General features: G+C 57.0%; 46 protein-coding genes and 3 pseudogenes (1 of these 49 only partly in view). 21 read left to right on the top strand and 28 right to left on the bottom strand.

Translation table 11 applies throughout. The features are described from left to right. Nucleotides 1–1,722 precede the first annotated feature (1,722 nt). Nucleotides 1,723–1,860, bottom strand: a pseudogene (locus tag HL45_RS20185) (IS6 family transposase); the annotation flags it as partial. A 196-nt stretch (nucleotides 1,861–2,056) separates the two neighbouring features. On the opposite strand from HL45_RS20185, the gene dacB reads away from it, so the two are divergent. After that, nucleotides 2,057–3,487, top strand: a complete 1,431-nt coding sequence (gene dacB / locus HL45_RS19430) for a D-alanyl-D-alanine carboxypeptidase/D-alanyl-D-alanine endopeptidase (protein WP_233274865.1) — start codon at nucleotides 2,057–2,059, stop codon at nucleotides 3,485–3,487. Between the two features lie 165 nt (nucleotides 3,488–3,652). On the opposite strand, the gene HL45_RS19425 is transcribed toward dacB, so the two are convergent. From HL45_RS19425 to HL45_RS19410, 5 genes are all read right to left on the bottom strand, one after another. Further along, nucleotides 3,653–5,050, bottom strand: coding sequence for a M14 family zinc carboxypeptidase (locus HL45_RS19425; protein ID WP_049972869.1), 1,398 nt, complete (start codon nucleotides 5,048–5,050; stop codon nucleotides 3,653–3,655). A 247-nt stretch (nucleotides 5,051–5,297) separates the two neighbouring features. Then, nucleotides 5,298–5,780: a hypothetical protein gene (locus HL45_RS19420; RefSeq protein WP_049972868.1), complete on the bottom strand. Its 483-nt coding sequence runs from the start codon at nucleotides 5,778–5,780 to the stop codon at nucleotides 5,298–5,300. 173 nt (nucleotides 5,781–5,953) lie between these two features. Continuing rightward, entirely contained in the window at nucleotides 5,954–6,652 is a 699-nt protein-coding gene (locus tag HL45_RS19415; RefSeq protein WP_049972867.1) for a methyltransferase domain-containing protein, read from the bottom strand. Nucleotides 6,653–6,788: 136 nt separating this feature from the next. Continuing rightward, nucleotides 6,789–7,106, bottom strand: coding sequence for a GNAT family N-acetyltransferase (locus HL45_RS20650; protein ID WP_144240155.1), 318 nt, complete (start codon nucleotides 7,104–7,106; stop codon nucleotides 6,789–6,791). A gap of 501 nt (nucleotides 7,107–7,607) precedes the next feature. Next, nucleotides 7,608–8,033, bottom strand: a complete 426-nt coding sequence (locus tag HL45_RS19410; RefSeq protein ID WP_049972866.1) for a DUF5788 family protein — start codon at nucleotides 8,031–8,033, stop codon at nucleotides 7,608–7,610. Nucleotides 8,034–8,137: 104 nt separating this feature from the next. Here HL45_RS19410 and HL45_RS19405 point away from each other — a divergent pair, with 104 nt between their 5' ends. Then, on the top strand, nucleotides 8,138–8,989 hold the full coding sequence (locus tag HL45_RS19405) for a DUF7351 domain-containing protein (protein ID WP_049972865.1): 852 nt from the start codon (nucleotides 8,138–8,140) through the stop codon (nucleotides 8,987–8,989). A gap of 507 nt (nucleotides 8,990–9,496) precedes the next feature. Here HL45_RS19405 and HL45_RS19400 read toward each other — a convergent pair. The 5 genes and pseudogenes from HL45_RS19400 to arsD form a co-directional block, all read right to left on the bottom strand. Then, nucleotides 9,497–10,216: pseudogene (locus HL45_RS19400) on the bottom strand (transposase); the annotation flags it as partial. Nucleotides 10,217–10,248: 32 nt separating this feature from the next. Next, nucleotides 10,249–10,440: a halo-CC-star protein HcsS gene (gene hcsS / locus HL45_RS19395; protein ID WP_049972864.1), complete on the bottom strand. Its 192-nt coding sequence runs from the start codon at nucleotides 10,438–10,440 to the stop codon at nucleotides 10,249–10,251. Then, nucleotides 10,431–10,799 carry a halo-CC-star protein HcsL gene (gene hcsL / locus HL45_RS19390; RefSeq protein WP_049972863.1) on the bottom strand — a complete coding sequence of 123 codons (369 nt, stop codon included), beginning with the start codon at nucleotides 10,797–10,799 and terminating at the stop codon, nucleotides 10,431–10,433. The genes hcsS and hcsL overlap by 10 nt, the downstream gene beginning before the upstream one ends. Next, complete coding sequence (arsA, locus tag HL45_RS19385; RefSeq protein WP_049972862.1) at nucleotides 10,796–12,727, bottom strand: arsenical pump-driving ATPase; 1,932 nt, start codon at nucleotides 12,725–12,727, stop codon at nucleotides 10,796–10,798. The genes hcsL and arsA overlap by 4 nt, the downstream gene beginning before the upstream one ends. Before the next feature lie 3 nt (nucleotides 12,728–12,730). Next, nucleotides 12,731–13,060: an arsenite efflux transporter metallochaperone ArsD gene (gene arsD, locus HL45_RS19380; RefSeq protein ID WP_049972861.1), complete on the bottom strand. Its 330-nt coding sequence runs from the start codon at nucleotides 13,058–13,060 to the stop codon at nucleotides 12,731–12,733. 324 nt (nucleotides 13,061–13,384) lie between these two features. Here arsD and HL45_RS19375 point away from each other — a divergent pair, with 324 nt between their 5' ends. Then, nucleotides 13,385–13,783 (top strand): ArsR/SmtB family transcription factor, encoded by a 399-nt coding sequence (locus tag HL45_RS19375; protein ID WP_049972860.1) that lies wholly within the window; start codon nucleotides 13,385–13,387, stop codon nucleotides 13,781–13,783. Between the two features lie 3 nt (nucleotides 13,784–13,786). Further along, nucleotides 13,787–13,954 (top strand): annotated as a pseudogene (locus HL45_RS19370) (arsenate reductase (glutaredoxin)); the annotation flags it as partial. An 82-nt stretch (nucleotides 13,955–14,036) separates the two neighbouring features. Here HL45_RS19370 and HL45_RS19365 read toward each other — a convergent pair. Further along, nucleotides 14,037–14,882: an arsenite methyltransferase gene (locus HL45_RS19365; protein ID WP_049972859.1), complete on the bottom strand. Its 846-nt coding sequence runs from the start codon at nucleotides 14,880–14,882 to the stop codon at nucleotides 14,037–14,039. Beyond that, on the bottom strand, nucleotides 14,875–15,234 hold the full coding sequence (locus tag HL45_RS19360) for an ArsR/SmtB family transcription factor (protein ID WP_049972858.1): 360 nt from the start codon (nucleotides 15,232–15,234) through the stop codon (nucleotides 14,875–14,877). The genes HL45_RS19365 and HL45_RS19360 overlap by 8 nt, the downstream gene beginning before the upstream one ends. 1,566 nt (nucleotides 15,235–16,800) lie before the next feature. Here HL45_RS19360 and HL45_RS19350 point away from each other — a divergent pair. Both HL45_RS19350 and HL45_RS19345 read left to right on the top strand, forming a co-directional pair. Beyond that, nucleotides 16,801–17,337, top strand: coding sequence for a metal-dependent hydrolase (locus tag HL45_RS19350; protein WP_049972856.1), 537 nt, complete (start codon nucleotides 16,801–16,803; stop codon nucleotides 17,335–17,337). 179 nt (nucleotides 17,338–17,516) lie between these two features. Beyond that, complete coding sequence (locus tag HL45_RS19345; RefSeq protein WP_049972855.1) at nucleotides 17,517–18,515, top strand: DUF1616 domain-containing protein; 999 nt, start codon at nucleotides 17,517–17,519, stop codon at nucleotides 18,513–18,515. Here HL45_RS19345 and HL45_RS19340 read toward each other — a convergent pair. The 4 genes from HL45_RS19340 to HL45_RS21745 form a co-directional block, all read right to left on the bottom strand. Then, complete coding sequence (locus HL45_RS19340; protein ID WP_049972854.1) at nucleotides 18,512–19,498, bottom strand: NAD-dependent epimerase/dehydratase family protein; 987 nt, start codon at nucleotides 19,496–19,498, stop codon at nucleotides 18,512–18,514. The genes HL45_RS19345 and HL45_RS19340 overlap by 4 nt on opposite strands. A gap of 93 nt (nucleotides 19,499–19,591) precedes the next feature. After that, nucleotides 19,592–20,605 (bottom strand): NAD-dependent epimerase/dehydratase family protein, encoded by a 1,014-nt coding sequence (locus tag HL45_RS19335; RefSeq protein WP_049972853.1) that lies wholly within the window; start codon nucleotides 20,603–20,605, stop codon nucleotides 19,592–19,594. Beyond that, the gene (locus tag HL45_RS19330) at nucleotides 20,592–21,776 is read right to left on the bottom strand and encodes a DegT/DnrJ/EryC1/StrS family aminotransferase (protein WP_049972852.1); all 1,185 of its coding nucleotides are present in this window, start codon (nucleotides 21,774–21,776) and stop codon (nucleotides 20,592–20,594) included. Before HL45_RS19330 ends, HL45_RS19335 begins: the two co-directional genes overlap by 14 nt. A 100-nt stretch (nucleotides 21,777–21,876) precedes the next feature. Next, a complete protein-coding gene (locus tag HL45_RS21745) occupies nucleotides 21,877–22,431 on the bottom strand; it encodes an acyltransferase (protein ID WP_049972851.1) in 555 nt (184 codons plus the stop codon). Between the two features lie 70 nt (nucleotides 22,432–22,501). Here HL45_RS21745 and HL45_RS19320 point away from each other — a divergent pair, with 70 nt between their 5' ends. The 4 genes from HL45_RS19320 (at nucleotide 22,502) to HL45_RS19305 (ending at nucleotide 26,926) form a co-directional block, all read left to right on the top strand. Further along, the gene (locus tag HL45_RS19320) at nucleotides 22,502–23,509 is read left to right on the top strand and encodes a glycosyltransferase family 2 protein (protein ID WP_233274864.1); all 1,008 of its coding nucleotides are present in this window, start codon (nucleotides 22,502–22,504) and stop codon (nucleotides 23,507–23,509) included. A gap of 88 nt (nucleotides 23,510–23,597) precedes the next feature. Beyond that, nucleotides 23,598–24,596 carry a lysylphosphatidylglycerol synthase transmembrane domain-containing protein gene (locus HL45_RS19315; protein WP_049972849.1) on the top strand — a complete coding sequence of 333 codons (999 nt, stop codon included), beginning with the start codon at nucleotides 23,598–23,600 and terminating at the stop codon, nucleotides 24,594–24,596. 64 nt (nucleotides 24,597–24,660) lie between these two features. Further along, entirely contained in the window at nucleotides 24,661–25,797 is a 1,137-nt protein-coding gene (locus HL45_RS19310; RefSeq protein WP_049972848.1) for a glycosyltransferase family 4 protein, read from the top strand. Nucleotides 25,798–25,876: 79 nt separating this feature from the next. Then, entirely contained in the window at nucleotides 25,877–26,926 is a 1,050-nt protein-coding gene (locus tag HL45_RS19305; protein ID WP_084157184.1) for an SDR family NAD(P)-dependent oxidoreductase, read from the top strand. Here the strand turns inward: HL45_RS19305 and HL45_RS19300 are convergent. Continuing rightward, nucleotides 26,914–28,599, bottom strand: a complete 1,686-nt coding sequence (locus tag HL45_RS19300; protein WP_049972881.1) for a hypothetical protein — start codon at nucleotides 28,597–28,599, stop codon at nucleotides 26,914–26,916. The genes HL45_RS19305 and HL45_RS19300 overlap by 13 nt on opposite strands. Nucleotides 28,600–28,857: 258 nt before the next feature. Here HL45_RS19300 and HL45_RS19295 point away from each other — a divergent pair, with 258 nt between their 5' ends. Then, nucleotides 28,858–29,961 (top strand): glycosyltransferase family 4 protein, encoded by a 1,104-nt coding sequence (locus HL45_RS19295; protein WP_049972847.1) that lies wholly within the window; start codon nucleotides 28,858–28,860, stop codon nucleotides 29,959–29,961. Between the two features lie 4 nt (nucleotides 29,962–29,965). On the opposite strand, the gene HL45_RS19290 is transcribed toward HL45_RS19295, so the two are convergent. From HL45_RS19290 to HL45_RS19280, 4 genes are all read right to left on the bottom strand, one after another. Further along, nucleotides 29,966–30,238 carry a hypothetical protein gene (locus HL45_RS19290; RefSeq protein ID WP_049972846.1) on the bottom strand — a complete coding sequence of 91 codons (273 nt, stop codon included), beginning with the start codon at nucleotides 30,236–30,238 and terminating at the stop codon, nucleotides 29,966–29,968. Nucleotides 30,239–30,341: 103 nt separating this feature from the next. Beyond that, nucleotides 30,342–31,541, bottom strand: a complete 1,200-nt coding sequence (locus tag HL45_RS19285) for an NAD-dependent epimerase/dehydratase family protein (protein WP_049972845.1) — start codon at nucleotides 31,539–31,541, stop codon at nucleotides 30,342–30,344. Next, the gene (locus HL45_RS21345; protein WP_162833899.1) at nucleotides 31,538–31,687 is read right to left on the bottom strand and encodes a hypothetical protein; all 150 of its coding nucleotides are present in this window, start codon (nucleotides 31,685–31,687) and stop codon (nucleotides 31,538–31,540) included. The genes HL45_RS19285 and HL45_RS21345 overlap by 4 nt, the downstream gene beginning before the upstream one ends. Nucleotides 31,688–31,940: 253 nt before the next feature. After that, a complete protein-coding gene (locus HL45_RS19280) occupies nucleotides 31,941–34,073 on the bottom strand; it encodes a carboxypeptidase-like regulatory domain-containing protein (protein ID WP_049972844.1) in 2,133 nt (710 codons plus the stop codon). 296 nt (nucleotides 34,074–34,369) lie between these two features. Between HL45_RS19280 and HL45_RS19275 the strand changes: the two genes are divergently transcribed. Genes HL45_RS19275 through HL45_RS19265 form a run of 3 tightly spaced genes read left to right on the top strand, consistent with a single transcriptional unit; the run spans nucleotide 34,370 to nucleotide 37,098 of the window. Continuing rightward, nucleotides 34,370–35,791, top strand: coding sequence for a DUF58 domain-containing protein (locus HL45_RS19275; RefSeq protein WP_049972843.1), 1,422 nt, complete (start codon nucleotides 34,370–34,372; stop codon nucleotides 35,789–35,791). Then, the gene (locus HL45_RS19270) at nucleotides 35,792–36,238 is read left to right on the top strand and encodes a hypothetical protein (RefSeq protein WP_049972842.1); all 447 of its coding nucleotides are present in this window, start codon (nucleotides 35,792–35,794) and stop codon (nucleotides 36,236–36,238) included. It begins immediately after the preceding gene. Further along, nucleotides 36,235–37,098, top strand: coding sequence for a hypothetical protein (locus HL45_RS19265; RefSeq protein ID WP_049972841.1), 864 nt, complete (start codon nucleotides 36,235–36,237; stop codon nucleotides 37,096–37,098). Before HL45_RS19270 ends, HL45_RS19265 begins: the two co-directional genes overlap by 4 nt. Here HL45_RS19265 and HL45_RS19260 read toward each other — a convergent pair whose 3' ends face one another. Both HL45_RS19260 and HL45_RS19255 read right to left on the bottom strand, forming a co-directional pair. Then, complete coding sequence (locus tag HL45_RS19260) at nucleotides 37,099–38,097, bottom strand: AAA family ATPase (protein WP_049972840.1); 999 nt, start codon at nucleotides 38,095–38,097, stop codon at nucleotides 37,099–37,101. Further along, entirely contained in the window at nucleotides 38,090–39,166 is a 1,077-nt protein-coding gene (locus tag HL45_RS19255; RefSeq protein WP_233274862.1) for a DUF4350 domain-containing protein, read from the bottom strand. The genes HL45_RS19260 and HL45_RS19255 overlap by 8 nt, the downstream gene beginning before the upstream one ends. A gap of 785 nt (nucleotides 39,167–39,951) precedes the next feature. Here HL45_RS19255 and glmS point away from each other — a divergent pair. The 6 genes from glmS to HL45_RS19225 all read left to right on the top strand — a co-directional run bounded on the left by glmS (nucleotide 39,952) and on the right by HL45_RS19225 (nucleotide 52,608). After that, nucleotides 39,952–41,751 (top strand): glutamine--fructose-6-phosphate transaminase (isomerizing), encoded by a 1,800-nt coding sequence (gene glmS, locus HL45_RS19250; protein WP_049972839.1) that lies wholly within the window; start codon nucleotides 39,952–39,954, stop codon nucleotides 41,749–41,751. Nucleotides 41,752–41,947: 196 nt separating this feature from the next. After that, nucleotides 41,948–44,926: an ABC transporter permease gene (locus tag HL45_RS19245; protein WP_049972838.1), complete on the top strand. Its 2,979-nt coding sequence runs from the start codon at nucleotides 41,948–41,950 to the stop codon at nucleotides 44,924–44,926. A 71-nt stretch (nucleotides 44,927–44,997) separates the two neighbouring features. Beyond that, nucleotides 44,998–45,660, top strand: coding sequence for an ABC transporter ATP-binding protein (locus HL45_RS19240; RefSeq protein WP_049972837.1), 663 nt, complete (start codon nucleotides 44,998–45,000; stop codon nucleotides 45,658–45,660). Between the two features lie 165 nt (nucleotides 45,661–45,825). Next, nucleotides 45,826–46,845 carry a DUF1616 domain-containing protein gene (locus tag HL45_RS19235; RefSeq protein WP_049972836.1) on the top strand — a complete coding sequence of 340 codons (1,020 nt, stop codon included), beginning with the start codon at nucleotides 45,826–45,828 and terminating at the stop codon, nucleotides 46,843–46,845. Nucleotides 46,846–46,848: 3 nt separating this feature from the next. Next, a complete protein-coding gene (locus HL45_RS19230) occupies nucleotides 46,849–49,842 on the top strand; it encodes an FtsX-like permease family protein (protein WP_049972835.1) in 2,994 nt (997 codons plus the stop codon). A 1,719-nt stretch (nucleotides 49,843–51,561) separates the two neighbouring features. After that, nucleotides 51,562–52,608 carry a cytochrome P450 gene (locus HL45_RS19225; protein ID WP_084157183.1) on the top strand — a complete coding sequence of 349 codons (1,047 nt, stop codon included), beginning with the start codon at nucleotides 51,562–51,564 and terminating at the stop codon, nucleotides 52,606–52,608. A gap of 588 nt (nucleotides 52,609–53,196) precedes the next feature. On the opposite strand, the gene HL45_RS19215 is transcribed toward HL45_RS19225, so the two are convergent. Beyond that, complete coding sequence (locus tag HL45_RS19215; RefSeq protein WP_049972832.1) at nucleotides 53,197–53,601, bottom strand: hypothetical protein; 405 nt, start codon at nucleotides 53,599–53,601, stop codon at nucleotides 53,197–53,199. Further along, nucleotides 53,594–54,376 (bottom strand): ParA family protein, encoded by a 783-nt coding sequence (locus tag HL45_RS19210; protein WP_049972831.1) that lies wholly within the window; start codon nucleotides 54,374–54,376, stop codon nucleotides 53,594–53,596. The genes HL45_RS19215 and HL45_RS19210 overlap by 8 nt, the downstream gene beginning before the upstream one ends. 809 nt (nucleotides 54,377–55,185) lie before the next feature. Here HL45_RS19210 and HL45_RS19205 point away from each other — a divergent pair. Next, nucleotides 55,186–56,427 (top strand): Cdc6/Cdc18 family protein, encoded by a 1,242-nt coding sequence (locus tag HL45_RS19205; RefSeq protein ID WP_049972830.1) that lies wholly within the window; start codon nucleotides 55,186–55,188, stop codon nucleotides 56,425–56,427. Between the two features lie 497 nt (nucleotides 56,428–56,924). Here the strand turns inward: HL45_RS19205 and HL45_RS21740 are convergent, their stop codons facing one another. Together HL45_RS21740 and HL45_RS19190 are read right to left on the bottom strand one after the other, a co-directional pair. Beyond that, on the bottom strand, nucleotides 56,925–57,215 hold the full coding sequence (locus tag HL45_RS21740) for a hypothetical protein (RefSeq protein ID WP_049972828.1): 291 nt from the start codon (nucleotides 57,213–57,215) through the stop codon (nucleotides 56,925–56,927). Next, nucleotides 57,208–57,671, bottom strand: the 3' portion of a protein-coding gene (locus tag HL45_RS19190; RefSeq protein ID WP_084157181.1) for a nucleotidyltransferase domain-containing protein. Its footprint extends 247 nt past the window's final position; 464 of the gene's 711 nt are visible here — the last part of the coding sequence; its start codon lies beyond the right edge, outside the window — the gene reads right to left on this strand; the stop codon is at nucleotides 57,208–57,210. Before HL45_RS19190 ends, HL45_RS21740 begins: the two co-directional genes overlap by 8 nt.

Here is a 57,671-nt window from a genome sequence, read left to right as displayed (position 1 = left end):
TCGCCTAACGGTTATCTCCACGGGAGAGTCAATTTGAAGAAGTTTCGGTCATCAATTCGGATGAGATCATGCATCACACCCGGCTATGCCCTGTGTAGTCTCAACTTCCACTCGCCTGCAATAGTTGAAAGTGGTCTTCTCAATGCATTCATTCACAATGTGGAGGGCACAATCTACATGTTTTACGAGTTTATCTGGGTGAAGAAATCGTAGTACGCCCATCCTGAAACTAAAAGTAAGGCAGTTATCATTACTATTACTATTTCGAGATATGGTTTAATCTCTGGCCAACCGAACCAATAGTTGGTAAATATAGGGAGAGCTACAACAAGACCGATAAGGATACGAATACGCGACCGTGTGCGATACTCCATACACAGCATTATTGTCCAACACTATTTAAGGCCCAACGAAGATTAAAGAAACTTATAACAGCAAACATGGTTCTCACGCTGCTGAAGCAGACAGAAATCGGCTAAAACTGCGGTACGATACAATGAATCCCGGTGGATGAGTCACAGTTCTGAGTCGAACAGTTATTCTGTGACAATTGGGTTAGAATAGGAATTAGAAACGGTTCCGAGGTTCCGTTTGAAGCGCTGCAGAAAGGTTGATTGGCTAATATCGTGCATCTTGGGTTCTCTATACTGGGTGTAGTCTCATCTTCCAGGCTTGAACAAAAGCTGGGAAAGGTGTTCTCAATGCACGGAAGGGGCGTTCACAATCCTTACACTGCTGAAACGAACATTTATATATAATTGTTTTATCACATATTACCCAATAAACATCGTTGATCTCCCACTTCGGCCGACTAACAGCGTCTACGCCTCGGTCTCGGCGCAGTGTCTTTCAAACGATCGCGACCACCTCACGGAACCACTGGCCAGCCTACGATACGATATTACTGTACGATCGCAGTTCTCTTGGCGCACTCGGAGAGGATATCTGGACTGTCGCTGCAGCTTGGTTCTCGCACGAGGCGTACGATTCAGTTGATGATTTGGTTTGTAAATTACCACTGCGATACGTCAATTTTGATGTTCACGACCGATATAGCGGATCGTTTGATATTGCATTATATGATTTATGAGTGGACAAGGTGCTGGCAATGGTGGATAGAGCACTTCCACCGGGCGGTTACACTGGAAGTGGTGGTGTGTGATATACTTCTCCATTCTTCTCTAAGCAGAAGTGCAACCATCCCGGAACCCCCGAATCGATCTGTGTGCAGTTCGTGTGTGGATGGAGCGCTGATTCCCAACCTCATCTGACGTCGGGCAATGGGTTTCTAATGCACGACTGAAGTTGAACCTATCTCGATCCGGAATGACGCAGAGACATGCATAACGATTCGACCTAGCCAACTTCTGTCCCCTTCGTTCGAATGTCTATCATTCACACTTCGAGTTCGGGGTTCATCGTTTTGATCTGTTGCTCCTCCGGACTGAGCGCATCAGAGACAAACTGCGTGGCGAGCCACGCTTCGGCTCGCGTCAGGCGGTATTGGGTGGATCTACTGGTAACGTTTGCCGTCGAGAGTGAAATTGCTCGTCCATACCGTGAGTCGGTGCGAACCCGTTTCTGACCGTGGCAAAACAGTACTCTGGGGTCGATCCGCTTGGCTGAAATTTAAGCATGCCAACTGTCGTCTATTTCGCTGATCGAGGTCGGCTGCTTCGTACAATCGAGAGATAAGCAGTCTGATTTCTGGCATTTCGCCCCGTTTGGCACCTCCTCGACCGGCGTTCGTCCGTCAAGTGATTGGGGCGGTCTGAGATCGTTGTAGTAGTATGTAAATAGTGCAAGCCATTGGTGGACACTCTGCCGACTACCCACCCACGAGGTGTGGAAGCGGTCGACTCAACGACCTGTTCGCTTCTCAAACTGGCCTCACTAGACAGTCTGTCTCGATATCCTATGTAATATTTTCTCGGATGTTGACCCTATTTATCTAGCATGAGTGGGTATAGTTACTTATATTTTAATAATTTATCCATGATCGAAAATGAAGAAGAGCTGGGACACAGACAGACGGACATTTCTCGGAGCGACTGGTATGGTCGGTGTTGGAACAGTATTTGGCGAGACCGCCACAGCAATCCAAACCGACGATGAATCAGACGAATCAGATCCCGAGACGAACATCAATACTCTGCTTGCGAAAGCAGATGAGAAATTCCCCGGCGGAATCGTCTCGGTTTACGCGAAAGAACTCGGAACAAGCGGTGAAGTACTGGCGAGTCACGAAGCTGATAAAGCCGTTAAGCCTGCGTCGAACGCAAAGCTCCTTTCGGCCGCACTCGCACTCGAACATCTTGGACCGGACGCACGTTCCAAGACGACCGTTATCGGAGAAGGCTCTACAGCTGGCACACAATTTCACGGCAATCTCGTCCTTCGCGGAACCGGCGATGTCTTGGCGAAGACCCAGCTTGAAACGTTAGCAAAGCAGGTCTCCGGACGGGGAATAAAGGCAATCCATGGTGACCTCGTCGCGGACATCACTACATTCGAGACGTCCGGCTACGGCCCGGTATTTTCGGTTCGCGGTCCTGGCTACCCGGAAGGATGGACGTGGGAAGATCCACAGTACTCGTACGGAGCACCGAGTTCAACGCTCGCTCTCAACTGGAATAAGGTGGCACTCACAGCCGAGCACTCCAACGGGGAAATCAATCTCACTGTTGAACCAAAATCGGCATTTGTGTCCGTCGAATCGTACCTTTCGAAAACATCTGCAGAATCAAACGGTTACTTCTACACCTACCTCGACCGAGTTACGAACACCATCTACGCCATCGGGGAACTCCCACCCGGCTACAAGGAGACCGAGTTGGCCCCGGTGATGCGTCCGGACGAGCATTGTGCCGCGGTATTTGCAGACGTCCTCGAACAAGAAGGTGTCGCTGTCAAAGGTGATGTAGCACTGCGGACAGAAAACAAAGAGACGACACCAGCATTCGAAATCGATCTCGAATCCGAACCACTACACGAAGTGCTCGACCCGATGCTAACGTACTCGAACAATGTCGATGCCGACCAACTGGCACTCAGGACGGCACATCGTGCACTCGGTGAGGGGTCGTTCGATGCGTGGACTGACTTAGCCGACGGGTATTTCGACAGTTTGGGGGCCGACGCCACCGTCTTCAGAGACGGATCCGGACTCTCGCAATTCAACCTCGTCTCGGCATACAACATCGTCTCCCTGCTAGAGTGGGCACAAAAGAAACCATGGTCTGACGTATTCTTCGAATCACTGCCAACATCTGGTGAAGGCACACTTAGATACCGATTGCAAGACGTTAACGTACCAGTCCAAGCAAAAACTGGGACAGTTCGTGGAACGCGTGCACTCTCCGGAGCTATTCGCCGCTCGACGAAACCGGACATCTTGTTTTCGATTCTCATGTCGAACGTAACGGTCGGACTCGGGGACGCTCGCAATTACCAAGACGATATAGTCGCTGCACTTGCCAAAAAATAAGAGACAACTCCCACCGTTAGCCGTCTCCTGTGACTCCAGACATGAGCTTTTACTATTGCTTTCATCATATGATATATATTCAATAAATAATATCTAGTGGATAATAATTGTGTAAAAACACTTTTCGATCAGTTTCGTTCTGTATAGTTCTACTTCTTTATCGAGTCATTCATCAGGGGTACTTTGCCGATAGTCTAAACACACCAAGCCTACACGAGCCTGAATCACGACGAGTTTCCAAATCGGAATCGTCTCGTAATCAAGGTGCTCCCGTATCTCGCTGATTCGGTCGTGCAATATGTCCTCGAGCACTGTCTTTGCGTCCATGAGTTGCTCGTGCGTTTCCTCGTCAGCACTCATTGCAGTGTGATCGATCGACCGCAACAACATCCCAGCATATCTCAACAGATGACACTGTCTGAGAAACCGCTCGTCGACGTACTGGGCAACCGTTGCTGGGTCATCCGTTTCGGGGGCTGATTCCGCCCATTCAACTTTTGACTTACCTTCATCCTCGAAATATGAGACGACACCCATCGACTCGCGTGCCATCGGTGTGTCCGGCAGGTACTCACCGACGGACTTGACGACATTCCCCATCTCTTCGAGGAGTCTTCGCCGACTCTCGACACCCTCTCGAATGACTTCCTCACGGGTGCGATTCAGTTCGGTCTGGTCCTGAATCTGTGGGTCGTAGAAGTACGGTAGTTCAACGATGAACTCAACGACATCGTCATCGAACCGGCTGGCGTAGTCATAGGCATTGCCACCGAGCAGCACTTCTTCGGGTTCGGTATCATTATCCTCGTGTACCATCTCATATTGATCTTCGAAGGTTCGAAGCCGATAGATGGTATCATCAAACGCTTCGTTCTCGAACCACTCTGGCTCACCGTGATGGAGTGGGACTCCATACTCTTCTGGGAGCGATGAAAGGACGTCGTGAAGCGGTTCGAGAGGCTCTGTGAGGTAGTAGTAACAGCCCCCGAATTCGAGATTGTGGAAACTATAGATGAAATCCGGTTGGTGTGCTTCGATTAGATCTGTCAATATACGGGTCGCCGGTGTCGACTCATTGAACGAATAGTTCTCATATTCGACTGGGAACGTTGCTTCGATCTGCTCGTCTGGTGGTGGGCGGTAGAAGTTCTGGATATAGTTTGAAAGTGTGAACGGCCCGTCAAACCACCCTTCATTGAGTCGGACACCGTCTATGTCGGCAATCGGCATACAGACGAATTCGTAGTCCAAAGACGCCCGTAGCTCGTCGTTTGTCGCGAGTTCGTGGATAAGAAAGTCGATTGTCATTGAGCCGATCGGTTCGTTTGGGTGCGGTGCACCAAACAAGAGTGCACTTCGGTCACCCGTGCCGATAGTGACCGTCCAGATCGTCTCTCCGCCCTTGCTCTCGCCGTGTTCCTCGTACGTGACGTGATCGTGCTTGCGCGCGAGCGCCTGGTTGCGTTCTCGGTGTTCGTCGACTGTGAGAAACGATTCATACCGAGGGACTGCATCGTCGAGCGATTTGAACGTGCGAGCCGGGTTTGATTCGGAGTCACTCATATGTTATATCATTTCATGAGCTGCACAATAATGATAACTATCTAATCAATATGGGTGGTGATTTAACCTTGTGAAATGAATTTTGTGCGGCAAGTAACAACTGTATGGTCGAGCAGTACAGCCCGTTGTTTAGCCTAGATCCGATTTCTGCCGCCGAACGCTAGACGGACAGTACATTCAGTTGGATTGCTGCCCACGGAATCAAGAAGTTTGCCACCAGTATCGGGAAGGTGTAATCAGTCCGAAACTAGTCATTTTTCTGGTCTTGATATGCACGAATCTGCTCCAATGTCGTGTCTGTAAAGTTTCGTTCCTGTAGGGGAATATCGTCTTCATAGAGCCAGTATCGTATAAGTGCCCAGTGAACGCCACACTGAACAGCAATCCACCACATTGTCCGGTTCTGCTCCCAGAACAACTCATGGAGCCGATTGCTATCTGGGCGACGAGCAACGAGTGATGGAAACTCCGTGGACTCATCATCGTTGGATGCAATGATTCCGCGTTGCTCCAACAGATATACCGTGATAAAGACCTCGCCTTGATCCGGAACAGAGCAATCACTACCCAGATCGGCACTAATAGCATCGTGGATCGTTTTCACCGCCTCGTATGGCTCGTCATCGCTGACACTGTCTTGGAGTTGGTTGATATATTCGAGGACATCTGTGGCGGGAGCGCCGGAAACAGCTTCAATCGTCTCCCACGAAACAGGTTCTAACTTGCCCATCCAATATGCACCACGCGAGTATTAGTTGCCTTCTATACATAAACGCTAGCTCTAAAAAATATCACACGACTTCTAAAATGGCGCGACGAAAGCGTCTCTACCGTCTCAAAAACGCTCCCACGAAACCAGTTTGCACGCTGCTCGGTCGCTTTCCGGGGTTGTGAAACGTGATCTCATTGCTTTTCCAAGGCAAGCTGATAGAGATTCTCTGTTGCATATCTCACCTCAACGATCTCCCAGTCGGTGGTATTTGTTGCGTCGCGGAAACGCTCGGGTGTGAAGAGCCTGTACAGCCAGGGCTCTCCGAGCATTCCATCGTACTCCATTTGGAGCAGACGGTACGCGAGGCCATCTGATCGATCGGTATAGTAGTCCAGTTTGGATTTTGTCTCCTCTTTCTCCGGATCGTACCCGTCGATGATAGCAGTTGCATTCGGCCTCGTGACGTAGGCGAGATCGTCCAGGAATTGCGTGAGCCCTTGCATCGATCGAGAAAGACTCACTTGGGTACCGAGCGCAATCGCCGATTTGAATCGATTTTCCTCGAATGTCTCCTGGAGGTTGAACATGTTCACTTGACGAGCGTCTTTCACACCACGATCACGGAGTACCTCAACTAACTGTTCGTTTTGTTCAATTGCGACGGTCTCAAACTGCTCCTGAAAGTAGAGTGCATGCCGTCCAGCACCAGCACCCATATCCAGGAGTGGCCCATCGAGATACGGTTCCAGCCACGACCCGTCACCATCGATGACGTCGAAATAGAATTCAATCCCGACTTCTTCAGTCTCTTCACCTCGGCGATAGACTAAGGGGCCCAGCATCTCGTCGAAATGGAAGTCGTGAAGCGCCTGAGCGAATGGGTCTGACATTCTGTTCTGTATAATATTTCTATCGATATAATATTTGCTTTATAATCATAATTATAATAAATACATATTTGAATATACAACAACCGCTTTGAGCAGAAGTTGAATCGACCCATTCAATACATAGCTACGACCGTTGTTAATTCATGATTTTACAAATTCCAGGATATGCTGTCGCAAACCGCTGATAGCCAACACCCTGCGCGAATGAAACAGACCATTGCCATGCATCTAAAGTTCGGTATTGAGGAAGGAGATCGGCAGAAAGAGCGTGATCAGTCGCTCGTGAAACTACTGCCTGACCATACCCTTCACTACGGTAGTTTGGGTGTGTGACAATTTCGATATGTGCATTTACATCGTCCCAGATTTCATACCCTGCTATGGCACCGAGTTCCTCATTGACGAATAGACCCACCGTATTACCAGCGGAAAATTTCGATCCGCCTTGTCCCACTCTTCCTCTGAAATTGCCACTTCGAACACCTCTCGCTACCTACAAATGTAGATCGGGCGGGTATTCCACCGATGGCAGATAAGAACGTCTCTCGTACACGTTCACGTCGCGCTTCAACTTCCGTACGTGTATTAATCGACTGCTTCTTGGCGTGAGCCGTTGAGACGTAATCTGCTGCGTGATCCAAGAGGTACCGTGATAGCTGGTCTTCGGTGTCGAAATAGCCGTTCACACTATCCTGAAAGCTGTCCACTATCTTGGATGGGATCAATCAACTTGATAAATATTCTGCTGTCTACCGGATCCACGTGTGCTATTCTTTCGTGAAATTCTCCCTCGCTAGAGCGTCGTTTTGACCGGTGATACTGCAATGAACACGAGATCTCACCGTATGTATTGCGAATAACAGTCGGAGTTTCTGTGAGCCTTAATTGTTGAGATCTTCTATGGGATACTGGCCACTGTAATTGGTTGATTGAGTGCAATAGCTTCGAGACGGTCCTAAAGCTTGCCGAGCTTTCGCATGAGATCGACCAATTCACGCGCCGATTCTATTTTCTCCTGTCGCACCTGCTCTTCAAAGCACGGCTCGTCCAGCGACTCGAAAGCATTGATCGCCCGATCGAGGCTCTGAATCGTGGGAACCAGCGACTGTCCGGTCTCGTAGTCGACTTCTCGCTCTCGAATTTTGCGAATTAACCGCAACCGTTGCCGACGGAGATACGAGACTACGTCTTGGATGCGTTCGCGCTCTATCTTCCGCAGATCGTCGCGGTCGACAACTTCAAAGTAAAATTCGCGGAGGGGAACGGACTCGTCTTCGATTCGAACCGATTCCGGAATCGAACTGCCAACAGTCCCGCTCGTCTGGTACACTTGTTCTAGCAGTTCCGTACGCTTCTGTTCGTTCATTCGTTGGGTCATCATCTGGTCTAAATATCGCTCGATTCGAAAATAGGCGTTCCGAGCAACGAATTTCTCCTAGATTGTTGTCATCAATGTTTAGTGACTTAGGTTCATAGATCTGAAATATGGATCAAACAACGGATTCGGACAAATTCTTTGACCTACTGAGCAACTCGACTCGGATCGACATCCTCAGAGCGCTGGCAGCCGCGTACGAGGAGACACCAACCGACCCGTGGCTCGAATATAATGAACTTCGTACGACCGTTGGCGTCCGCGACAACGGGAACTTCAACTACCACCTTAACCGAATGGACGACCTGCTTGTAAAGGGTTCAGCGGGATACAGTCTCTCGCGCATCGGCATGGCGATTCTCTCGACGGTCGTCTCCGGAGTCTTCGACCCCGACTGGCAGTGGGGACCAGTCGACACAGATGGCGACTGCCAGTACTGTGACGATCCTGTGCAACTCGTCTACAGGGATGGGAATCTCTGGCTCACCTGCGGGATAGACGATCACACCATCCCACTGTCGGTGCCGCCAAGTATCCTCGACTCTCACCCGGACGGCGTTGTGGTCGAACAGGTTGCTATGCTGCAGCACCAGTGGAGTGCGCTGACCCGACAGGGAATCTGTTCGGAATGTTACGGACACGTCGACGGCGATATTAGGTATGGTGGTGCACGCAAGGACCACTACCATTATCACGGTGAATGTCGTCGCTGTGGCTTTCACCACGGCGTCGCTGTTGGTCTCTTCGTCCTCGGCCACCCTACCGTTCGGGCGTTCTACTACGAGCGAGGGGTTGATATCCGGACGACACCGTTCTGGACGCTCGGCTTCTGTGAACCCGGGGGCGAAACGGTGCTATCCACGGATCCCCTCCGCCTTCGAATCGACGTGACTCACGACGGTGACGAACTCTCCGTCACACTTGACCAGGACGGCACTGTCGTCTCGACAGACCGCACATAATACATCCTAATCCATGCTTATACCTGGTCAGACGCTCTCACGTTCTCGCTCTGCTTCATGAATGGTGTTTCATCTGTGATTCTAAACGGGGGGGGGAAGATGGGATCAGAGAGAATTTGATGAGGTGGATGGAATCGAGAGAGGCGGAGGTCTTATCTGAGCGAAAGCTCGGGTAGTTCACATCGTATACATTGAGCGCACCAGTTGTAATTTTTGGGATGTCTGGAAGTTGAGACTACACCGGGTTTATCGAGACTGTGATGTGTGGAATTGGTCGATTCGGTCAGCGGAAACTGCTCCAGATGGCTCTCCAAGCGGGTATTCTTGTCACACTAACAACTCTATGGGCGAAGCTTCGAGACTTCAAGCAGCGTAGCCACTCGGACAGCACGCTAACCCGAACAGAGTGCCTCGCTACCCGATACCAGTCTCCTTCTTCAACAGCGTCAGCGTGTTGTCAGCCGTCACAATTGGTGAGTACTCGTACTCTCCGGTCAACTCGACCTGTAGCCGCTCGCGCAACCCGAGATACGTCTGGAGGTTCCAGTAGGTGTTCTCGTCTATCTCACAGCCGTCCTCACGGTCCAGCGAAAACGCCGGGAACACGATGCGGCTGACGTGGTCGGTGATCTTCTCTGCCTGCTCCAACGTGGTTTGATCGGCTGGTTGTAACTCACCAGACCCGTCATCGTGGTGCCGAAGCTTTCGTTCCGGTTCACGCGGAATCCCTACACCAGCATTCTGGGCTTTGATGAGGATCGTTCGAGCCGCCGTTTCGACCGTCTCTCGGAGGTCAGGGGTGAACCGCTTATGCCAGTTCCGCCATAGTGTTGACTGCTCTGGGATCGTCTCGAAACCCAGTCGCTCACAGAGTACAGGACGGTTCTCTAGGTACTCGTACAGTGTTGTCTCGTGCTCCAACCCGTGGAGCTCCTTCAGGACGAACACCCGAAAGAGGGAGTCCATCTCGTAACGTGTCGAGCGTGTATAGCAATCGTGAGCCTCGAAGCTGAAGTAGGCCAATGGAAGTACGAGGACGAACTGCTCAACCGAATCGCGGTCGAGATGCGTAAACCAGGTTTCTGAGACGATCTGAACGTCCGAGCGTAATCCGGCAAGTGAGGTACGATCACAGGTCGGTGTCGAATCATATGTTGGCCACTCAACGTGCGCTCGTTGTGCGATTTGTCTGAAAATAGCACGCCGGGACGCAGAGGTCGAAGCCATATAGAAATACTGAGAAAACACCAGAACTGGTGTTAGCAGCAGTCGCTTCCAGCGCCGCAGACCTCACCGTACTCGAGACCAATTCCGTCGTTGATCGCTTCGTTGCACTCGATCAGCAGCGACTCGAACTCGTCAGCCGTTACCTCCGATTGTGCCACATCGAGGTCTGCACCGAGCGCTTCAGCGGCGGTCAGAACTTCATCGTCAGAGGCGCTCAACAGCATCCACCCCCAAGAGACTGCGCGAACTCCTGCCTGATTTGTTCGCTGATGACGTCGTTCGTCTCCTCAAGGAGGGCAACGAGTTCCTCTTGTGCTGCTCGGTGCTGTTGAATGGTGTCGTTGTTCGAGACCTCGGATTGTAGCTCCTGTAATTCGCTCATGATCGACGAATCGAACTCGTCCGCCTGCAACTTCTGCTGTTTTTCTTGGTACGCTTCGAGTAAGGACTTTGTCTCCTCGTCGGCCTCGAGTTGTTCGTTCGCGTCCACGAATTGTTGATAGGTCGCTGAGTCGCGGAGCGTCTCGATGAACGTCTGAAGTGACTCCTCGACGGCTGTCGTTTCCGACACGGCTTCGCTCACGACGCCGTCACCTCCGCCTCAGTCTCCTCGGTGATGTCGTCCAGCCCGGTGATCTCTTCACCGAACGAGCGTAGTTCGTCCAGTCCGACCGGCTCGTCTTGGCGCAGCGGAGCGAGCATCATCGGCACGTCGAACCGATCGCTGATCTCGCCGAGGTACTCCGCCTGTTGGGCGCGGCGATTCTCGAAAAAGGCGTTGTCGCCGTATTCCTCGGGGAGCAGGTAGTTTGCGACCACCAGCGAGGTCTCGATCCCGACTTGATCTTTGAGGTCTGCAGCGGCCCGGTAGGCTTCCATCATCGGGGTATACTCGGGGTACATCACGAACGCGAACGTACTCTGTTTCGGATCCTTCATCGTCTCGATGACCTCGGCGTACTGGTCGCCTTTCGCGGGCGCGGCGCCCTTCGTCAGCGAACCCAAATCCATGAAGCCCTTCCAATCGGAGGGAAGTTCGAGCAGTCGGAGCGTGTGCCCCGTGGGGGCGGTGTCGAAGACAACGACGTCGTAGCCGTCCTCGTCGAAGTAGCTCACGAACTTCTCGAGGGCGGCCATCTCTTCGGCACACGGTGATTCCAGTTCCTCTTCGACGTTTGCGATCGCCGCGTCCACGTCGATCTGGGTGTCCTCCTTGTCCTCGTACATCTCGGTGACGTGGTCGAGGACCTGCGTGCGGTACTCCTCGAGCGCTTTCTCTTGGTCAATCCGCGCCGCATCGAGGTTCGCCTGGCTGACCGATGTTGGGTCGTGGCCGACCGGTTCGCCGAAGATGTTCTCAAGATGGGCGGCCGGGTCAGTTGTGACGACGAGCGTTTCGTGGCCAGCTTCGGCGAGCTTCGTCGCCGCCGTCGAGGCGATCGTACTCTTGCCGACGCCGCCCTTCCCGGTAAAGAAGAGATACCGCGTCTCGTCGCCCGGTTGAAGCTGGTCGGCGACCGCCTCAGCGTCAGCCATCGACTCGAAGTCGACCGCGGTTTCAGTGTCTACGTCAGTCGCCGTCCCGACATCGACGGTCGCCTCGTCGCCGTCGTACAGAACGCCACCGACATCTGCGAGTAGCTCAAGCCCTGCAATTTCGCCCGGTTGGAGTGGGTACGTCGCCATCGCGTCGGCACCGAACTCCCTCCGTGCGCGCTCGATAACAGCCTGCTCGTCTTCTCGTTTCCCCTCGAAGAACGGATCCTCACACACCGACTCGGGGAGATACCCGTTGATGATCAGCAGTTGGGACTCGATCCCAAGCTCGCCGAGGTCGCTTGCACTGCGCTCGATCTCGTCAATCGAAGAATCCTCGGGCTTGCCGACGAACGCGAATGAAGTCCGCTCGTCGTCTTGGAGCGTGTCGATGGCACGCTCGTAGTCTTGTTTGCGCTCCTCCATCGAGGCTGCCGGCCCGATGCAGGTCGAGCCGCCTTTCTCCAATTCAGCGTTCCAGTCGGAAGGGAGCTCCATCAACCGGATCGTGTGACCGGTCGGCGCCGTGTCGAAGACGACCACATCGTACCCGGGGCGGTCCATAAAGTCAACGAAGTTGTCGAATGCGGCGATCTCTTCGACACACGGGCTGTTGAGTTGTTCCTCGACGGTTTCGAGTTGCTCGTCGTCGAGCAACTGTCGCATCGGTTCGATCGTCTCTTGTCGATACTCCTCGGCCGCCGTGTCCGGGTCGATCTCGATGGCCGAGAGGTTCTCGATGTCGTCGATTGTGGTGACATCGTGGCCGATCTCCTGCCCGAAGATGTCCGAGAGGTTCGGCGCAGGGTCGGTCGTCACCAGCAGCGTCTCGTAGTCGTTGTCCGCGAGCCAGGTCGCCGTCGCGCAACTCACGGTGCTCTTGCCGACGCCGCCTTTGCCGCTGAAGAAGACGAATTCGGTCTCATCACTCGTCGGTTCGACGATCGCTCGCGCATCGGTGGGCGTTGTGCTCATGCGTTAGGCCTCTTGTGTCTGGGTGGTAGTTTCGAGTGCTGCCGCAAGTTCGTCGTACGAGAGGTACTCGGACTTGGCGACGATCTCGTCGTCGACGACGGTGATCGGCAGAACCGAGGGGCCGTGTTCTTCGACCAGATCGTAGATGTGCTGCGTTTCGAGGAACTGGTCGATGTTGTGCTGCATGTTCGCCCGCGAGACGTCGACGTCCTCAAATTCCGATTCGAGTTGGTCGAGGGCAGCACTGAGTTCAACGAGTTCTTCGTCGGGGTCAGGACCACAGACGCCGGTGGAGCAACACATCGCCTCCTCGTACAGGGTGAGTTCAGTCATTGATGAAAATGGATCATTCGCTCAATTGTTTGGCCGACAATGCGGCTACCATCGATGATGGATTGGACGACTTTGCCTCGCATTCAATTGAACAATTATTCAATCATACTCATAAGCTCTTCGGCTCAGAACGGACGTAGCCAACGCGTGATTCAGAACATATACAGCGTTTAGGATGTGGTAACACGTCAAAATAGAGGATTGCTTCCAGAGTATTTTTGATGCCATCTTATAGAATCCTAAAATGATTGGTCGTCAGTGGACTACACGCAGTTCGCGAGCCGCTCCATAATGCTTAATCCACTATCTGCTCAATCGATGTGTATGTCATCGACTGAGCGACTACAGCGGTATCTTGCCGACGAACGGGGTGGATGTGGTGATGAGGAGGTCTCCCAGCGTCTGGCGGAACTCGAAGAAATTGATGCGACCGCGGGTGGGCCAGCGCTAGACCAAGATGTCGGGTTGCTATCGGCGCTCGCGAACGAAACCCGGTACAAGATTGTTCGTATCCTCCACGTCGCTGGCGAGGAACTCTGCGTCTGCGAATTTGCGCCGCTGCTCGATGTTAGCGACAGCGCGATCAGTCACGCCCTGTCACAGCTCACCGATGCTGGACTGATCATTCGCCGAAAAGAGGGGAAGTGGAGAAAATATCGTGCGACAGCGCGCGCCAATGCTGTCCTCATCGCTCTGGATGGATCGCGGGAGCTACGATTGTAAACCACAATGGGCTGTTCGACGCTAGAACTGGACGCCGAGAACGTCGACGTTCGAGACTGGGCGTTAGACGATCCGCACGGGCAAGACCTTGACACTGTCCGCGAGATTCGTGACGACATAGAACAACGCGTCAAGGCGCTGTTCGACGAGTTCTATCCGGACGAACCGTAGCGTAGACGTAATAAGGGGATTCGTTCGTCCCTCCAATCGCAAAATTCTCCTCTGGACAAGCCTGTCAGTGGTTTTCAGTGAGTTAGGGGTTTTGTGGAGGCTTCCGGGCTTCGATAGTGGCAGAGACGAGATACTCACCGAGATCGCGATCGGCATCCCAATCACTGATGAACTCGGTGCTCTCATCCTTGGGCGCTATCTCGATTGCTTCGAAGCCGGTACTGTCGAGCATCGCTTCAATACCTGCAACGGTTGATGCACCGGCGACACAGCCAGTTAGCGAGTCCGGGTCCATCTTGACATCGTCGGGGAACGGCGCGGTTTGGACGACGTCTGAGATGGCGATGCGCCCGCCGGGCTTGAGAACGCGGTAGGCGTCGTCGAACACGCGTTGCTTCTCGGGAGCGAGGTTGACGACACAGTTCGAGATGACGACGTCGACGGTCGCGTCAGCAACGGGAAGATGGCTGATTTCGCCGAGGCGAAATTCGACGTTGTCGGGGTCGTTTTTCGCGACGTTCTCCCTCGCTTTCGAGACCATCTCTGGTGTCATGTCGACACCGATGACGGCTCCGTCCGGGCCGACCTCCTGTGCGGCGAGGAAGCAGTCGAAGCCCGCACCGGAGCCAAGGTCGAGCACTGTCTCGCCGGGCGCCATCTCGGCGAACGCCTTCGGGTTGCCACATCCGAGACCGAGATCTGCGCCGTCGGCGACCGATGCGATATCGTCCGTATCGTACCCGAGGCGTTCGCTCCCGGTCGCATCTTCATTTCCGTCACAGCACCCTCCTTCATCGGTGACATCAATACCGACGTCGCCACAGCAGTCCTGACCATCCGTAGCGATAGTGCTGTAGCGTTCGCGTACCATCTTCCGTGCCTCCTCAGGGTCGCGGTCACCGGCCACCGTCTCAGTATCGTTACTCATGGGCACCCCGCAGGTCGTCGAGAGTTTCGAGGAGGGCCGCAGTCGTCTCAGTCGGTTCATAGTACCGCCAGGATCCCTCTTTACGGCGTGTAACCAGTCCTGCAGTGTACAAGCGGGAGAGTGCTTGGCTGACTGCGCTCTGACTGACGCCGACTGCGGCTTCGAGATCGCAGACGCAGACGCCGTCATCGGCGTTCGAGATTCGGCGAAGCAGTTCGTATCGTGTGTCGTTCCCCATCGCGGTCAGTACTTGGAGGTCTGTCGCCATCGCATCCGAGTCGACGTCTCCGGGTGGTGTACAGCAGGTCTCTGTCTCTTCCGTGGTTCCGTCAGTGATCGCATCCTCCATCATATTAGCACTAGCTAATACAAGAGAACACTAATATTTTTCCCTCGGCGACTCCCTCGAAACTCTGGAATCAAGTTGAACATTGGGTACAACAGTACCATCACCAATCTGAATCAGAATCGGTGCGGTAGAAAGGCGATACGTCGGTGAAGTTCCCTGAGGTGAAAACAACGTTCGAGATCGTGTGGGCCGAACACATATGCATTGAGAGAGCCAGTCTCAACTTCTGTCGGCGCTGGAGATGAAACTACAGCAGGTATAGAGGGGCCAGAATGCACAATTTCAGCCAATCCATCCTTCTGCAAGCGCTTCACACTGACTCTCAGAAGCTATTTCTGATTACTATTCTGACTCTTTCGCGAATTAGCGATGGTTTGAACCAGAGCTGCCGCTGATGACCAGGCATTCACTACCTTGAAACACGATTTTAGCCAACGCCAGTCCGCTTCAGCAGTGTAAGAACCGTGTTCGCCGTCACGACCGGCGAGTTGTGGTTGGGACGTACGCAACGATCGTTTCGCCCTGCCCGTACTTTTCATAGCCGACTGCGCCCCGACTTCCTGTTGTAGTTCTTACTGGCTGACGCTGGAAAGAGGTTGTTGCTGGTGTATAACTCGCCTTCGTAACCGTACTCAAAGTTGACTCCCGGGTTGAATTGCGTACGAACTGAATTCATAATTCCGGTCTGATTCACCTACTGGTCAACACAGACAGCGGACACATTCACCAGACATCGTGTCCCTCATGGCGTGACAACGGCGACTCAGAAAGGTTCCATCAAGACGGTTTACAACCACCGCTACTTCGGTGATTTCGGTTTAGTAACGGTGATTCCCGATTTACTTCACAGTCGGGGAAACACAGTGAACAGCCGCTCGTTCATCAGGTTCGGTTTACGTGAGAAGAAGATCGGTCACGGGCCAAACTGGCATGCTGGTAACGTGTAGAACTCGCAAGTTGTCTCGGTTATCGTCCTCCCGTACGGTCCGAACGCTTCCGTGAGTCGAACGTCCGTCAATTCTATCGAAAAAAGCGGTTATTGTGCCGAGAAAAACGGAATGAAGGTGTGAAAACAGTGACCGGGTTTGATACCACGGTGCAGAGACGTCCCCTTAGGGACTCCATCCCTGTGTGAAATAATGATGAACTCACTGAGATACGCGCTCGTCGTACTGCTCGCCAGTAGTTTGCTCGTCAGCGCGGTTGCCGGGACGACTACTGGCCGCGACCGAGCAGCGACAGACTCGAAGTACAGTTCGCTACAGTCGCAGTCGTCGGTGTCTCAACTCGACCGAGCACAAACCCACTCGCAACTGGAAAAGATGTCGTGTAGTGAACTCCGAGTAACGTACCAGCGCGGAATACAAGCGGTTCAAAACAGTGACCTTCCATCTGAGCGGAAAAGGAACCTCATCCAGCGGGGAACTTTCGTCTACAATATGTACAAGTTCCGAAAAGGTTGCTGAAAGAACCTCCTGTTTTCATCGACAAAATTAGCCACATCTTTGATAGTACTCGAGCTCAAGGTAAGCCCCAGCGATTAAGACGACTGCAAGCGAGATACTCGATATGTGGCCATGGGGACATTTAGCGGTGGGATACCTCGCGTACTCGGGATTCCGGCGACTGTGGACGAACCGTCCGCCAACCGGTTCCGAAACACTGTCGCTCGCCTTGGGAAGTCAGTTTCCAGACGTGGTGGATAAGACCCTCGCATGGGGGCTCAACGTTCTGCCAACGGGACGATCGCTCACGCATTCGCTGTTGACAGCGAGTATACTGCTCGCCGTTACATATCGATACTGCCAACGGAACGGAATTCGGAACCTGTGGACCGCTTTCGCCGTCGGATACCTCACACATCCGTTCGCCGACGTGCTTCAACCCGCGGTGGCCGGAGATTATGAGCGCGTTACGTTCCTTCTGTGGCCGCTACTTGAGTTGCCGGCAAAGCAATCGGTGAACCTGTCGGTTAGCGTCTCGGGCTTTTTTGTCTTCGAGTTGTTCCTCGTCGTCGTGGCCGTCGTCGTCTGGGTGCTTGACGGGACGCCCGGACTTGATTCGGTGCGCCCATTCTGTTCCATCTTTCACCGGGAACAACACTGATAGTCGTTCGTAGGGGGCGGGTTATCGGTTGTACCGACTGGCCCCAACCTTTAGTTGCCTGATTAGCGTATCAGGCTACGACCTGTCTCAAGGAATAGAAACTGTCGGGTGGGGGCCTGTCGAGTAGTGTCGTAGAGCGACGCTCGACCGCATTCGGTACCGAGACGGAGTAGACAACCATGATAAGTAAATCGACAGTGTGGCTGTTGCTTCCGCAGCCTGTTCGTCGGTTTCCCGCCGACCTCGCGTTCGTCGTCGCGCTCGTTTTAGTGGCGTGCGGCGTCGTGCTCATGGGAAGAGGAATCTGGACACCATTTCGGGTGGTTTTCGGATTCCTGTTTCTGTTCTTCCTTCCGGGATACGCCGTGGTCGCGGCGCTCTTCCCTGAATCCGCCGAAGGGGCCCGGACGACCGGCCGCGTTGGATTCTCCCAACGTATCGACGGCGTCGAACGACTCACGTTGTCCGTCGTGGCCAGTTTCGCCATCGCTCCGCTCGTCGGGTATGTCGCCAGTTACTCGCCGTGGGGACTCAGCGTGGGCGTCGCCCTCGTCAGCGTCGGTAGCGTCACGGTCGTCTGCGCTGTCATTGCGGCGATCCGACGCTGGTCGCTTCCGGAGTCGGAGCGTTTCTCGGTTCCCTACCGGACGGGCTACGCGAGGGTGAAACGGAACGTCTCGAAGGAAACTCTCTCTCGACCGCTCAATGTCGTTCTCGTCGTGAGTCTCATCGTCGCATCCGCAGGCATCGTCTACACGACGACGATGCCACGTAGCGACGAGCAGTTCACCGAGTTCTATCTCGCCACGGAGAACGAAACCGATCGCATGGTCGTGGCTGACTATCCACGGAATTTCACAACCGGCCAAGCAAAGTCGCTCCATATCGGTGTCCAGAACAATGAGTACGAACCAGCAAACTACACGGTCGTCATCCTCCTCCAACGGGTATCCGAGCGAAACGGGTCGGCCACCGTTACCGCCGAGAGACGCCTCGACAGGTTCAGTATGTGGGTCGAACATGGCGAATCATCCGTCCAAAATCGGAGCATCGAACCGACGATGGCTGGCGATCGACTGCGACTCGTTTTCCTCCTGTACCGCGGTGCGCCGCCACCGTCACCGTCGATGGAGAACGCGTACCGACGGACGCACCTCTGGGTCGATGTCGATAACTAAGAACGTTGTTCAGTCTTCTGACGAACGAGTCGCCGAACCGACGCCTGAATCGAGTGCGTCGGTTCCCATCCTAACTCTGACTTGGACGTAGTAATGTCTACCTCTAAGTCGTCCGTAAGCGTCTCGTTGTCGCGCGGATTCGCGACCAATTCGATAGCAGGTTCGGTTCCGGTTTCGGTTTCGACCGTTCGTTGGACGAGTTTGGCCAGTTCCAACACGCTCAGCTGTGTCCCGCTTGCGATTTCATACCCCCTCGTGCCCGTCCGCCCGTTGGCGAGTTCGTCCAACAGAAGTTCCGTGCTTCGGAGGTACGCGTCCGCGATGTCGTGAATATGGACGTAGTCGCGCGATTGTGACCCCGGTTCGTAGACCGGAAGTGACTGGCCGGACAGCGCCCGGTCGACGAAGAAGTTGGTAACGGTCGATTTCGACATTCGTTGCCCGTTCACCGTATACTCACCGTACACGTTCGATTTCAAGAAGAGATGCGCAGGAAAGGAGTCTCTGGCGAACGTTTCGATGGCACGCTCGCCGAGTAGCTTCATCAATCCGTATCGGTTCATCGGTTCTCGCGGAGAATCGACCGTAATTGGAATCTTCTCGGGCGTACCGATGACGGCCATACTGAACGGAAACACGACGGCGGTTTCCGTTTTCCTGCAGAACCAACCAATGTTGTTCGTTCCCTGTACGTTGACTTCGTACGCGAGGCTCGGATTCTCCTCGCAACTGGTCACACCGCTTATCGCGGCAAGGTGGAGGACTACGTCGGCACCGTCAAGTGCGTTCTCCAACCGGACGCGGTCTCGAACATCGACGTGTTCGAAGATGGGGTCGCTTATTGCATCATTCTGTCCAGTGTGTGAGAGTGCCCTGACGTTCCACTCCGGGTGGGCAGTTCGTAGTACATCGACGACGCGAGTTCCGACGTATCCTGTTGCCCCTGTGACTGCAATCGTCGGCGATTCGTTTGCTCTGTTCATCTTTCTGGGTGAACTTCGTGCTTCGTCCGGAATCGAGTGAACCGTTGGTGGCGTCCATCGCGGCGTGGCTTACCGCGTTCGAATAGTGGTGTACTACTCGGCATGTCGCTGGATGAGTCGTTGAACCGTCGTTCGAATAGAATTCGTCGGTTCCCAGCCCAACTCTCCTCTAGCCGCCGTGATATCCACCTCGAAGTTACCGACAAGCGTCTCGCCGCGCGGATTCTCTACCCGTTCGATGGCCGGTACTCTGCCCGTCTCGTTTTCCATCGTTCGCTGAACGAGTTCGGCCAGTTCCATCACTGTCCACTGTTCGTCGCTTGCGATTTCGTACTTCGAGACGCCCGTCTGCCCATCCGCCAACTCTGTTATCAACCTCTCTACACTTTTCTGATATGCGTTGGCAACATCGACCACATGAACGAAATTTCGCGCTTGCGTCCCCGGTTTGTACACAGTTATGGGTTCGTCGCTGAACGCACGCCGGACGAAGAAATCGAGAACCATTCCGCGCGAGACGTGACTGTTGCCCACCGTATGTCCGCCATACACGTTGGCCTTGAGGAAGAGGTGCGCGGGAAACGCGCCATCGGCGAGCGACGTTATCGTTTGCTCGCCGAGCAGCTTTGTCTCCCCGTACCAGTTCATCGGTTGTCTGGACAAATCCACGGTTATCGGAAACTCTTCCGGTGTTCCCAGAACCGCCATGCTGAACGGAAAGACCAGTCCGGCCCCCGAGTGCTTGCAGAACCACGCGACGTTGGTCGTCCCGTGGACGTTCGTCTCCAATGCGAACGTCTCGTCCTCTCGGCAAGCATCAACGTCGCTCGCGGCTGCGAGGTGGACAACCACGTCCGACCCCGCGAGCGCGGACTCCACGCTGTCGCGTCTGCGAACGTCGAGGAACTCCACCTCAACGTCGTCGATTTGGCGGAGATCGCCGCGATAAAAGTTGTCGAATGCACGAACGTTCCACTCCGGATGTCGCTCCCGAAGGGTCGCCACGACGCAACTTCCGACGTATCCACCTGCGCCAGTAACGCTGATGGTCGGCAGGTCCAGCGAGTCGTTCGGGACGCTGTCCGAGTCACCGTTAGGGTCGTTCATTGCCATCCCCTCCGTTCTCGTCCGCGAAGTTTCGAACCGCCTCTACAACGCGCTCTATCTCGTCGTCGGTGAGGTTCGGGTGGTTCGGCAGGCCGATGACTCGCCCGGCAATCGACTCGACGACCGGGAGCGACTCGTCGTACAGATGGTCGCGCTCGTTCGCCGACCACGGAAACTCGCCGTTGAAGCCGTCGTGGGACTGGAACACCTGCTGTTCGTACAACGGTTTCGTGTATCGGTGTCTCGTCTCTACGCCGTCGTCTTTCAGCGCCTGCCACACCTCCCGACCCGACATGCCGATGCACTCGGTTTGCACCTCGAACGGTGCCCAAAAGTACGCGTGTTCCACGTGCTCTCGAATCGTCGCTGGACGGAGCCACCCCACATCGGCGAGTTCGTCGCGGAGTCGTTCCGATATTTCCGCCCGTCGCGCGTTGAACTCGGGAAGCCGTTCGACCTGCACGTCACCGATAGCACCGTTGAGTTCGCTCATTCGGTAGTTGTACCCCAGAACCTCGTGGTCATCCCGCGAGGTCATCCCGTGACTTCGAAGGAGACGAAGTCGTTCCGCCATCTCCGCGTCGTCGGTCGTGACGATGCCGCCTTCTCCGGTCGTGATGTTCTTGGTCGCGTAGAACGAAAAGCAGGCAGCGTCGCCGAGGCTCCCGACCGTCGTTCCCTTGTAGCGTGCGCCGTGCGCTTGAGCCGCGTCCTCGACAACGGCGAGGTCGTACTCCTCGGCCAGCGCGAGCAGTTCGTCCATTTCGGCCGGATGCCCGTAGAGGTGAACCGGAAGCAGTGCTCGCGTTCGGTCGCTAATGTGGCGTTCTGCGTCCTCGGGGTCGAGTGTGTAGGTATCCCGGTCAATGTCGGCGAACACGGGGACGCCGCCCTGATGGACGACTGCGGTCGCCGTCGAACCGAACGTCAGGCTCGGGACGATGACCTCGTCCCCTGGTTCTAGCCCGAGTGCGTTCAACGTCAACTGAATTGCGACCGTCCCGTTACTGACCGCAACAGCGTGGTCAACCCCGACGTAGTCAGCCCACTTCCGCTCGAACGATTCGACGAATTGCCCTTGTAAAAACTGTCCCGATTCGAGTACTTGTTCGACGTTCTGCCGTTCTTCGTCGCCCAGTATCGGCTCCGCCACAGAGATGGTTCCCCCCATACTGCATTCGTCCTCAACGACTACTGACATTATTGTTGCGGCTGAGCCCCATTCAACATTTCGTGACTGTTGGACTCGACGCAATCGGTATTCGACGCCGTCAATACGGTTCGAATCGCGGGCGCTCCTCTTCGCTCCCGTCCGGGTATCGAATCGTCCACGGTGGAACGTCCTCGTCCACGTACGAGAGCGCGCCGACGACGGCCCCTTCGCCAAGGGTGACGCCGGGCATGACGACCGATCCCGACCCCACGAACACCTCGTCTTCGATGCGTATCGTTCCCTGAATCCGGTCTTTCTCCTCGGCGGGAACGCCGGTGCTCATGTGCGACGTGAACTTCGGATAGCCGGTGACGAGAACACAGTTGTACGTGACAACCGCGTTGTCACCGACGTACAACTCGCCTCCACCGATAACCTTCGAACCGGAGTGAAGACACGAGTTGTCCCCAATGTACGTTCCTTTTCCCGCATTCAGCAGAACGAAGTCGTCGATTTCGACGTTCGTTCCCAGTTCAAGATTGTCTGCGTTGACGATTCGCGCTAGTTCGAACACGTTTTCGCGTGATTTGATGTCCCCCGCCATTCGTCCACTGTACAACCGTTTCCCGTTTAACCGTTTGCCAGAATCCATCTCCTTATCGTTATCTGCCATCTTGGAATTACCCCGAGACAATAGTTGAGAAACTGTCAAGAGTTATTTCGGGGAAAGTGGTTAGTGTCGAATGATGATTCCTCAGTTCGTCTATCTCGTCCTCGTCGTCGGCGTACTCGGCGTCGGGTTCGAACGCTACCGAACTCGATTCGAGAAGCGAGAACTGACGCTCGCGTTCGTGGGTGCCCTCCTCGTGCTCGTGGGCATGCTCGCACCGACTGTTGTGACACTGCTATCCGGCGCTGAAATCGCGGAATTCGCGGCAGGCGTTGCGGTCGCCACCGCAGTCGGGGCGGCCATCCTGCTTCGACGGAGGACTGTCCAAAACGAGCGGCGGTTCAACTCGCTCATCCGTGAACTGACGATTCGTGACGTACCGACGGACGAACCGGACGAAAACACCATCTACATCGTAATTCCCGCGTACAACGAAGCGGAGACGATAGTGCCGGTGGTCGAATCGTTGCCTGAGTCGCTCTTCGACCGACGCATCGTCCCCCTCGTCGTCTCCGATGGTTCGTCCGACGGAACCGCCCGCGTCGCTCATAGCACGGACGCGCTTGTTGTCGAGCATCCCGTCAACACGGGACAGTGTAGCTCCCTGAAAACCGGATTCGAAATCGCTAGGCGCTGCCAAGCGGAAATTGTCGTCGGGATGGACGCCGACGGCCAGCATCGCGGTGACGAAGTACAGCGACTCGTCGAACCGATCGTCGAGGACGATGCCGATTACGTCGTCGGCTCTAGATACCGCGGCACCGACGCGTCGGAGAACGGGCCGGTTCGCCGTGTCGGCATCTGGACGTTCACGACGCTCATCAACGTGATGACGAAGTCGTCGATTACCGACGCCACCAACGGATTTCGTGCCCTCACGATAGACGCCTTCGAACATATCTCGTGGGTTGAAGAACGATTTTGCGCCGTCGAACTGCTCGTGGAGGTGCGAAAGAACGGACTCCGGCTGCAGGAAGTTCCCGTGACGGTCGAGCGCCGACAGGCGAGCACGACGAAAAAGCCGAAGCTCGGGTACGGAATCGGCATCGCTCGAACTCTGCTGGGGTCGTATCTCAGATGACACAACGCAGACCGAGGCACGCTGTGGACGAACCGCGACGACGGAGAACGATGACCATGGATCGTACAGCGAAACGGCGTGAGAGAATATGACCGAAACGGATGAACAGACCGGAACGGACAACCAGTCCGGGACGAGCGACGACGCCAGTTCGTTACGGCAGTCGCTGGGAACGGCGGTGAAGATACTGGTTTCGGTCGGGTCGTTCGGCTACCTGCTGTGGCGATTTCCCATCGAGCAAGCGTTCAGATCGATGTTCGAACTCGATACGGTCGAACTTGTGCTCATCATCCCTGTCGTGTTTCTCCCCATCGTCCTCACGTCTCTGTCGCTCCAGTTGCTGTACGAAGAGTACGAGCAGATATCGTTTCTCCCGATATTCAAGGTGGACACTATCGACTTTATCGTTAATTCGTTTCTGCCGACGAGGCTCGGCACACTCGCCACGACGCCACTCATGCTGAACAAGTACACAGGTATCAAACTGCGCCGGGCGTTCATCATCAAAGGCGTCCAACTCCAAATGATCGCCGCCATCAACGGCGTCGTCGCAATGGCTGGACTGATCGTCCTCTTCGACTACCTCGGCCAGAACGTGGCCCTCATCCTATTCCTCAGCGCGATGGTGTATCTCTCGATTCCCGTCGGCGCGTTTCTGCTGACGCGGGTGAATCTCCCGCAGTTCATCGTGAATCGGGCACCGGAGATGCTTTCCACGACCACCGACATGCAGTACGATGCGCTCACGCGGAACAAGTTCGAATCCGCCGCGCTTCTATTCGTCTCCTTCGTCGTCCTTTCGGGTGTTCGGTTCGGTATCATTGGCGCGAGTCTGGGCGTCGACTTGCCGCTCTTGCTCTACTTCCTCATTCCGACGCTCGTCTACTCGGTCACCGTTCTCCCGATCTCTATCGGTGGCATCGGGGTTACGGAAGTAACCGGTACGACGGTTCTCGTCACGCTCGGCGTTCAGCCAAGCGTCGCGACGAGCGTCGTCGTTCTCGACAGAATATTCGCCGCGTACCTCCCGCTCGTGCTCCTCTACTGTTACGCGAACTACGTTATTCACGCGGACTTCGACGTCTAATCCAACGACGTCATAACGGTCATCGTCGTACAATTTTTTATCTCGATCGGTTGTCGAACGGTGTATGACGTGGAGGGAAGCTAACAAAGCGGAGGAGGACATAGTTCTCGTCAATCCGGCGAAGACGCCGCGCCCGGAGACGAAGATGCTGAGCGAACAGTTACCCGACGACGAAGCAAACCTGTCGGTCGTCATCCCCAGAGAGGGGAAAGGACGGCTACAACCGGTAGACGACGTCGAATACGTGTTTTACGACGCATGGTTCGTTCCGGGTGTTCGGTATCCGATTCCGTTCCCGTCGTTTTTCGTCCAACTGTTCAACCTCCTTCGGCGGGCGGACATCGCGTTCGTGACGAGTTACATCTATCTGCCGTGTCTCGTCACGACGCTCTTTTCGACTGTCCTTCGGATTCCTTGCGTGCTCAGCGTAGACGTGCTCGTTGGAGTCCATTGGTCGTACGGACGTGCCGTCGTCGATTCGATTGCCAATGTCTATACGCGAACCGTCGGTCGGTGTACGCTCGCACTTTGCGATACAGTCGTCGTCCCCGGCGAATACATGCGGACGGAACTCAGACAGTTTGTGAACGAAGAGAAGATAACCGTCATTCCGAATGGAATCGACGTCGGCCACTTCTCAGCCGAACCGATGACGACCGAACCGAACGACTGCGTCGAACTGCTGTACGTCGGGCGCTTAGCACCGGTGAAAAACATCTCCTTACTGCTTCGGAGCGTTCGATACCTTCAGGAGCACGAGGAGACAGAGTACGTGTTGACCCTCGTCGGCGACGGCGAAGACCGTGCTCGGTACGAATCGATGGCGAGGCGGCTGGAGGTGAGCGACGATGTCCACTTCGCGGGCTACCAGTCGAGCGTTCGTGCGTACTACCGCGACGCCGACGTACTGGTGCTAACCTCGATTTCGGAGGGATTTCCGACCGTGTTGATGGAAGCGCAAGCGTGCGGCCTTCCGGTCGTCACCACCGACGTCGGCGGGGCGCGTGAAATCGTCGCCGCCGGAGCAGTCGTCCCGAGGGACGAACCAGACGCCATCGCCAGCGCAATCGCCGACGTGGTGGCCAGCAACACTGCGACGCTCAGCGCGACCGCACGACACCACGCGGAGACGCAGTACTCGCAGAAACGGTTGTGTGACAGGTACAAATCTATGTTTCGGAAACAAATACGGAATAATTAGTTATCCCATATCGAGCAGATAGAACGCGGCGGACAAAAGCGATAAGACGCGGTGAACCGTGTAGCCTACGGGGGAAAATGTGACACAATTGAACAGTAAACGGATACTCGTTACGGGGGGTTGCGGTTCAATCGGTTCGGCTCTCGTGAAACGCATTCTACAGGACGGCCCAGAGTTGGTTCGGGTAGTAGACAACGACGAGGGTCGTCTGCACGAGATGCAGAAGAAACTCGGCATCCAGCATCAACGGCGTCTCGAAACGACGTACAAAGACGTGCGCGACTTCTATGAGATGACGGACGCGATGAAAGGCATCGAAGTCGTCTTCCACGCTGCAGCGCTGAAGCACGTCGGAATCGTGGAACAAGATCCGTTTCAGGCAGTCAAAACCAACGTCGAGGGGACAAAGAATGTCCTTCACGCAGCGACGAAAGAGGACGTGGAGTCCGTGATTACAGTCAGCACGGATAAGGCGTCCAACCCGGTTTCGGCGATGGGTGCGACAAAGCTGTTGTCGGAACGGCTCACCATCGCGGCGAACGACAGCAAGGACATCCGGAACATCCGACTCGGTTGCGTCCGGTTCGGAAACGTCCTCGGAACGCGCGGGTCGGTGGTTCCGGTGTTTCTCGACCAGATGCAACAGGGCGGGCCGATAACCGTTACCGACCCGGAGATGACTCGGTTCGTTATGAGTCCGGCAGAGGCCGCGAACTTCGTTGTCGAGGCCTTCGAGACGGTTTCCGGCGGTGAGGTGGTGGTTCGAAAGATGCCTGCGTTCAAGCTAGGCGTGTTGGCTGACGCGCTTCGAGAGAAATACGCCGCGGACTTCGGCTATGAACCCGCGGAGATTCGAACGCGAATCGTCGGCTCTGGACCGACCGAGCGCTACCACGAGAAACTCGTCTCCGAAGACGAGGTGAAACACGCGGTGGAGGAGTCGAACCGGTTTATCCTCTTCCCGAACGAACGGTCGATGCCGACCGACGACGCCGAGACGAGATGTTCGATCACCGGCGAGTACACTTCCGAGGACGCGCGACGGCTGTCAAAAACCGAGCTATTGAGGCTTCTCGATGAAGTGGACGGACATCTTCCGACCACCACAGCGGCGTCTCAACGGTCGTAAACCGAGACGCCGCCGTTCGTGTAGACGCGGTCGTACGCCCGGTCGTACCTCGGCGTGGGGTTGTACGTCAGCCGCCACCGTCCTTTCAACTGTCCATAGAGGCGGTACACGCGAGCATCTTCCCGAAAGGCGACGTACGAGGTGTTGCCGTTTTCAGTTACCGTACCGTTCAGCAACTGCCCGTCTACGGAGACATACGTCCGGTCGTTCGCCTCTTGGTCGTTCAGTTGCACTACCTCCCGCGCGTAGTACATATCGGTGGCAATGCGTCCGGGGATGTGACCCGAGAACTGCTTCGCTTCCACTTCCTGTGCAGTGAGATACTGACGCTCTCCTTGCGGATGGTCGGGTGCGACGAGCGGGGTCGCCAGTTGCGAGAACAGCAATAGTGGGAGAAGAACGGCGACGAGAAGCCGCCGCCGCTGGCCAGGGCGATGTCGGTTTAGGATAGTCGCGGCGACGAGGACGCAAAACAAGAGTTCGGCGAAGAAGTAGATGCGCGACGGATTCACCGCCGAGAGGCTCACAACGCCGACGCTCATCAGCGCGACGGCGACCGCACTACCGGCCAAAACGGTCGAAACGTAGTTGGAATCCGAGCGACGATACAGCAGAAACCAGCCGAGTCCCGCGAGCGGAACTAACAGCAGCCCGTAGGAACGCCGGAAAACGAAGCTAGCGAGGTCTTGTGCGACTGGAACGGCGGCGGTGGGGTCAATCGGTGGCGGCGTCGTGGTTCCACCACCCGAACCGAGCGCGACGAGGAGACGCCCGACCACTAACGGGAGGTAGTCCGTCAAAATCGCCAGTTGAATGAAGACGAAGACGGCGGAGAGGAGCGCCAGCACGAATAGCGTGGAGACGGACGTCGCCTGTCGAACGGCGTCAAAGCTCCACCGGTCTCTGTTGACGAAGATGGCGATGGCGCACGCGACGATGGTTCCGAATACGAGCAACGTCGTCGCCTTGTGCGTATACAGCAGTGAGACGGCGAGGACGAACGTCAGTATCACGTACCGGTGCTGTTTGCCTTCCAGATACTGACCGAGGACGAACAACAGCATGAGCCAGAACGCGACGGCGAGCGTCTGCGCGATGGGCATCACCGACCACATCACGGACGCCGTGGCGACCGACCCCAACAGAGCGGCGTACAACCCCGCCCGAGTGGTGGCCAACGACCGTGCGAGGACGTACCCGACGAGCGGAAAGAAGAAACCGAAGGCGACGGCATACACGTCCAGTATCGCTAATCCCGGCAGTCCGAGCACCTGTCCAGTCATCGCGCCGGAGACCAAGAACGCGGGTGCTTCCCCGTAGAAGTTGAAATCGAGCGTCGTCACGCGACCAGTCTTCATCAGAACGACCATCGCGGCGGCGAACTTGTCAGGATCCATTCCGAGGTAGCTAGCGGGAAACAAGACTATGTACGTTCGATAGAAGACACTGAGCGCGACAATGAGCGTGAGAACCAGTTTCGTCGGAAGAGAGGGGACGAAGAGGACGATGCCGGCCAACATAGCGACGACGAGGCCGACGCCGACGGTGAGCGACGGGTACAACGCCCCATCGAGGTGTGTGACGATGACCGCCGCCGTCAGAATCCAACAGGTGGCAACGACGACTGCCTTAACGACATCCATTGGTCGGTCGGCGACGGAGCGGAGAATCATTTCGGTCTCTTCGTTGGTCAACGGAGTCAGTTACAAATCTATCGGCCTTCGGGAAGGTACACTCGGAGTGTGAATTGGACGACCGGCGCATTTCTAACGGATTTCCGTAGTGAAACTTTCCGCGAATCTTTTTCTCGTTCCGTCTCGGTGATATAGGAGTACGTACCGTACTCGTAGCCTACGCGGCTTTGAATCACGCTGTCCCGCGACTGGACGTGAGCAGCTACACGGTCTTTCCAAAACTGGCCTTCCCGACCGATGAAAATAGGACTACTGAATCCGACGGTTCTCGTCAGACCCGACCCGAAGATACTCGCGCCAAGATTGGCGGCGAACGGCCACGATGTCGTCTTCTACCATCCGAAAAAGGGGCGCGGAAATCCCCCCAAGGGGGAGAACATCACGGTGAAATACTATCCAGCGCGGTTCGTTCCCAAGATTCGGTACACACTTCCGACGCCGGGATTCTACCGGCTATTGCGAGACGACATCCCCACGCTCGACAGGTTCGTCATCGGCGACTACCTCTATCCGGTGTGCTCGATAGGAGCATTGCTCGGCCGACGGTTCGGCGTCGAGACGACCGTCGTCGTGAGTAACCTCGTCGGCATTGAGTGGTTCTACGGCAATCGACTCGTCGATGCGGTGTCGAAACTCTACACGCATTCCGTCGGTCGTGTCACGTTCGCGGCCGCCGATCACATCGTAGGACAAGGCGAGTACGTCCGCGACGGGCTGACCCGGTTCACGTCCGACCGGAAGACGAGCGTGATTCCGACCGGAATCGACCTCGACCACTACGCCCCCGACGCGACGACGGCTGCCGAATTCGACCGGAACGACGCGGTCGAGTTGGTGTACGTCGGCCGTCTCGACCCGGTGAAAGGCGTTCATTACTTGCTGGCGGCGGTCGAGAAGCTTCAGGAACGTGGAAATCGAGAGTACCACCTGACGCTCGTCGGCGACGGAACGAAGCGAGCGGCGTACGAACGAACTGCCGAGAAAGGCGGTATCGACGGGGACGTCACGTTCGCCGGTTATCAGGACGACGTCCGCCCGTTTTTAATCGCCGCGGACATGTTTGTACTGGGATCGCTGGCGGAGGGGCCGCCAGCGGTGATACGGGAAGCTCAAGCCTGTGAGACGCCGGTTGTGAGCACCAACGTCGGTGGCGTCTCCGATTTGGTTCACGGTGGTGTCGTCGTCCCGCCAAACGACCCGAATGCGCTCGCGGACGGAATCGAACAGTTGGCCGGAACAAATCTCGCCGACTGCGGTCGAGTCGCTCGGGAGTTCATGGTCGAGAACTTCGATGTAGAGTCGATGATGGCGGAATACACCGCGCTCATCGCCGACGAGTAGCCGATTACGACGCGAGCGAGAGCAAGTCTTCAGCGCGAGCGACAACGAGGTAACAGAACATTAGCAGTCCCAACAGGAGTATCCATCGGAGACGCGACTGCCACTGAGGACGGACATACGCCGGGGACGTGAGTTCTAACAGCATCAGAAAGCCGACGAACGAGACGATAAAAAACGTCTCGACAGTGAGGACGCCGAGAATCGACAGCAGGGCGGCCGCGACGAGCATCAGTCCACACTGCCCGTAAACGAACTGGCGTCGGTGCGTGACGGACATCGGTATTGAACTCGTCAGAAGTACTTACGTATCTGTCGGCCGCTGGAACGGTTTCGGACGAAAGTCGTCACGAGCGGTGTCGGGCGACTCCGAACGGAACGGCCTAGTCCTGCGATTCTGCCGTCGCTTCGGCTCGCTCTTTGAGTACGTCCGGAACGAAGCGGTCTTCATGAGATTCAATTCGATCCGCATGTCGATTGAGCGACTTCATCACGTCCCGAATACCGTCTTCGAACGTCTGTCGCTGGTCGCCGATGAGCGATAGGTACCGGTCGTTCTCTATCTCCATAGCGTGCGTCTCGTCCTCGTCCCGAGGATTCTCGACGTGCTCGACGGACGTGTCGAAGCCGGACTCTCCGGCCACGTCAGCGATGGTTTCGGCGATTTCGACGATGCTGATTGCTCGCGTCACTTGGTTGTACACCACGAAGTCGTCCGAGCGAGCATCGGCGTCGTCGAGTGCGAGTCGTGCGAGACCTTCGACGGTGTCTTCGAGGCTGGCAAACGGTTTTCGCTGTTCGCCTTTGCCGTACACCGTCAGCGGATACCCGGCGACTGCCTGCGCGCAGAATCGGTGGACGACGGTTCCAAAGTAGTAGTCGAAGTCGAAGCGTGTCTTTAACTCGCTCGACCCTCTGGTCTCCTCGGTTTCGGTTCCGTAGATGATGGCCGTCCGAACGTCGCTAATCGGAATATCGAACTGGGTGTGCGCTAGTCGCAAATTCGCGGCGTCGTGCGATTTCGTGAGGTGGTACCAGCTTCCGGCCATCGCCGGAAACGGCACTTCGTCTCGCTCGCCGCCGTTTACCATCGTCGCGCCGCCTTCCGGAATGGGAAAGTCAGGAGCGCCATAGACGCCGGTCGTCGTCGTCTCGATGAAGTGCGTGTCGGTGAGTCCCTGCTCTTCGAGTCCCCACAGGAGATTTCGGGTCGATTGAAGGTTGTTGTGTTGGGTGTAGTTCGCCCGCTCGCCGTTGATTTGGGAATACGGTGCAGACGGCTGTGCGGCCGTGTGTACGATAACGTCGGGTTCGTGGACGGCGAGGAGTTCCTCGACGGCCGACTGGTCTACCAAATCGGCGCGAACGAACGAGAGGTTCGTCACGTCGAGTTGGTTGTGCGCGGCTTCGACGCGTTCTTCGGGACCAGCAACCGGAACGGCGCTGTGGCACCCGACTTCTTCGACCCACCGTCGTCGTCCGCAGTTGTCCACGCTGATGACGCGCTGGTCAGTTCGGTCGGCGATTCGGAGCGCCGTCGGCCAACCGACGTACCCGTCGCCGCCGGTGACGAGAATCGTCATTGGTGGTCATCCTCCTCATCGTCCGACCTCTCGTTCTCCGCACGTCGGTCGCTCAGATGCTCCCATATTTCGGTGCAACCGCTGCCATCTCCGACGTCGTGGAGATGTTTTGTACCGCGCCGCACTTGGTCGTCTTGACTTTCCATTGGAGTATCGATGCACCATCTGTTGTGACTTCAACATTTCGGGCGTAACGAGAGCTACAACGTCGCAGAAAGCGGGCGACAGGAGTTTAGCCACCGTTTCTGTTTTGCCGACATCGTACAATCCCCACATAACCTTTCATTTATTTCGTCCAACTTCGCTACCTCCTCATCCAATGAGCACAAATCACCGGATTCACCTGGTTTCGCCGCCTACTATCGGTTTCGACTCGACAGCACATGGCGGAAATCGTACTCAGTCTCTCGACCCCTCACCGTCCGATTCATCTGTCGCATTCCCCAAATCGGTCATCTCCTCGTCAATCATGTTCTCCTCGACAACGGCAAGCAGATCGGAAACAGCGGCTGCCGAAATCGGACGTGATGCAAACGCAACGTGCTCATAGCACGCGGTCAAGTCGCTGAGTATCCTGTATTCGCGGTCGCTGATTTCCGACTCGGCCGAATCGCGGAATTCGCGTGGTGTCGCGGATTGGGTAAGGCCGTACTGCCGATCGAGATACTGCCGGAACGCGACGTACCCCGCTTCGACCGCAGACGCGTATTCGTCCATCGAAAGATGGGTTCGAGCGGTGTCGAGAAGATTCGTCTCGGCGTCGAATTCGGCGTCCGCTTCGACCGGTTTTACTCGCTCATCCGGATCTCTCTCGTCGTCCGCGTCGGTCGCGTCGTCTACGTCGCTCACGGCATCAGTGCGACGCGACCGACCGAAAATTAGTCCGACGAGAACGACGAACACAAATAGCACCCCTCCAGTCCACGGAACCGAAATCCAATCGAGGAGGCGCTGGTGACTCGACATCCCCTCGACGACGTCACTCGCCCGCGCGGCGCCGAGATTCGACCCGGATGGTTCGTACACCGCGGTTACCGTGGCTGACTCGCTATCGGCCACGGACGATGGTAGTTCGAACGTCGTCGCGTAACTTCCGTTCTTTCCCGTCGTCGTCTCGGCGACACGAGTTCCGTTCACGCGAAAGACGACGGTGCGCTGTGCCACCGCTGTCCCGTTTCTGGTCGTGAGTCTCCCGCTCGTTTCGACGCGACTCTCGTTCCGCGTCGCGTTGACCGACAACGAGGCGTTCGTCCGCTCGACGGTGACAGTCGTGGATTCGTTCGCGCTCGCCAGTGCTCGTCCCGAGAGCGGCACCGTCGCCCGAAGTTGCTGTTGCCCGGACTGAACGGACATCGGAAGTCGAGTTTGGAGACTGAAAGAACCGTTCGCTCCAGTGGTAGTCGTCCCAATTTGCTCGCCGCCGAGACTGACGGCCACCGGGACGTTCCATGCCTCGATATCGTCGGCACTGACGGTACCCGAAACGACGAATCGCCGGTCGAATGCGGTTCTGTTCGGCGTTCGTGTTAGCGTCACGTTCGGAGTGACCTGCGTCACGTTCAGGTTGACAGTGTCGTTCGCACCGAGATACGCCGACGTGTTCGACGGGCGATATTCGACTGTCACCCGACTGGTGTTCACCGGGAGCGTCGTTGGACGGTACGTAGTACGAAAGCGTCCGTCGAAGCTAGTTCTCGTCCGGATAGTTTGATTTTCGACCATGAGCGTCACGTTCCGGTTCGCTACCGCGGATCCATTCGCCGCGGTCAACGTGCCACTCAACTGCACCGGGTCAAGGAACGAAGCGTTGCGCGACGACGTTGATACGTTTAGCGATGTTCGCTGGAACACCTCGTCCTCAACGGTCGTTTGCGTTTGGGAAACGTTCTGTGAAATGGATGTGACCTGCTGTGACTGCTGGGACAAATTGACCGATGTCGTCTGTGAGACGTTTCGATACGTCGATTTCACCGACGAAGCGGACTGGTTCGTCCGCGCTGACAGTCGGTCGAGTTTCCGCGCATGTTGTCGTGCCCGCTCGATGTTTCCGTTCCGCCTCGCGCGTTGGTATTTTTTGTAGGTTTGACGATACTCTTGCACCGACTCGGCGAACGTTCGCTGGCTCTTTACACCCTGCTGGAACTGCTCGGTGCTGTTGTCGCTGTCGTTCGTTCGCATCGACTGCTGAATCTCGACGTACTGTCCGAGTTGGCGAGAATAGTCGCCACCGACGATGCTCCGTGCTTGCTCGTACTGTCCCCGTTTGAGATGAACGGCGCTGTCGCCAAGTCGCCGCGCGAGTCGGGCTTCGAGCCACCGCTCGACCGCATCGGTATTCCCATCCCGTCGAACCTGTTCCGGATTCTGGTGACGGGGAACAGTTCCGTTGGGCGTCGTCTCGACGGAACCCGACGCGGGGCTGTCAGTCGCCTGTTCGGACGTGGTCGTGGTCTGTCCGATGACTATCGCCGACGACGTAACGATAAGGGCGACAACTATCGCTACAGATACTGTGTGTCTCAGGCAGTTCATGGCTATCGAGCAGTTCGTCTCGACCGTCTTTCGTGACTGTTCGACGGTTCCCCTTCCCTCGTGCGTCTTCGTTTCGACCGCCGCGTGAAGGCGGGATAAGCCAGACCCGTGCTTAAAACTGAAGGTTCGTTGGGGGCAGTAAGACCGGTCTATCGCTGGTTCGGGCCGGAGTAACACTGCCGCGACCGCTCGATCATCGCTCGTAACAGGGATGCCGTCTACGGTGGGCGGGAAAGCGCCACTTACCACCGGAACGATGTGAACGAATTAACTATCCCCATCAGGTGTTCAGAGTGATGTACGCGACTCGTCGTCAGTGGATAGTCGCCGTAACCGCACTCTCGTTCTCCGTGTTAGCAGTCGTCTTCGCCCGGCCGTCACTCGTCTTCGGCACCGTGGGAGTCGCCTGTTGGCTCCTCTACCACTATTACTCGTTCGTAGTAGAGCTCGAACGACTACCGGACGAGCTAACGGTCTCGCAGTCGATTTCACAGCCCTCGATTCCGACAGACGCGCCGCTGTCGGTCACTCTCGACGCGTCACTGGCGCGTCGAACCGCGTTCGAGGTGACGGTCGAATCGCGCCCACCGATTTCCGGTCGTGGAGCAGAGACGGCGAATCGAACCGTGATCTTTGGCGCGGACGAGACGGCGGCAACGACGACGTATTCGGTCGAATTTCCGACCGCCGGAACAGTCTCGTTCGAGGAGTGCGCGGTCGAAGTTACCGACGGCCATGGATTGTTGACGGCGCGGTGGAAACAAGGCGACGAACCGACCGTTACAGTCGAACAGCGAACGCCCGCAAACGTCCACGTCGGACGAGGCGGTAAGCGAACGTACAGCGTCTACGACGACGAAGATGCTGAACGAAACGTCCACGGTCAGCCCACGGTCGAGATACGTGAGTACAAAACCGGCGACAGCCTCCGCCGGATAGATTGGAACGCGACGGCCAGATTCGACTACCCGCACATCCGCGAGTACGAGAACGAACCGGATCGCCGGGTCGCAATATTCATCGACCATCGTCCGTCGGTAGGAAGCGGTCGCCCCGGCGAAACGCAGTTCGCGTACCTCAGGGAGGCCGCACTCGCGCTCGTCGCCGAAGCCCACGAACGCTCGGATGCGGTTGGACTGTTCGCCGTGGGCTCCGACGGCGTCACCGTCAGTCGTTCGTTTCGCTCGACGCCGGAGCAATACGCGGCGGTTCGGAAGGCGCTCTACTCGCTCGATGTGGACGACGGCGCTTCCCCCAGTGTCGAGTGCCGTTCGACCGACGACACGTCTCGCGGACAGCGAACACTACCGGACGACGGATCTCTGTTCGCGGCACGAATCCGACCGTATCTTCTGACTCGGGGCGATACGACCTCCGCGGCGGACGACCCTCTGTTCAAGGCCGTCCGTTCCCACGTCGAACGCCACTCCGAAGACGTGTACGTCGCGTTGTTCACGTCGGATGTGCACCGAACAGAGGTTCGAAACTGCGTCCAGTATACGAGTTGGCGGGCGAGGCAGACGAACGCGTTTCTCGCGCCGACCGTTCTCTTCGACCCAGACGGCCTCTCCACGCTCGATGAAACCTACTCGGAGTACGTCTCATTCGAGCGATTCCGACGGACGCTCGGTTCGTATCCGCAAACTTCGGCGTTCGAAGTCGGGCCGGGCGACCGAATCGAAACCATCCTCACGTCCGTCCGGCAGGTGCGTGCGTAAATGCTCGAACCGAGCGTTCGAACACGACTGGGTGGAGTCGCCGTCGTCACGACCGCGGTCGCGCTGGCTATCGGCCAGCGCGGGCCGGGAGTTTTCGCTGGTATCGCGCTCCTCGCGCTTTGGCTCTTCGTGCCAGCGGCCTACGTTTTCGTCGGTGGACAGCTCGCAGTCATCGCGCTCACGTCGCCATCAGCACTGGATTGGACGCTTCTGGTGGCCGAAATCGGATTGGCCGTCGCACTGCTGGCACCGTCGATTCAAACCGCAGAAAATCGACGCCAACTGAGCGTCGTAATCGCCACCGGAGGGTGCATTGCGGTCACATGGTTCGGACTCCGCGAGTTCGGGACGATAGTCGTCGCGGCGACCGTCGTCGCGGTTGCCGCCGTCGCGGCCACGGCGTTTACCCGATACGGTCGCGTGTTGATTCGAGGTGGCGTGCAATGAGTAGCGATACGACCCACTCGGATTCGACCGAGAGTTTCGAGTCGGTTCCGAACGAGCAAGTCCAAATGGCGGCTGAAGTCGAGACGCTTCGGGAAGAGAATGCGAAGCTTCGCCGCGAGTACGCTCGCGCCCGACGGGTCAGGAATCGGAACGCCGCAGTCGGTCTGGCGGTCGTCGGCGTCGTCGCGGTTCTCGGTGCGGTACTCCTCCTCTCCGTTCGGACGATTCTACTCGTTCTCGGTGCGACCGGACTGTTCACCGCGACGTTGGTCTATTACCTCGAACCGACGCGCGTTCTCCCCGTGAACATCAGCGAGGCTGTCTACGATACGCTCGCGGCCAACGAGTCCGCGCTCGTCGCGGAATTAGGGTTGGACGGCAAGTCGAGATACTACCCAACGGACGAACCGGGCACGTCGTCGGTCGTGCTATTCGTCACGCGGGAAACCGACGAAAGTCCATCGCGTCCGCAAACCGAGTCGCTTCTCGTGATTTCGAACGAGACAAACGCACACGGCGTGGCGTTGCAACCGAGCGGCGTCCCACTCCTCAACGCGTTTCGGAAGTCAGTGTCCAGCGACCTCGGCGAAACGCCGACCGACCTCGCGGAACAGCTGTCGGAGGCGGCCGAAACACTCGGCATCGTCGATGCGGTGTCTTTCACACTCGACACCAAGTCGAACAGCCTCACCGTCGGCGTCTCCGAACCGGTGTACGGCGACCTGACGCAGTTCGACCATCCCGTCGTCTCGTTCTTTGCAGTCGGACTCGCGGCTAGGCTCGACGAACCGGTTTGTATCGAGAGCGTCGAGTCGGCCGACCGCGCCGACGCGGCGGTCAACTACCGATGGGGTGCATAATCAGCCCCACTCGTCCCCGCCGTCGCCGTCCGGGATTGGCGTCAGTTCGTCCGCCGTCGTTCCCGGCGACTCCGTCGTTTCTTCGATAGCAGTGAGTACGTCGTCTACCGACGTTTCACGCAACTCCGCGTCGGCGTCGAGAACCAATCGATGAGTGAGAATCGAACGGAGATGGAACTTCACGTCGTCGGGAAGCACGTAGGAGCGACCGTGAATCGACGCTCGTGCCTTTGCCGTCTGCAGGAACGCGATGGAGGCACGGGGAGAGCCGCCATACTCGACCGCTTCGTGCATCCGCGCTGCTTCGACAAGGCGGAGAATATACGACTTCACGGCTGGTGCGACGTAGACCGTTGTAACCTCACGCCGTGCCTTGTTTATCATCTCAGTCGTGGCGACCTGCTCGATGTCGTCCGAACTGAGATTCGGATTCTCGTCGATTCGGTCGAGAAGTTCCCCCTCCTCGGACTCAGTTGGCAGTTCGACGATGACCTTCTGTTGAAATCGGTCTCGTTGTGCCTCGGGTAGCTGATACGTTCCTTCCATGTCGATGGGGTTCTGCGTGGCGATAACCATGAATGGGTCGGGGAGGTCGAGCGTCTTGCCGTCAATGGTGACACCGTTTTCCTCCATCGCTTCGAGGAACGCGCTCTGGGTCTTCGGCGTCGCGCGGTTGACTTCATCGGCGACGACGAGGTTGGCGAAGATAGACCCCTTTTGGAGCGTGAATTCCCCGGTGTTCTCTCGGTAGACGCGCGTCCCGGTCACGTCGGCCGGAAGGAGGTCGGGCGTCATCTGGATGCGGTTGTGCGAGAGACCGGTCGCCTGTGCGAAGAGGTTCGCGACGGTCGTCTTTGCGATTCCGGGAACACCTTCGAGCAGGACGTGTCCGTCGGTCAATAAGGAGACGGTGAGATGTTCGATGAGCGACTCCTTCCCGATAAGCACGTGGCTGATTTCATCTCGAATCAATTGGTACAGCGTTTCGGCGTCAGTCATCGGTTTCACCGTCCTTGCGTCCGGAACGCACATCATCGACGATGCGTTCGATGCGGCTCCGTGACCACGACGGATACCGGCGTTTGATGGCGGTCACTATCGCGTCGTCGTCTATCGAAACGGTCGCGTCGTCGGTCGTGAAACCGACTCGCTCCGCAAACCGACAGGTTGCCGCCGAAACCGTCTCGGTATGGCGAGCCCCGAAGACGACAGCGGCAAGCGCGCCGACGACCGCGAGTTGTACAGCGAGCGACCGGCGGACGACGATGAGGGCGAGCGCGAGTGGCGGCGGTTCCTTGGCGTAGGTTTCGTCGAAGAAGACGCGGTCGTGGGCGGTTATCAGTCCACGGAGGAACTGTTCGTTCCCCGGACTGGACAGCATCGAATTGACCGCCATGCTGGGGTCGCCCACGACGACGACGCGGCCGTCACTGACGTTCTCGACCGTCGCCACCGGATAGCTGTCGAGTTGTTCGTTCCCGTCCAGCGAGTGATTCGAGTTCGCGTCGAGATAGCTAAAATTCGACGTCGAGACGAGGGGCGTGGCATCGTTCGGTTCGACGGCGGTTCCGTAGTTGAAGGTCAACCGCTCAATGTTCGCGGTGAGCGGATGGTCGGAGACGTTTTGTGCGATTGGCATGGCTGGTGAGTGGTAGTTATATCGTTCGTCCCGAAGCGTGGTGCCGTCGATGCGGGCGTCAGCTCCGAGCGATGCGAGCAGTTGGTTGCTTCCGTTTCCGCGGTCGTCCATCACAACGACGGTACCACCGCGATGGACGAACTGCCGTAGCGCCGAGGAGTCGCTCTGTGACGCGTCCGGAGCGATGACGAACACGACGGTGTCGTTCGCCGGAATCGAGCGATACGTCGCCGGTTCGAGGACGACGTTCGACTTCGTGCCGTCCTCGTCCCCCCACCCGCGAAGGGTGGACGTTCCGTCCCACGTGGGGTTGTAGCCGCTGAAATCGGTGGTCGAGACGACGCTTCCGACACTCATCGTCACGAATACCAGCGTCGAGAGAACAAACAGGAAAACGACTGGTGTCCGAACCGAGTCGAATCCGGTCACTGTCGGCCCTCGGCGTCTGGAGGCGACAGTCCTGCGAATGTCGTCCGCTGCCGTCGTCTGCTTCGATTAAATGTGGGTATTCTTTTCCCTGCATCCCGCGACCCGAGACGCAAGCGCGCTACAGTCATCATCAGTCATGCAACGATGTCCTTTACAAATCTGTCGGCGGAGATGATTGTTTATTTCGATAGGATTCGGTCGATTGCGGTCGAAATCCGACGCAGACTAGCAAACCTCATCTTACTGGTGTAAATACAAGGACGACGAGCCAACAATAGGAATTACTGAAATTCAGACTTCTCAACTAGTCTCTAGTCGGGAATTTCAACCGATGAATTCAATTTCCGAGAGACACAACGATTTAAACGACGTTTAATCGCGCCATCGCATCATTATAAGTTATGCAATTCTTGATTCTGAGCCGGGCAGTGGAACCGAGAATGCCTTTTTGGCGAATCGTTCTTGCGGCTTCTGCCGTATCTTTATATCCAGGTTACGGTTACACCCCCTGAGTAGACATATTGGTGTCCTATACTTTTTTTCAAAGATCTACCAACGGTCTATATTAGAGTAAAAGAATTCACTAAATAACAAAGACGGGTACCGGCATAGCAAAGGGGTGTCATCCATGATAGTTCGGCCACGTCAGAAAGTCTGCCGATTACAGAGTAGGTGGGGACGCCACCGAACACCGAGAGACGGAAAAACGCAAACAGCTCGGAACAATAAATTCGGAGCGGCGAGCGAAACTTCGTACACTGCCAGCAGGGGGAACTGAATAGGCCATGTGTGGCATCATCGGCTGCATCGACAGAGACGACATCGTGCCAACGCTCCTGTCGGGGCTGTCGAAACTGGAGTATCGCGGCTATGACTCGGCAGGAATCGCCGTCGCCAACTCGGGCGTACGAGTCGTCAAGCGCGAGGGCGAACTCAACGAACTCGTCCAGCGGATCGAGTCGGAACCAGAACTCGACGGTATCTCCGGAATCGGACACACTCGGTGGAGTACGCACGGGCGGCCGTCGGACGAGAACGCACATCCGCACACGGACTGTTCAAGTCGGGTCGCCGTCGTCCACAACGGTATCATCGAGAACTATCAGTCACTCCGCACCGAACTCCAGTCGCTTGGCCACGAGTTCGAGAGCGATACGGACACGGAGGTTGTTCCACATATCATCGGCCACGAACTCGACGCCGGTTCGTCGCCGAGAACCGCGTTCTACGAAGCGGTCGAGAAACTGGAGGGGAGCTACGCTATCGCGGCGGTGTTCGAGGGCCACGACGAAGTGATGGCCGCTCGACAAGGCTCCTCGCTCGTCCTCGGCGTCGGCGACGATGCGACGTACGTGGCGAGCGACATCACCGCGCTGGTAGACCGTACAGACAGCGTCGTTCATATGGACGACGGCGAGTTCGCGTTTCTCTCGACCGACGGACACGAAATCGTGGATGAGAACGACGAACGGCAGTCGAAAACGCAGACCACTATCGAGTGGGACGCAGAAGCGGTCGCAAAAGGGGAGCACGACCACTACATGCTGAAGGAAATCCACGAGCAACCGGCCGCACTCCGGGAGTGTCTCCGTGACCGTTCGACTACGGGCCAGTTCGTTACGGCGGACGTTTTCAACGACGACCATCTCGGCCCGATTCACTTCGTCGCGTGCGGAACCAGCTATCACGCGGCGCTCTACGGAGCACGGCTCCTGCGAGAACGAGGGGTTCCGGCGCAGGCGTTTCTGGCGAGCGAGTACGCGACGGCACCGCCCCCGATTCGAGATTCGACGCTCGTTGTCGGCGTCACACAGAGCGGCGAGACGGCGGACACGCTCGCCGCCCTCCGAGCGGCCGACGAGCGGGATGCACAGACGCTCGCACTGACGAACGTCGTCGGAAGCACGGCAGCCCGGGAGTGCGACGATGTGCTCTACATCCGATCGGGGCCGGAGATAAGCGTCGCCGCGACCAAAACGTTCGCGAGCCAACTCGTCATGCTCACGCTGTTGGCCCACCAGACGTCGTTGGAGAGCGGAATCGGCAATGCCGATCGCCTGCTTTCAGCGCTCAACGAGCTGTCGGGACAGATTCAACAAGTTCTCGATACAACCAACGCGATGCCCACGGCTCGCCGTCTTGCGAACAGTTCGGGGTACTTTTTCATCGGACGCGGATTGCAGTACCCCGTCGCGCTGGAGGGTGCGCTGAAGATGAAAGAGATCACCTACGAACACGCCGAGGGATTCGCCGCGGGCGAACTCAAACACGGACCGTTGGCGTTGGTGACCGAGGAGACGCCCGTTTTCGTCTCGGCCATCGGAGACGACGAGACGGTTCAGAAGACGATTTCCAACGCGAAAGAGGTGAGCGCGCGCGGCGCGCCCGTCGTCGCGGTCACGGACGGAACGACGTCCATCGAACGCTTTGCGGACGTAGCGCTTCGGGTACCGGAGACGCATCGAATGCTCGCGCCGATACTCGTGAACGTGCAGTACCAACTGCTCGCGTACTACACGGCCCGGTATCTCGGACGTTCCATCGACAAACCGCGAAATCTCGCCAAGAGTGTCACCGTCAAGTGACACCGAACGAGCATCGTGGCGGCGTTCGGTTGCGCTCGACGCGACACCTCTGTCGCGACTCGTCGCCGAACGAGCAGCAGCAGCCCACACCGCGTTCCGACGACGCTCGCTTCATCCGGCGTAATGACTTCGAACGGCGTACTCGGTGCAATATGGTCATCTCGGAACGCGTAGCGATAGGAGTCAGTCGTCTCCTATGACGCGAACCTACCGCCGACCCTTGCTCACACGATGGTCGCGGCGCGACCGTCTCACGATTCTCGTCGTCGCCGTTGTCGTCGCACTTCTCGTCGGCACCACGTTGCTGTTGCTCTCCGTCGGCACCGAGGCCGAATCGGTTTCGAACCAGTTTTCGGACTCAATGACGGTGAGACACTTCGACTCGGTCGCGACTGCACGGAACCACACGAGCCAATCCTCCATTCTGCTCCCGACTGCGACTGACTCGCGAAACGGTACCGACCACCTCCTAATCGGGGTTCCACCGGACGCGCCGAGGGTACTCTCTAACTACTCTGTCGCGTGGCGGACGGCCCGTCTCCCGCCGCCGCCCGAGACGGGGGTCAAGGGGGCAGTGGAGCAGCCGACGACGCATCGGTTCGAAACCGACGACGGGAGCGTTCGTCTTCGCGTGTCGCCCTACACCGGCGACTCAGCATTCCCCCGCTCGTGGTACGTCGGCACCCCATCAACTGTCCGCGACACGGGCGGTTCGGGTGCATTCGTCATCGAGCGTGCATCCGGAAACGGGTTTGACCGGCTCGGAGACGACGGCACTGCGACTCCCTCGCTGTTCCTGTACTTCCTCGCAGGTGTCCGGGAGGTGCTTCGGGTGTTGACCGGGGTGACGATACTCGCGGGTGTTCTCGTCCTCGTCGTCCTCTACAACGTGACGCGGATGAGCGTTCGCGAGCGGACAACGGCCATCCGCGTCGTCCGTACGACCGGCGGCACGCCGAGACAGGTTCTTACCCTGTTCAGCGCTCGAGCGGGGTTGCTCACCTTCACGGGCGTCTTGCTCGGGTACGCGGGCGGCGTCATCGTCACGCGCCTCGCCGTCAACGTCGCGGTCTACGCAGGCGTCCCGCTCTCGCTCGCGCCGCACGTCACGACCATGTCACTCATGGTTTTACTCCCGATGTTCGTCTGCGTCACAGTCGTCGGCCTGTTAGCTGGCATTCTGGCCGCGTGGCCAGCGGTGTCGAAATCGCCCGCATCGCTGACAACGATTCATTCGCCGAAATCACGACGTACCGCTGATTCTGGGTCGTTCCGAGCGCGTTCCGGCACGGCGCTGTTGCGGTGGCGGGCACTCGTTCCGACCGCGACCACCTTGGCCGTGTTCGCACTCATTATCCTCCTCTCGGGGTCGCTGGCGACCGCATTGACGCCGCTTGCTACCCCTTCGAGCGGAACCGTTTCCGAATCGGACGCTCCCTATCCGATGGCGAGTCGAATCGACGCCGACTACGCGTCGGCGCTCCGCTCGCAGGGACTCGCGGCGAGTCCGGAAATTATCGTTCCACAGCTTCGAGATGGACAGCCATACTTGGTACGCGGGGGGAACTTCTCCTCGTTCCGCGCCGTCTCCGACGCACGACTCGTCACCGGGCACGCCCCGCGTACCAAGTACGATGCGGTCGTTGGCCGCGACCTCGCACGGACGCTCGACATCGGCATTGGCGACTCGGTCACACTAGGCGGCGCGTCGTCGCCCGCAACCACCCGGGTTCGCATCGTCGGTACGTTCGAGGCACCGGGCGTCCTCGACGACCAGTTGGTCATTCCGCTCTCGACCGCACACGACCTCTCGACGAATCCGGGAACCGTTCAGTTCATCAGAACTTCAGGCGGCACGCCGAACCTCACCGGCGGCGATACTGGCATCGGCGTGACCGGCGTGGACGCGCCGTCGGCCGCATCGGTCGGCGATCCGTTCACCGTGCGATTAGACGTTCACAACTTCGAGGACAGCGCCGAGAAACGGCAGTTCACCGTCCGCCTCGCCGGGGAATCGAAGTCCTTCGTCGCGTCGCCGGCGGCGGGCGGGAGTTCGAGCGTGACGCTAAACCTCACCGTCGAAAAACCGGGGAACCACATGCTCCGCATCGGGTCGCGGGCGAAGCGAATCACCGTCTATCGCCAGCCGCCGCTGTCGCTCGACACCGTGCCGAATCGCGGGCCACCGGGAGCGCAGATGCTCGTCCCTGTGGTAACACAGAACGGCAAACCGGTGGCAGGTGCGACCGTCGAACTCGCGGGAACAACGCGGACAACGAACGAGGACGGCGTCGCAACCGTCGGGCTCCCGAACCGGACAGGGAATTACACGCTGACCGCTTCGAAGGGGAAGCGAGCGAACACAACGCACGTTTCGGTCGAGTCGGGGACGTCACTCCCGTTCGGCGGACAGGTTCGCGTGACGCCGAATCCCGCCAGTGTGTACGCTCGTCCGACCGCCGACGTGACGCTCGTCAATCCATGGGAGAGAACGCTGACGAGACGGGTTTCCGTCGTCACGTCGGGGAAGACCGTAACGCGAACCGTGACGCTCCCTCCGCACCAAATCGAATCGACGACGGTCGAACTCGCGTCTGACTCGCAGTCTGGCAAGCTTCCACCCGGCAAACATGCCGTCCGTCTCGTTTCAGACGGCGATGCTCTCGCCACAGACCAGTATCGCATTATCGGCGACGAACGCGTCTACTCGACCATCGCCCGCGACAGCGACTTCTCGAAGGGATCGGGAATCGGGCACGCCGTTCGGAGCGTGTTTGGCGACCTACAGACGTTGCTCGTTTCGATGGCGGTTCTCGCCGGTCTGACCACGGTCGGAAGCACGGCGGCGACGTTCGCACAGAGCGTCCACGCGAGACGGCGGGCCGTGGCGATTCATCGCGCCACCGGTGCCACTCGGCGACAGATACTCTGTCTCGTCCTCGCCGACGTGTGGCGGATTGCGGTCGTGTCTATTGTCGTCGGAATCGTGGCGGCCCTCCTTGTCGGACTGGCGCTCGAAGCGCTCGGTCTCTCGACCGTGTTCGGCGTTCAGTTGTCGATTACGGCATCGGTTCGGATACTCGCTACGGTAGCCCTCGGATCGTTCCTTCTCGCTACCGTCAGCGCGCTGGTGGTGACGATTCCGTTTCTCCTCGCCGATCCGGCCGACCCATGATTACACGTGTGGTTTCTCGAGAAACAAATCGCCGCATCACATTTGTACCCACGGGTCGCACACCGTTTCGAATGACCGAGACGATACTCGAAGCGGACGCCGTCGGCGTGACCCGAGGCGAGACCGAAATCTTGCGCGACGTCTCGCTTCGCGTGCCGGAGGACGCCAAAATCCTCGTACAGGGATCGAGCGGCGCGGGGAAGACGACCCTATTCAACCTCCTAGGGCTACTGGCGACGCCGTCGCAGGGGACGGTTCGTGTGAACGGAACGGACGCTCAGCAGCTCTCGGAGCGGCGGCGCGCCCACCTTCGGCGGGAACACATCGGCTTCATCTTTCAGGATTTCCAGCTCATCGCTGACCTCACGGCATGGGAAAACGCCGCACTCCCGCAAGACCACGCGGGTGAGCGCGACGAGGAATGGCTCGAAACGCTGTTCGAGAGCCTCGAACTCGGCGCTGTTAAAGAGCAGTATCCGGCGACGCTTTCGGGCGGCGAGAAACAACGCGTCGCAACCGCCCGGGCGCTGGCGAATCGGCCGGGGGTGTTGCTGGCAGACGAACCGACGGGACAACTCGATCCGAAGACGACCGAACAGGTGCTCGACCTCGTTTTGGAACTACGCGCCACCACCGAAACCGCGCTCGTGACGATAAGTCACGACCCGCAACTGCGCAGTCTGTTCGAGCAAGTGGTTCGAATCGAGGACGGAACCCTACGGACGGTCGAATAACAGGAAGTCCGACGGGCGACGGTTCACGCCGGTAGCCGATTAAATCCGTAGCTTGACACCGTCGAAAAAAGTTTGTCGGCCGCTAATCATTTCTCTTCTTGACGGATAACAATATGTCAAATCATCCACAATACACATTATCGTGGCGAGCGTCGACCCAACGGAATGAGCCCCGCCTCTCGTCTGCGCCAAGCCGCCGGTTCGTCCATCGACCTACTTTTCGTGTGCGGGTTTTCTGTTCTCGCGGTCGTCGCACCATTCACGCCGCTACTGCGCGAAGAGCCAATTCGGCCCCTCGTGACGCTTCCACTGCTCTGCTTTTTGCCTGGCTACGCCGTCGTCGCGGCCCTGTTTCCGACGGACGGTGGTGGAACTACTCTCCGACGTGATGTCGTCGAAGAGCAATTGGGCGGATTGGAACGGTTCGTGTTCGCCGTCGGAACCAGCGTTCTCGTCGTCGCGGGCATTGCGCTGGCACTGACGCAGGTCGGGATCGGTATCTGGGCGACCCCGGTAGCGGTCGCAGTGAGCACCTGCACCGTCATCGCCGCAGCAATCGCCGCAGTTCGACGTCGAAGGGTCGCCGACCGCTCAGAAGACGAATCTGGTTGGTTCTCGCCGCGCGATTGGGTAGCGGGTATCCGGCGTCCTGAGCCGGATTCGGGAACGCGTCTCGACCGACGCTTAAACGTCGTCCTCGTCGTCCTCATCCTCGCGTCGGTCGGAAGTATTGGCTTCGCGCTCGCCGGGCTCGACGAGACGGAGTCGTATACGGAACTGTCGCTCCTTGACGCAAACGGGTCGGCGGCAGGCCCGGCAGACGGACAGACGGTCGCGGCGGGCGACGGTTCACGGCGACTGTTCGTCGGCATCGAGAACCACGAGAACCGTCGCGTCCAGTACACCGTCGTCGTCCAACAACAGCAGGTCGCGGCAGACGACCCGACGACAGTCCGAAACCGAACGTCCCTCGACCGATTGCACACGTCCCTCGTCGACGGCGAACGAACGCGACTCGACTACTCGGTTCCGTCTTCCGTCACCGGACGGAATCACCGACTCGCGTTCCTGCTCTACGAGGGCGACGTGCCATCAACGCCGACGATGCAGAACGCAGAACAGGAAACGCATCTGTGGGTCACGCCGTCGAACAAATCGGGACACCGCCAGCAGGAGCGAGCGTAAGCCGTGGGATACCAACGTCTACTGCTGACGCGGTGGTCAAGGCGCGATGCGCTTGCGATCTTCGTCGTCGTCGTGACCGTCGCGTTCCTCACCGGCGCGACGCTGGTCGTGCTGGCCGCGGGTACCCAGACGACAACGCTCGCCGAGGAGTACGACGCTGGCGGGCAAGCCACCTACTACGAGACGATGGCCGAGGGCCGCGCCGCCGCGGACGACGACGCGCTCGTCGTCCCCGTGGCGTCAGTGACGGAGCCGAACGGAACGTCGGCAGTGGTCGCTGGCGTCCCGTGCGAGCAAGCCCGCGAGTTCCGTGAAAAGACCGACTACTCGGTTCCGTGCCCGCCCGATTCCGACTTGACTAACGGCGAGGTCGGGTCGGCGATGACACGGAACCTCGACGGTGAAAACGCGTCTCAAACGGTTCGCGTCAGTCCGCGTGGTGAATCGGACAGTATCCTGCCGCCGTACTGGTACGTCGCTGACGAGTCGGTCGTGAACCGACTTGGCCATACCGGCGTCTTCGTCATCGATACAACGCCGCACGCAGTGGAACCGACCGCCGACGGTAGGACGCCGCTCCGGTCGGCGCTTCCGTTCTTCCTCACCGGAATTCAGCAAGTCATCACGGTCTTGGGGATGACGGCGGTCGGAACCAGCGTCCTCGTCGGCATCACGGTGTACGGCGTCACGCGAATGCACACCCGCGACAGACGACGAACGATTTGCGTCGTTCGCGCGACCGGCGGTGTCCCCGGAACGTTGCTACGTCTATATGGAATTCGGGCAGGCGCTCTCACAGCCGTCGGAACCGCGCTCGGATACGCCGTCGGCGTCGTCTTGACGAACGTCGTCGTTAATACAGCCATCTATCTGGGCGTTCCGACCTCACTAACGATTCGCGTGACCGAGCGCGCCGCGACGATTCTCCTGCCGCTGTACGCCGTCATCGTTGCGATTGGCTCGGCCGCGGGCGTCTTGGCCGCGTGGCACGTTACGCGCCGCTCGCCGACATCGGATGCACCGCGACAGAAGTCTTCACGCTGGGGTTCCGCCGTCGGCGACGTTCTCGGCAGAGTGCATCGATTGACTCTGCTCGACTGGCGAACTCTCGTTCCGAGCGTCGTACCGCTCGCGGCGTTCGTAACCGTCGTCGTCCTCATCGCGTCGATTACGGGCGTCGTTTCGCCACTTGTTCAAACCAGCGGGACGACGATTACAGATTCGAATGCGAACCACCTAATCGCTAGCCGCGTCCCGACGGGGTACGCGGACACGCTCGAAGACCGTGGGATGACGGCAAGTCCAGAAATCCTCGCCTTCGGCGTCCATGACGGGGAACCGATGGTGATTCGAGGCGTACGCTTCGCGTCGTTCTCTCGCGTATCGGACACGAGACTCGTCAACGGTCGGCGGCCGAACGGTCCCAACGAAGCTGTTGCCGGAGCCGACCTTACACAAACACACGACCTCTCGCTGAACGACTCCGTGACGCTCGGCGGAAGCACGAAGGCCGGCTTCGACCGTGTAACGATAGTCGGTACGTACGCCGCACCGGGACCGTTCGACGACCAACTGCTCGTCTCTCTCCCGACGGCACGCCATCTGGCGCGCGTCGATTCGGGCATGGTTCAAATGGTACGGACGGACTCTCGCATCGAGGCAACCGGGAAGAGCAGTGCCATCGTCGGGGTTTCCGTGCCAGCGCACGTTTCCAATGGGGCGGCGATTCCGGTTCGTGTCCAGCTACAGAATCTCGGCTCGGAGCAGACGAATCGTCGCGTATCGGTGCAGGTTGGCGACCGTCGACGTACACGGTCGGTTTCACTCGACGGGGGCGAACGTCGCACGGTGGTCGTCCGGCTTCGAGCGACGCGACTCGGACGCCAGCAGGTCGTCGTCGCTAACCGGACGCGAACCGTGCGCATCGTCCCGCACGACACTGTAGAACTCCACGGCATTCCCGAGCGCACACCTCCGAACAGTGCGCCCCTCGTCCGCGTTACGGACGTTTCCGGAAACCCGGTGCGAAACGCAACTGTCTCAGTCGGCGACAACGAGACGACGACGGAGGCGAACGGAACCGCGAGAGTCCAACTCGGCGAATCGGGGAACGCGACAATTCGCGCCACGGCCGGAAACGGGACAGCGATGGAGACGGTTCGCGTCTCCCCGTCCGCGACTCGGTCGGTCGTCGGTCAACTCCGGGTTCAGCCGCGCCGAGCAACGCTCCTCGGGCGGCCGACGGCGCTACTTGAAGTCACAAATCCGTGGAACGAGACGCTGTCGCGGACGGTCACAATTACTGGCACCGACGAGTACAGCCACCGGGTTCAGTTGGCACCGGGGCAGCAAACGACGGTCAGTACCGAACTCAACCCGGCCGCACCCGGTTCGCACCCTGTCCGCGCGACGGTCAACGGACGAACCTTCGATGAGACGACCTATCGCGTCGTCGGTGACGACCGAATCGTCAGCGCACTCGCCACCAGCGGCGAAACCGGCAGTACCGGCATCAGTCGCGCCATATCGACCGCGTTCGGTGATCTCGACCTCCTCGTCGGCGTGTTCGTCTGTCTGGCGGGACTAATGACGGTCGGAAGCACCACGGCGACGATCGCGTACACCATCCACTCTCGTCGCCGCGTCGTCGGCGTCTACCGCGCGACGGGCGCGTCCCCGGTCAAAATCGTTGCGCACGTCCTCACCGACGCACTGATCGTCGGGGTCGTCGCAACCGTCATCGCGTTCGCAGTGGCCATGGTCGCGGTTTCACTTTTAGCAGAGGCGGGACTGCTCATCCTGTACGGCGTTCGAATCACGCCGTCGGTCACCCCTCGCGTGGCCATTGGTGTCGTCGCGGCAGGGGTGGGCGTGATGTGCCTCAGCGCGGCACTCGTCACCGGTGCGCTCATTAGGGCATCGCCCGATTCGCTCCTCTCCGACCGGCCGCCACAGACGCGCCGTCCAGAAGAGTCGCGGGGTGGTCCGGATGAGTAATCGCCGTGAAACCGCCCTCGCAGTGCTGGCCGTCTGCCTCGTGAGTGTGGCGATGCGACTCCTGCCCCTCCACTGGACGCCACTGCCGTACAACGTCGATGGGTTCCACTTCACCGCGCTCGCCCGGATGACGAGCGCGACCGGCGACTTCGCCGCAACCGGCCCACATCTCAACCCTGACGAATACGTCTTCACCGCGTATCTTACCGCGGTCAGCCAAGTGACCGGCGTCGAACCGCTCGCAATCGCACAGTTTCTCGTCGCCATCGTCGGAACCGTCCCGGCACTCGCCGCAATGGTATTTGTGTACCACATCTGTGACCAACTCGGATGGAGGCGGTCGCACACTCGAGTTGCAGCCGTCCTCGCTGGACTGATACTCGCCGTCGAGGGCGTCTACCTCGGTCGGTCGGCTGCCGTCAGCAGTGAAATGCTCGGCCACGCGTTCGTCGTGCTGTTGGCGCTCTCGTTCTATCGCGCGCTCCGAACCGAGCGTCCGGCGTGGATGGCGCTCACGGTCGCGTTCGTCGTCGCGCTTCCACTCACGCACAATCTCGGTTCAATGGTCGCCGCGCTCGTTTTGTTCGCCATCTTCGTCCGGTCGCTCGGAACCGCGGCGACGCGGCGACGCGTCGTCTTCGGCTCGACGGTTCTCCTCTTCTTCTGGGGATTTATGCTGTACTACTACCAGACGGCCGGACTCGCCGAAGCGAGTTACATCACAGCGCTCCCCGGCCTCTTTCTGGCATGGGTGATACTTCTCGCCACTCTCGCACTCTGGCTCCCATCCGCTGGCAGTGTCGTCCAGCGACTCATTCCGGTCTGCGTCGTCGGCGGCGTCGTCGGACTGCTGGTTGCCAACCACTTCTACCCGATATTCCCCGGAACGGCCTCGACGGCGCTCCTCCAGTTGGCATTCCTGCTTCCGGTGGCGCTCGTCGGTCTCGTTGCGGCGTGGGGACTTCCGAAACTCTCACGCGACCACGGCCTCTCGGTCGTGATCGTCGGACTTCTCTCCGGGCCGCTTGCCCTGATTGGCTTCTCAATGACCGGCAACCTGACTCACGAATACGAAGCTCTCGCCGTTCGGGGGCAGATATTTGGACACTTCGCACTGGGCGTCCTCGCTGCCATCGCGGCAGTGGACATCGGTTATCGATATCGGTCGTCGCAGTCGGTGGTACGGCGGTCGGTCGTTCCACTCGTCATCCTCTGCGTGGTCGTCAGCGCGCCGTTCGCGTTCGCAGGATTACACGCGACATCCGCACAGCCCACGGTGACGCCCTCGGAGCTCTCCACAGGGTCGTTCGCATCGAATCACATCGACGACAGTTGGCTCGGCGACGGCCATATCGTCATCATGTCGTCGAGGTACTATCCGAATCGAACGAGTGCGCGATACACGCCACTGTATCAGTGGTTACAGCAGGGTGGGTCGGCACCGAACTGCGCGATCGTCGCACAGCGGTCGTGGACGACGGTCGGAGCACAGATGTTTCCCTCGTCACCAGTTTCGGTGACGACCGACCGATATGACCGCTGGACTGCGCATAGAGACGTGGTCTACTCCGCCAGTGGACGCGACCCGCTAGTTGTTACGATGCCACGTGGGTCGAATAACTGTCCAGTTGAGCAGGGAGACATCCCTACGACAGAACAGGGATCCACGCAAATAACAAATAAACCGTCGAGGGCGATCAATGGCGCCGACAGCGGAACATTCTCCAACCACTGTTTCATCGAAAACAGGTTGCTGGCTACGGAGACTACATGGTTGAGGCAACACAGCGTCGTCTCGAGACGTGGTCACCAGGCGAAACATGCGATATCGAATCAGAGATGCAAAATCTCACCCTCGAAATTCTCTTTGCGACACTCTTCGGCCGCGAGCTAGCACCAGGAGAGGGTAATGAACTTCGAGCCGCATCGGATGGTCTCAATAGCTGGTTCGCACCAACGTCCTGGTTGCTACCAAATTGGGTCCCGACGCCATCACGCCGCCACTTTTCCGAGTCAAAGGAACAACTTCGATCGGAAATTCGCAGACTGCTTACCGAACATGGTGAGAAGTCAAAGCCAGACAGCCTTCATCAAGAAACACTCTTATCAAAACTTGCAGAGGCACGTGAAGCGAGCGGTCAAGATCATCTGAGTACCGAGGAAGTCGAAGGACAGCTACTCACGATGCTCTTTGCAGGCTATGAAACGACTGCGGCCGCTCTTGGGTTTGCTTGGTACGCATTGGCCCAAAATCCCGAGATCCAACAGGCGTTTCATGAAGAACTCGATGCGGTACTAGACGGTGAGCCACCGACGCATGCGGACATCACTGACTTAGAACTGACACGGCAGATTGTGACCGAGACACTTCGCATGTACCCGCCGGTACACACAATCCCTCGCCAAACAACGCGAGACGTGAACGTCGATGGATATCAGGTTCCAGCTGATACACAAGTCCACCTTCCACTTCTGGCGATACATCGTGATGAGCGATTCTACGACGATCCGTCGTCATTCCGTCCAGGTCGGTGGACAGGAGAATTTGAGGACGAACTCCCAGATTATGCATTTATTCCGTTTGGTGGGAGACGTCGGACGTGTATCGGGCGAGAAATTGCGACTTTGGAAGCAACGCTTGTGCTAGCGACGATTGGTCAACACTGGACGCTTGAATGGATGGGTGAAGAGGAGGAGGTTTCGATCGAACCAGAAATGACGATGAAGACACAAAATGAACTCCCGATGCAACTTCGGCCACGGTAAGCATATTCATCGGCTCCCCTGCCGGTAGATTTGGTGGGTGGATGGGTGAGTGTGTGAGAAAGACCTATTAACGATCACTAGTCCTCTCACATATGAAGATAGAAGATAATGAGTTGGCAGAGGGACAATACTCTCAGATGAACGCGTAGCGAGATTCGAACAGCTACTGGATGAAGAATCTGAGTTGGAACTCACGGAGACGATGGCCACGCTCTGTGGAGTGCATAAAGCAGCATTCCGTGTATACCTCACCGTTCTCGATTATCCACACCTCACCGTTCTCGATTATCCACACAGCACGATTGCTGAAATCGCGGAGATTCTCGACCGTGATCAGAGTACAATTGGGAAGCAACTGCAACCGCTATACGAACAGGACTTAGTCACTCGGTATCCACGCACTATCACTAGTGGTGGCGTCAAATACTTACACGTCGCTCAACCACTCGCAGAAACCATGGAGTGGCTACAGCAGGAGTTGGACAGATGGATTAATACCGTTTTGAGCCAACTGGAGGAGCTTTATACTGCCTAATCGGTTTCTCTCCAAAGCAAATTGTCGTTCAACGAACGCGATTCCACCCGTGGTTAGAGTTCCATTCGTTCAATGCGTTCCATGAGTTCCTGTAGTTCCAATTCTTCCATGCGTTCCAATCCAAGTTCGAATACCAGTGGGTAGAAATGGCGAGTTTTCTTGACCGTCTCCCCAAACTCCATCTCGAGTTCCAAATCAAGACGCTTGTATCCAGTCGATACCTTCCGATCAAGGTCATCAGATAGATAGACACTCCGTGCGTTCCAATCCTTCTTTACGTTCTTTGCTTTCCCACCATTCTTTTCGTTCCCAGAAGAATCTGCCTTCCCATCGGATTGAGCAGACTGTGCGTTCCCACTAGTCTTTGCATTCTTTGCGTTCTTGTTGTTCTTCTCTGTCCCTTCCCCATCGAAACGTGCGGCAATCCGGTTAGTTGCGTCGTCACGGTGGTCACTCATGGTTATCCTCCAGGTCTGCCGCAATTCGATCATAGACCCCAATCATGTCACATTCATCGACATCTGGCCCGAAAATGGAACCGCCAGCATTCATCGCGCGTTTGATTGCAGCTCGATGTCGAACTTCGTATACCGGACAGCGATTGTCAAAGGTATCCTCAAACCACTGAATCATTTCTCGTTGTTCGTTGTCAAGCGGATAGTTGACGTTTGATATAATGACCCCACGCTCGGATACGGTGACTTCGTATCGTTTCTCTAGTGTCTCAATCTGTGTAAGGAGGTGGTCAAGCGCAAGAATCGATGTATCTTCAGCTTCGACTGGCACGATGATATCACCACAGGCAAGGAGGACGTTGTCGTTAATTGGGCCGAGACTTGGGGGAGCATCGACAAGAACGAAATCATAACCCTCCAAATCGTCGAAAAGCATCTGAAGTCGTTCCCGGGGTCGCCATCCTGACGCAATAAGATCCTGCTCTAAGCGGAACATATCGATGTTCCCAGGAAGGACGTCGAACTCAGCATGCTCGACAGTGAGGTCATTGACGTCATGCTCAGTCGGTTCTTTCATCGCATCGAACAACGAGGGAGGATCAGCTTTGTATGCGTCTCGTAAGTTGAGTTTGTTCGTGAGATACCCTTGCGGGTCAAGATCTGCCGCAAGCACTCGGTTACCTCGGTATGCTAACGCACCCGCGAGATTGATCGTGTTCGTCGACTTCGCCACACCACCTTTCTGGTTTGTAATCCCAATGGTTTGTATTTCGCTCATGGAACGCAAGTCGTTCCATGAACGCATAGAAAATAAATCTATGTCAGACGAATTGATTTGGAGTATCGACCGACAGATACAATGTGTCAAAATCAACTTCTAGGTACTCAGCCGCACGGAGCATGTCTAAATCAAGCTTACGCGATTTATCCTAGAGGCTTGACCCCGAGGCATTCTCGCTGCGTTTTCTGTAGAGGATCTCGATCACGAGTGCCAGAACCAGTACAGACACACCTTGGTCGCGGATGTAACGGGAAAAAGAGTGTGTTGTTTGTTCAAATCGACAGGAGACACACCACCACCGCGAATGTAAGTGTTGATCAACCTCGGCTGTTCGCCGAATTTTCATACGTTTTCTGAATCATTCCCGAAACACATTTATAGCTTATAGACGTAAAGTCCACTAAGTTAATTTCAACAGTTTAGAAGAGTGGTCCTCTTTTTCGACCACTCTCCGTTCTTCTTATTTGTCTGATTTCGTGAGTAGAGACTTCCTCCTCCCCTATTGCTAAATCCGTTACATCCGCGATGGTGGTGTGTGTGCTTCAGCTTGTTTTGTTGACTCAAGTTCTTTTCCGCCAATGGGTCTGAGCCTTCTATCGCCGGTTTTCCCATCATTACATTCGCGAAAGGGGTGTCCGACGCTGAAACTTCCAGTTGTCTCCCGCTGCTTCATCCGCGACACCACCCGATTCATCGGAATAATATAAACAACGATTTCGACCGCTTTGAGAGGCAATTTTCACCGACTTACATCCGCGACTTCCCTGCCCTTTATTACGAATGAGAGATATGTAGTAGCCAATCGTATGACATCCGATGAGTCAGATGATCGTGACCCACTCTTCCGGTATGACGATCCTATTTTCGCTCGGGAAGAGCTTTTGAAAATCAAGCACATACCCGGGTCAGACCGTATCGTTGGTCGAGATGAGCATATGAAACAGGTTGCAGAAGCGCTCAACCCTGCTATTTTCGGCCGTGAACCTACTCATCTTCTCATCTTCGGGGAAACTGGAACGGGAAAGAGTTTGATTTCGCGAAGTGTGACCGAGCGCGTCATTGACGAAGCTCAGCGAGACGATATCACGGTGAAGGCTGCATACGTCGATTGTGGCGAGCAGAACACCGAGGCAGGCGTCGTCAAAACGATTGGACGTGAGATCAATGATCCAGCACAGAGCAATATTACGATTCCTGAGCGGGGGCTTGCAACCGGTGATTATTATCGTCGGCTCTGGGATGTTCTCGATACATGCTGTGACGTCGCGATTCTCATTCTCGATGAAATCGACCTCCTCGAGGACGACGAAGTCCTCCGAAAGCTCTCGCGAGCAGGTGAAAATCAGCAAATCTCCGAATCGAATATTGGCATCATCGGTATTTCTAACAAGATCAATTTCGCTGACGAACTCGGTGAACGCGTCAAATCCAGTTTTGCACGCGACGAACTGGTTTTTCCTGCCTACGATGCGACCCAGCTCGTCGATATTCTCGAAAATCGCCGTGACGCCTTCCGTGAGGATGTCCTTGAAGGCGATGTTATTCCACTAACCGCGGCTCTTGCAGCCCAGGAACACGGTGATGCCCGCAAAGCAATCGACATTCTTCGAAATGCTGGCCGTCTCGCTACTCAATCAGATACTGTGCCCGTAACCGATGAACACGTTCGCCAAGCAAAGAAAAAGACGGAAGCCGACCGATTTGCCGAATTGATCGCTGGTGCTCCGACACAAGCAAAGACGATTCTGCTGGCGCTTACCAATCTTACCGAATCAAAGCAAGCTGATGAGTTCTCCACGAAGGAAATTTATCGCCGGTACCAGCAAATCGCGCGTGGTACTGGTCTCGATATGCTCTCTGAACGCCGTACTCAAGAAATTTTGAAAGAGCATGATTTCCTGAACGTGATTCAATCAGAACGTCGAGGGCGTGGGCGTGGCCAAGGGGTTCACGCAAAGCACCGTCTCCTTGAAGAACCCGACATCGTCAAATCCGTTCTCGAACAAGATTCTCTCATTAGTAACTTTCTTTCGTCAGTTGACGATTAGCCTTCTGACCCACCTTTTGTCTGACCACCTTTCCATTTTCTCTTTACCTTCCACTCGTTCAATGCGTTCTTTGAACGCTTTCGCCTCTGTGACCTCCATTCGCTAGTATTATCTAGATGCTTTTGTAGCCTCTGAGCGTGTGCTATACCCCTTAGCCACTAAAGGATCAAATCGACTTTCAATCGCTCCCGTTGTTCAATGCGTCCTAAGAAGTCAATGCATTCAATGCGTTCCAAGAAGGCATCTCTCTTTCTGTACAAGTGCTCTACCCCGGACTAACTGGTAATTGACTGTCATCGGTCACAGAGACAGTTGAAATGATCTCGTGGATGATCCCGGAGGAACGTATGTATCGTTATCGCAAGTTCGAGCATCGCATCTGCCTGCTCAGCGGTAACCGCCCGCCCGGAATAATACGACGCCGCTCGGTTCTCGTTGTACAGTGCTTGGAAGTCCTGTTTCAAATCGTCGCTGATCACTCCCAGTTCAAAGGCACGTTAATACGCGTACTCGTGATCCATAAAATCGTGAACCGCATCGTCACTCATCGCGATGGCGTAAAATTCAAATGACCGCTCGATCGCCCCAAACGCGAGTTCGACGACGGCTGTATGATACCCATTTTGATCTTGAAGCGTCTGTGCAGCAGCAATCAGACGACATGCCTTCTTGAGTTGTGCTTCCTCTTCAGTGAGCTCGGCAAGTCCTTCTTCGGGGGTTCCACCTCGCTCAAAAGACCGATGCGCCTCTTCGAGTACATCTGTAACCACCTTTGGATCGTCACTCATCGACTAGATCCTCCATTATCGATTGGAATTTCTCGAACTCTCCAGTCTCAGAAAGCGTGATCCCGGAGACGACCGTTTCAGCGATGTCTCCGGTGTGTGCCGGTACAGACGCAGGAGATTCAACCACAATGTGAAAGTCGTACCGTTCTCCATTGAATTGCTGTGAGGCGAGTTCTTTACCGATTTGAGCTGCACGTCGTTGGTTGCGTCCGCGATGTTCGCGAACCAGCACCCAGAGATCAATATCGCTTTGTCGATCCGCTTCACCCCGTGCAACACTCCCGTAGACGAGAATGCCGAGCATATCATCGAGTTCATTAGCGAGTGTCTCAACGGCAGTTCGTACCGGTGCGTGGAATTCTGTCTGTGGGATACAGAGCAACGGATTGTCTGGAATCGTCACACGCTCTCGATTGATACTGACAAGTTTCTTGTTCCCCTTGTGTTGGATGTGGA

The sequence above is a fragment of the Haladaptatus cibarius D43 genome (genome assembly GCF_000710615.1).
In the GTDB taxonomy this organism is placed as follows: Archaea; Halobacteriota; Halobacteria; order Halobacteriales; family Haladaptataceae; genus Haladaptatus; species Haladaptatus cibarius.
This window is presented reverse-complemented; position numbering and strand designations above follow the sequence as displayed.

Coding starts and splice junctions, on each gene's coding strand:
- HL45_RS19265 (WP_049972841.1), top strand. CDS start 36,235: ATGAGTAGCGATACGACCCACTCGGATTCGACCGAGAGTTTCGAGTCG.
- HL45_RS19240 (WP_049972837.1), top strand. CDS start 44,998: ATGACCGAGACGATACTCGAAGCGGACGCCGTCGGCGTGACCCGAGGC.
- HL45_RS19335 (WP_049972853.1), bottom strand. CDS start 20,605: ATGAACGACCCTAACGGTGACTCGGACAGCGTCCCGAACGACTCGCTG.
- HL45_RS19210 (WP_049972831.1), bottom strand. CDS start 54,376: ATGAGCGAAATACAAACCATTGGGATTACAAACCAGAAAGGTGGTGTG.
- dacB (WP_233274865.1), top strand. CDS start 2,057: ATGGTCGGTGTTGGAACAGTATTTGGCGAGACCGCCACAGCAATCCAA.
- HL45_RS19360 (WP_049972858.1), bottom strand. CDS start 15,234: ATGATGGAGGATGCGATCACTGACGGAACCACGGAAGAGACAGAGACC.
- HL45_RS19415 (WP_049972867.1), bottom strand. CDS start 6,652: ATGTCAGACCCATTCGCTCAGGCGCTTCACGACTTCCATTTCGACGAG.
- HL45_RS19410 (WP_049972866.1), bottom strand. CDS start 8,033: ATGATGACCCAACGAATGAACGAACAGAAGCGTACGGAACTGCTAGAA.
- HL45_RS19330 (WP_049972852.1), bottom strand. CDS start 21,776: ATGGGGGGAACCATCTCTGTGGCGGAGCCGATACTGGGCGACGAAGAA.
- HL45_RS21740 (WP_049972828.1), bottom strand. CDS start 57,215: ATGAGTGACGATCCAAAGGTGGTTACAGATGTACTCGAAGAGGCGCAT.
- HL45_RS19275 (WP_049972843.1), top strand. CDS start 34,370: ATGTACGCGACTCGTCGTCAGTGGATAGTCGCCGTAACCGCACTCTCG.
- HL45_RS19270 (WP_049972842.1), top strand. CDS start 35,792: ATGCTCGAACCGAGCGTTCGAACACGACTGGGTGGAGTCGCCGTCGTC.
- HL45_RS19345 (WP_049972855.1), top strand. CDS start 17,517: ATGATAAGTAAATCGACAGTGTGGCTGTTGCTTCCGCAGCCTGTTCGT.
- HL45_RS19245 (WP_049972838.1), top strand. CDS start 41,948: ATGACGCGAACCTACCGCCGACCCTTGCTCACACGATGGTCGCGGCGC.
- arsA (WP_049972862.1), bottom strand. CDS start 12,727: ATGAGCACAACGCCCACCGATGCGCGAGCGATCGTCGAACCGACGAGT.
- HL45_RS19260 (WP_049972840.1), bottom strand. CDS start 38,097: ATGACTGACGCCGAAACGCTGTACCAATTGATTCGAGATGAAATCAGC.
- HL45_RS21745 (WP_049972851.1), bottom strand. CDS start 22,431: ATGGCAGATAACGATAAGGAGATGGATTCTGGCAAACGGTTAAACGGG.
- HL45_RS19205 (WP_049972830.1), top strand. CDS start 55,186: ATGACATCCGATGAGTCAGATGATCGTGACCCACTCTTCCGGTATGAC.
- HL45_RS19375 (WP_049972860.1), top strand. CDS start 13,385: ATGTCATCGACTGAGCGACTACAGCGGTATCTTGCCGACGAACGGGGT.
- HL45_RS19280 (WP_049972844.1), bottom strand. CDS start 34,073: ATGAACTGCCTGAGACACACAGTATCTGTAGCGATAGTTGTCGCCCTT.
- HL45_RS19295 (WP_049972847.1), top strand. CDS start 28,858: ATGAAAATAGGACTACTGAATCCGACGGTTCTCGTCAGACCCGACCCG.
- HL45_RS19300 (WP_049972881.1), bottom strand. CDS start 28,599: ATGATTCTCCGCTCCGTCGCCGACCGACCAATGGATGTCGTTAAGGCA.
- arsD (WP_049972861.1), bottom strand. CDS start 13,060: ATGACTGAACTCACCCTGTACGAGGAGGCGATGTGTTGCTCCACCGGC.
- HL45_RS19405 (WP_049972865.1), top strand. CDS start 8,138: ATGGATCAAACAACGGATTCGGACAAATTCTTTGACCTACTGAGCAAC.
- HL45_RS19425 (WP_049972869.1), bottom strand. CDS start 5,050: ATGAGTGACTCCGAATCAAACCCGGCTCGCACGTTCAAATCGCTCGAC.
- HL45_RS19365 (WP_049972859.1), bottom strand. CDS start 14,882: ATGAGTAACGATACTGAGACGGTGGCCGGTGACCGCGACCCTGAGGAG.
- HL45_RS19320 (WP_233274864.1), top strand. CDS start 22,502: ATGATGATTCCTCAGTTCGTCTATCTCGTCCTCGTCGTCGGCGTACTC.
- HL45_RS21345 (WP_162833899.1), bottom strand. CDS start 31,687: ATGGAAAGTCAAGACGACCAAGTGCGGCGCGGTACAAAACATCTCCAC.
- HL45_RS19420 (WP_049972868.1), bottom strand. CDS start 5,780: ATGGGCAAGTTAGAACCTGTTTCGTGGGAGACGATTGAAGCTGTTTCC.
- HL45_RS19315 (WP_049972849.1), top strand. CDS start 23,598: ATGACCGAAACGGATGAACAGACCGGAACGGACAACCAGTCCGGGACG.
- HL45_RS19310 (WP_049972848.1), top strand. CDS start 24,661: ATGACGTGGAGGGAAGCTAACAAAGCGGAGGAGGACATAGTTCTCGTC.
- hcsS (WP_049972864.1), bottom strand. CDS start 10,440: ATGCTGTTGAGCGCCTCTGACGATGAAGTTCTGACCGCCGCTGAAGCG.
- glmS (WP_049972839.1), top strand. CDS start 39,952: ATGTGTGGCATCATCGGCTGCATCGACAGAGACGACATCGTGCCAACG.
- HL45_RS19290 (WP_049972846.1), bottom strand. CDS start 30,238: ATGTCCGTCACGCACCGACGCCAGTTCGTTTACGGGCAGTGTGGACTG.
- HL45_RS19340 (WP_049972854.1), bottom strand. CDS start 19,498: ATGAACAGAGCAAACGAATCGCCGACGATTGCAGTCACAGGGGCAACA.
- HL45_RS19215 (WP_049972832.1), bottom strand. CDS start 53,601: ATGAGTGACCACCGTGACGACGCAACTAACCGGATTGCCGCACGTTTC.
- HL45_RS19285 (WP_049972845.1), bottom strand. CDS start 31,541: ATGACGATTCTCGTCACCGGCGGCGACGGGTACGTCGGTTGGCCGACG.
- HL45_RS19235 (WP_049972836.1), top strand. CDS start 45,826: ATGAGCCCCGCCTCTCGTCTGCGCCAAGCCGCCGGTTCGTCCATCGAC.
- HL45_RS19350 (WP_049972856.1), top strand. CDS start 16,801: ATGTGGCCATGGGGACATTTAGCGGTGGGATACCTCGCGTACTCGGGA.